The 55,738-nt window shown below is 66.5% G+C and carries 53 protein-coding genes and 2 pseudogenes (1 of these 55 only partly in view); 32 read left to right on the forward strand and 23 right to left on the reverse strand.

Going from position 1 to position 55,738, the window contains the following annotated elements:
- Positions 1–8 precede the first annotated feature (8 nt).
- The 5 genes from ACFQ4G_RS03095 to ACFQ4G_RS03115 all read right to left on the reverse strand — a co-directional run bounded on the left by ACFQ4G_RS03095 (position 9) and on the right by ACFQ4G_RS03115 (position 5,340).
- Entirely contained in the window at positions 9–1,187 is a 1,179-nt protein-coding gene (locus ACFQ4G_RS03095; RefSeq protein ID WP_238203661.1) for a malate--CoA ligase subunit beta, read from the reverse strand.
- A 180-nt stretch (positions 1,188–1,367) separates the two neighbouring features.
- A complete protein-coding gene (gene fchA, locus ACFQ4G_RS03100) occupies positions 1,368–2,009 on the reverse strand; it encodes a methenyltetrahydrofolate cyclohydrolase (RefSeq protein WP_238203654.1) in 642 nt (213 codons plus the stop codon).
- Between the two features lie 3 nt (positions 2,010–2,012).
- Positions 2,013–2,876: an NADP-dependent methylenetetrahydromethanopterin/methylenetetrahydrofolate dehydrogenase gene (locus ACFQ4G_RS03105; protein WP_238203652.1), complete on the reverse strand. Its 864-nt coding sequence runs from the start codon at positions 2,874–2,876 to the stop codon at positions 2,013–2,015.
- Positions 2,877–3,084: 208 nt separating this feature from the next.
- Positions 3,085–4,023 (reverse strand): D-2-hydroxyacid dehydrogenase, encoded by a 939-nt coding sequence (locus ACFQ4G_RS03110; protein WP_238203643.1) that lies wholly within the window; start codon positions 4,021–4,023, stop codon positions 3,085–3,087.
- Positions 4,024–4,131: 108 nt separating this feature from the next.
- Positions 4,132–5,340, reverse strand: coding sequence for an aminotransferase class V-fold PLP-dependent enzyme (locus ACFQ4G_RS03115; protein ID WP_238203641.1), 1,209 nt, complete (start codon positions 5,338–5,340; stop codon positions 4,132–4,134).
- Between the two features lie 621 nt (positions 5,341–5,961).
- Between ACFQ4G_RS03115 and ACFQ4G_RS03120 the strand changes: the two genes are divergently transcribed.
- The 3 genes from ACFQ4G_RS03120 to ACFQ4G_RS03130 all read left to right on the forward strand — a co-directional run bounded on the left by ACFQ4G_RS03120 (position 5,962) and on the right by ACFQ4G_RS03130 (position 8,620).
- Positions 5,962–6,789 carry a UDP-2,3-diacylglucosamine diphosphatase gene (locus tag ACFQ4G_RS03120; RefSeq protein ID WP_238203639.1) on the forward strand — a complete coding sequence of 276 codons (828 nt, stop codon included), beginning with the start codon at positions 5,962–5,964 and terminating at the stop codon, positions 6,787–6,789.
- Positions 6,786–7,856: a glycosyltransferase family 4 protein gene (locus ACFQ4G_RS03125; protein ID WP_238203637.1), complete on the forward strand. Its 1,071-nt coding sequence runs from the start codon at positions 6,786–6,788 to the stop codon at positions 7,854–7,856. The genes ACFQ4G_RS03120 and ACFQ4G_RS03125 overlap by 4 nt, the downstream gene beginning before the upstream one ends.
- Before the next feature lie 140 nt (positions 7,857–7,996).
- Positions 7,997–8,620: a ribonuclease HII gene (locus ACFQ4G_RS03130; RefSeq protein ID WP_238203635.1), complete on the forward strand. Its 624-nt coding sequence runs from the start codon at positions 7,997–7,999 to the stop codon at positions 8,618–8,620.
- Here ACFQ4G_RS03130 and ACFQ4G_RS03135 read toward each other — a convergent pair.
- Positions 8,607–9,659 carry a PA0069 family radical SAM protein gene (locus ACFQ4G_RS03135; RefSeq protein ID WP_379039681.1) on the reverse strand — a complete coding sequence of 351 codons (1,053 nt, stop codon included), beginning with the start codon at positions 9,657–9,659 and terminating at the stop codon, positions 8,607–8,609. The two genes, ACFQ4G_RS03130 and ACFQ4G_RS03135, sit on opposite strands and share 14 nt — an antisense overlap.
- A 65-nt stretch (positions 9,660–9,724) precedes the next feature.
- Positions 9,725–10,066: a VOC family protein gene (locus tag ACFQ4G_RS03140; protein ID WP_238203631.1), complete on the reverse strand. Its 342-nt coding sequence runs from the start codon at positions 10,064–10,066 to the stop codon at positions 9,725–9,727.
- Positions 10,067–10,287: 221 nt separating this feature from the next.
- On the opposite strand from ACFQ4G_RS03140, the gene ACFQ4G_RS03145 reads away from it, so the two are divergent.
- Positions 10,288–10,809 (forward strand): hypothetical protein, encoded by a 522-nt coding sequence (locus ACFQ4G_RS03145; RefSeq protein WP_238203624.1) that lies wholly within the window; start codon positions 10,288–10,290, stop codon positions 10,807–10,809.
- Here ACFQ4G_RS03145 and moaB read toward each other — a convergent pair whose 3' ends face one another.
- The 4 genes from moaB to ACFQ4G_RS03165 form a co-directional block, all read right to left on the reverse strand.
- A complete protein-coding gene (gene moaB, locus ACFQ4G_RS03150) occupies positions 10,810–11,367 on the reverse strand; it encodes a molybdenum cofactor biosynthesis protein B (protein ID WP_238203622.1) in 558 nt (185 codons plus the stop codon).
- Positions 11,368–11,438: 71 nt separating this feature from the next.
- On the reverse strand, positions 11,439–12,323 hold the full coding sequence (locus ACFQ4G_RS03155; RefSeq protein ID WP_238203620.1) for a glycosyltransferase family 2 protein: 885 nt from the start codon (positions 12,321–12,323) through the stop codon (positions 11,439–11,441).
- A gap of 213 nt (positions 12,324–12,536) precedes the next feature.
- Positions 12,537–13,442, reverse strand: a complete 906-nt coding sequence (ypfJ, locus tag ACFQ4G_RS03160) for a KPN_02809 family neutral zinc metallopeptidase (protein WP_238203618.1) — start codon at positions 13,440–13,442, stop codon at positions 12,537–12,539.
- 130 nt (positions 13,443–13,572) lie between these two features.
- Positions 13,573–14,457 (reverse strand): uracil-DNA glycosylase, encoded by an 885-nt coding sequence (locus ACFQ4G_RS03165; RefSeq protein WP_238203616.1) that lies wholly within the window; start codon positions 14,455–14,457, stop codon positions 13,573–13,575.
- 221 nt (positions 14,458–14,678) lie between these two features.
- Here ACFQ4G_RS03165 and ACFQ4G_RS03170 point away from each other — a divergent pair, with 221 nt between their 5' ends.
- From ACFQ4G_RS03170 to ACFQ4G_RS03195, 6 genes are all read left to right on the forward strand, one after another.
- Entirely contained in the window at positions 14,679–16,331 is a 1,653-nt protein-coding gene (locus tag ACFQ4G_RS03170; protein ID WP_238203614.1) for an electron transfer flavoprotein-ubiquinone oxidoreductase, read from the forward strand.
- 55 nt (positions 16,332–16,386) lie between these two features.
- A complete protein-coding gene (locus tag ACFQ4G_RS03175) occupies positions 16,387–17,346 on the forward strand; it encodes an antitoxin Xre/MbcA/ParS-like domain-containing protein (protein ID WP_238203613.1) in 960 nt (319 codons plus the stop codon).
- A gap of 1 nt (position 17,347) precedes the next feature.
- Positions 17,348–17,923, forward strand: a complete 576-nt coding sequence (locus ACFQ4G_RS03180) for an RES family NAD+ phosphorylase (RefSeq protein ID WP_238203611.1) — start codon at positions 17,348–17,350, stop codon at positions 17,921–17,923.
- 136 nt (positions 17,924–18,059) lie between these two features.
- Complete coding sequence (locus ACFQ4G_RS03185) at positions 18,060–19,916, forward strand: tetratricopeptide repeat protein (protein WP_238203609.1); 1,857 nt, start codon at positions 18,060–18,062, stop codon at positions 19,914–19,916.
- Positions 19,917–20,045: 129 nt separating this feature from the next.
- A complete protein-coding gene (locus ACFQ4G_RS03190; protein ID WP_238203607.1) occupies positions 20,046–20,933 on the forward strand; it encodes a 4-(cytidine 5'-diphospho)-2-C-methyl-D-erythritol kinase in 888 nt (295 codons plus the stop codon).
- A gap of 161 nt (positions 20,934–21,094) precedes the next feature.
- Positions 21,095–22,717 carry a putative bifunctional diguanylate cyclase/phosphodiesterase gene (locus tag ACFQ4G_RS03195; protein WP_238203605.1) on the forward strand — a complete coding sequence of 541 codons (1,623 nt, stop codon included), beginning with the start codon at positions 21,095–21,097 and terminating at the stop codon, positions 22,715–22,717.
- 78 nt (positions 22,718–22,795) lie between these two features.
- Here ACFQ4G_RS03195 and ACFQ4G_RS03200 read toward each other — a convergent pair whose 3' ends face one another.
- Complete coding sequence (locus tag ACFQ4G_RS03200; RefSeq protein ID WP_238203603.1) at positions 22,796–23,818, reverse strand: polyprenyl synthetase family protein; 1,023 nt, start codon at positions 23,816–23,818, stop codon at positions 22,796–22,798.
- Between the two features lie 205 nt (positions 23,819–24,023).
- Here ACFQ4G_RS03200 and ACFQ4G_RS03205 point away from each other — a divergent pair, with 205 nt between their 5' ends.
- Together ACFQ4G_RS03205 and ACFQ4G_RS03210 are read left to right on the forward strand one after the other, a co-directional pair.
- Entirely contained in the window at positions 24,024–24,248 is a 225-nt protein-coding gene (locus ACFQ4G_RS03205) for a putative signal transducing protein (protein ID WP_238203724.1), read from the forward strand.
- Positions 24,241–25,017, forward strand: coding sequence for a tRNA1(Val) (adenine(37)-N6)-methyltransferase (locus tag ACFQ4G_RS03210; RefSeq protein WP_238203602.1), 777 nt, complete (start codon positions 24,241–24,243; stop codon positions 25,015–25,017). Before ACFQ4G_RS03205 ends, ACFQ4G_RS03210 begins: the two co-directional genes overlap by 8 nt.
- Positions 25,018–25,081: 64 nt before the next feature.
- Here the strand turns inward: ACFQ4G_RS03210 and ACFQ4G_RS03215 are convergent, their stop codons facing one another.
- On the reverse strand, positions 25,082–25,441 hold the full coding sequence (locus ACFQ4G_RS03215) for a hypothetical protein (RefSeq protein ID WP_238203600.1): 360 nt from the start codon (positions 25,439–25,441) through the stop codon (positions 25,082–25,084).
- A 204-nt stretch (positions 25,442–25,645) separates the two neighbouring features.
- Here ACFQ4G_RS03215 and ACFQ4G_RS03220 point away from each other — a divergent pair, with 204 nt between their 5' ends.
- Positions 25,646–26,524, forward strand: a complete 879-nt coding sequence (locus ACFQ4G_RS03220) for a S49 family peptidase (RefSeq protein WP_238203598.1) — start codon at positions 25,646–25,648, stop codon at positions 26,522–26,524.
- Positions 26,525–26,528: 4 nt separating this feature from the next.
- Here ACFQ4G_RS03220 and ACFQ4G_RS03225 read toward each other — a convergent pair whose 3' ends face one another.
- Entirely contained in the window at positions 26,529–26,783 is a 255-nt protein-coding gene (locus tag ACFQ4G_RS03225) for a hypothetical protein (RefSeq protein WP_238203596.1), read from the reverse strand.
- A gap of 231 nt (positions 26,784–27,014) precedes the next feature.
- On the opposite strand from ACFQ4G_RS03225, the gene ACFQ4G_RS03230 reads away from it, so the two are divergent.
- The 4 genes and pseudogenes from ACFQ4G_RS03230 (at position 27,015) to ACFQ4G_RS03245 (ending at position 30,722) form a co-directional block, all read left to right on the forward strand.
- Positions 27,015–27,980 (forward strand): glycine--tRNA ligase subunit alpha, encoded by a 966-nt coding sequence (locus ACFQ4G_RS03230; RefSeq protein WP_238203594.1) that lies wholly within the window; start codon positions 27,015–27,017, stop codon positions 27,978–27,980.
- A gap of 199 nt (positions 27,981–28,179) precedes the next feature.
- Positions 28,180–29,871 (forward strand): annotated as a pseudogene (gene glyS / locus ACFQ4G_RS03235) (glycine--tRNA ligase subunit beta); the annotation flags it as partial.
- Positions 29,845–30,378 (forward strand): annotated as a pseudogene (locus ACFQ4G_RS03240) (DALR anticodon-binding domain-containing protein); the annotation flags it as partial. The pseudogenes glyS and ACFQ4G_RS03240, both read left to right, overlap by 27 nt.
- Before the next feature lie 104 nt (positions 30,379–30,482).
- Positions 30,483–30,722 carry a hypothetical protein gene (locus ACFQ4G_RS03245; protein WP_238203591.1) on the forward strand — a complete coding sequence of 80 codons (240 nt, stop codon included), beginning with the start codon at positions 30,483–30,485 and terminating at the stop codon, positions 30,720–30,722.
- Between the two features lie 184 nt (positions 30,723–30,906).
- Here ACFQ4G_RS03245 and ACFQ4G_RS03250 read toward each other — a convergent pair whose 3' ends face one another.
- Positions 30,907–31,395 carry a GNAT family N-acetyltransferase gene (locus ACFQ4G_RS03250; protein WP_238203589.1) on the reverse strand — a complete coding sequence of 163 codons (489 nt, stop codon included), beginning with the start codon at positions 31,393–31,395 and terminating at the stop codon, positions 30,907–30,909.
- Positions 31,392–32,960, reverse strand: coding sequence for a glucan biosynthesis protein G (locus tag ACFQ4G_RS03255; RefSeq protein ID WP_238203588.1), 1,569 nt, complete (start codon positions 32,958–32,960; stop codon positions 31,392–31,394). Before ACFQ4G_RS03255 ends, ACFQ4G_RS03250 begins: the two co-directional genes overlap by 4 nt.
- A gap of 784 nt (positions 32,961–33,744) precedes the next feature.
- Between ACFQ4G_RS03255 and ACFQ4G_RS03260 the strand changes: the two genes are divergently transcribed.
- A complete protein-coding gene (locus ACFQ4G_RS03260) occupies positions 33,745–34,911 on the forward strand; it encodes a type III PLP-dependent enzyme (protein ID WP_238203586.1) in 1,167 nt (388 codons plus the stop codon).
- Positions 34,912–35,064: 153 nt separating this feature from the next.
- Positions 35,065–35,610 (forward strand): GNAT family N-acetyltransferase, encoded by a 546-nt coding sequence (locus ACFQ4G_RS03265; RefSeq protein ID WP_238203584.1) that lies wholly within the window; start codon positions 35,065–35,067, stop codon positions 35,608–35,610.
- A gap of 3 nt (positions 35,611–35,613) precedes the next feature.
- On the opposite strand, the gene ACFQ4G_RS03270 is transcribed toward ACFQ4G_RS03265, so the two are convergent.
- The gene (locus tag ACFQ4G_RS03270; RefSeq protein ID WP_238203582.1) at positions 35,614–35,778 is read right to left on the reverse strand and encodes a hypothetical protein; all 165 of its coding nucleotides are present in this window, start codon (positions 35,776–35,778) and stop codon (positions 35,614–35,616) included.
- A 322-nt stretch (positions 35,779–36,100) separates the two neighbouring features.
- Here ACFQ4G_RS03270 and ACFQ4G_RS03275 point away from each other — a divergent pair, with 322 nt between their 5' ends.
- From ACFQ4G_RS03275 to ACFQ4G_RS03295, 5 genes are all read left to right on the forward strand, one after another.
- Positions 36,101–37,546, forward strand: a complete 1,446-nt coding sequence (locus tag ACFQ4G_RS03275) for a homospermidine synthase (protein WP_238203580.1) — start codon at positions 36,101–36,103, stop codon at positions 37,544–37,546.
- 170 nt (positions 37,547–37,716) lie between these two features.
- Entirely contained in the window at positions 37,717–38,211 is a 495-nt protein-coding gene (locus ACFQ4G_RS03280; RefSeq protein ID WP_238203578.1) for a Uma2 family endonuclease, read from the forward strand.
- Between the two features lie 35 nt (positions 38,212–38,246).
- Positions 38,247–38,588, forward strand: a complete 342-nt coding sequence (locus ACFQ4G_RS03285) for a hypothetical protein (protein ID WP_238203576.1) — start codon at positions 38,247–38,249, stop codon at positions 38,586–38,588.
- Between the two features lie 140 nt (positions 38,589–38,728).
- Positions 38,729–39,577, forward strand: a complete 849-nt coding sequence (locus tag ACFQ4G_RS03290) for a DUF1206 domain-containing protein (protein WP_238203574.1) — start codon at positions 38,729–38,731, stop codon at positions 39,575–39,577.
- 76 nt (positions 39,578–39,653) lie between these two features.
- The gene (locus ACFQ4G_RS03295; protein ID WP_238203572.1) at positions 39,654–41,621 is read left to right on the forward strand and encodes an SDR family NAD(P)-dependent oxidoreductase; all 1,968 of its coding nucleotides are present in this window, start codon (positions 39,654–39,656) and stop codon (positions 41,619–41,621) included.
- On the opposite strand, the gene ACFQ4G_RS03300 is transcribed toward ACFQ4G_RS03295, so the two are convergent.
- The 3 genes from ACFQ4G_RS03300 to ACFQ4G_RS03310 all read right to left on the reverse strand — a co-directional run bounded on the left by ACFQ4G_RS03300 (position 41,618) and on the right by ACFQ4G_RS03310 (position 46,024).
- Positions 41,618–42,547: an NAD-dependent epimerase/dehydratase family protein gene (locus ACFQ4G_RS03300; RefSeq protein WP_238203570.1), complete on the reverse strand. Its 930-nt coding sequence runs from the start codon at positions 42,545–42,547 to the stop codon at positions 41,618–41,620. The two genes, ACFQ4G_RS03295 and ACFQ4G_RS03300, sit on opposite strands and share 4 nt — an antisense overlap.
- Positions 42,544–43,554 (reverse strand): MraY family glycosyltransferase, encoded by a 1,011-nt coding sequence (locus tag ACFQ4G_RS03305; protein WP_238203568.1) that lies wholly within the window; start codon positions 43,552–43,554, stop codon positions 42,544–42,546. The genes ACFQ4G_RS03300 and ACFQ4G_RS03305 overlap by 4 nt, the downstream gene beginning before the upstream one ends.
- Positions 43,555–43,960: 406 nt before the next feature.
- On the reverse strand, positions 43,961–46,024 hold the full coding sequence (locus ACFQ4G_RS03310; protein WP_238203566.1) for a protein meaA: 2,064 nt from the start codon (positions 46,022–46,024) through the stop codon (positions 43,961–43,963).
- A gap of 393 nt (positions 46,025–46,417) precedes the next feature.
- Here ACFQ4G_RS03310 and ccrA point away from each other — a divergent pair, with 393 nt between their 5' ends.
- Entirely contained in the window at positions 46,418–47,701 is a 1,284-nt protein-coding gene (gene ccrA / locus ACFQ4G_RS03315; protein ID WP_238203565.1) for a crotonyl-CoA carboxylase/reductase, read from the forward strand.
- Positions 47,702–47,716: 15 nt separating this feature from the next.
- Here the strand turns inward: ccrA and ACFQ4G_RS03320 are convergent, their stop codons facing one another.
- Complete coding sequence (locus ACFQ4G_RS03320; RefSeq protein ID WP_238203562.1) at positions 47,717–47,884, reverse strand: hypothetical protein; 168 nt, start codon at positions 47,882–47,884, stop codon at positions 47,717–47,719.
- Positions 47,885–48,168: 284 nt separating this feature from the next.
- Between ACFQ4G_RS03320 and leuD the strand changes: the two genes are divergently transcribed.
- The 3 genes from leuD to ACFQ4G_RS03335 all read left to right on the forward strand — a co-directional run bounded on the left by leuD (position 48,169) and on the right by ACFQ4G_RS03335 (position 50,575).
- A complete protein-coding gene (gene leuD / locus ACFQ4G_RS03325) occupies positions 48,169–48,771 on the forward strand; it encodes a 3-isopropylmalate dehydratase small subunit (protein ID WP_238203560.1) in 603 nt (200 codons plus the stop codon).
- An 80-nt stretch (positions 48,772–48,851) separates the two neighbouring features.
- Complete coding sequence (locus ACFQ4G_RS03330; protein ID WP_238203558.1) at positions 48,852–50,042, forward strand: lytic murein transglycosylase; 1,191 nt, start codon at positions 48,852–48,854, stop codon at positions 50,040–50,042.
- A 278-nt stretch (positions 50,043–50,320) separates the two neighbouring features.
- Complete coding sequence (locus ACFQ4G_RS03335; protein ID WP_238203557.1) at positions 50,321–50,575, forward strand: hypothetical protein; 255 nt, start codon at positions 50,321–50,323, stop codon at positions 50,573–50,575.
- A 128-nt stretch (positions 50,576–50,703) separates the two neighbouring features.
- On the opposite strand, the gene rplS is transcribed toward ACFQ4G_RS03335, so the two are convergent.
- Complete coding sequence (rplS, locus tag ACFQ4G_RS03340) at positions 50,704–51,159, reverse strand: 50S ribosomal protein L19 (protein ID WP_238203722.1); 456 nt, start codon at positions 51,157–51,159, stop codon at positions 50,704–50,706.
- 278 nt (positions 51,160–51,437) lie between these two features.
- Here rplS and ACFQ4G_RS03345 point away from each other — a divergent pair, with 278 nt between their 5' ends.
- The 4 genes from ACFQ4G_RS03345 (at position 51,438) to ACFQ4G_RS03360 (ending at position 54,226) form a co-directional block, all read left to right on the forward strand.
- Positions 51,438–52,004 carry a NifU family protein gene (locus ACFQ4G_RS03345; RefSeq protein WP_238203555.1) on the forward strand — a complete coding sequence of 189 codons (567 nt, stop codon included), beginning with the start codon at positions 51,438–51,440 and terminating at the stop codon, positions 52,002–52,004.
- Between the two features lie 123 nt (positions 52,005–52,127).
- On the forward strand, positions 52,128–52,808 hold the full coding sequence (gene tsaB, locus ACFQ4G_RS03350) for a tRNA (adenosine(37)-N6)-threonylcarbamoyltransferase complex dimerization subunit type 1 TsaB (RefSeq protein ID WP_238203720.1): 681 nt from the start codon (positions 52,128–52,130) through the stop codon (positions 52,806–52,808).
- The gene (locus tag ACFQ4G_RS03355; RefSeq protein ID WP_238203553.1) at positions 52,805–53,326 is read left to right on the forward strand and encodes a GNAT family N-acetyltransferase; all 522 of its coding nucleotides are present in this window, start codon (positions 52,805–52,807) and stop codon (positions 53,324–53,326) included. Before tsaB ends, ACFQ4G_RS03355 begins: the two co-directional genes overlap by 4 nt.
- A gap of 27 nt (positions 53,327–53,353) precedes the next feature.
- Positions 53,354–54,226: a lysophospholipid acyltransferase family protein gene (locus tag ACFQ4G_RS03360; protein ID WP_238203551.1), complete on the forward strand. Its 873-nt coding sequence runs from the start codon at positions 53,354–53,356 to the stop codon at positions 54,224–54,226.
- A gap of 6 nt (positions 54,227–54,232) precedes the next feature.
- Here ACFQ4G_RS03360 and ACFQ4G_RS03365 read toward each other — a convergent pair whose 3' ends face one another.
- Positions 54,233–55,738 carry the 3' portion of an MASE4 domain-containing protein gene (locus tag ACFQ4G_RS03365; RefSeq protein ID WP_238203549.1) on the reverse strand. Its footprint extends 918 nt past the window's final position, so only the last 1,506 of its 2,424 coding nucleotides appear in the window; its start codon lies off the right edge, out of view; the stop codon is at positions 54,233–54,235.

Genomic DNA, 55,738 nt, shown 5'->3' on the forward strand with positions numbered 1-55,738 from the left:
CCCTCGTCTCAGTGTTGGCGCTTGGCGGCGTCGCAGGCGGCGACGGCCTTCGTGGCGGCGTCCGACAGGCTGTCGGCGGTGATGAGGTCGAGGCCGCTCTCGGCCAGGATCTTCTTGCCCGCCTCCACGTTCGTGCCGGCGAGCCGGACGATGAGCGGGACGTCGATCTTCACTTCCTTCGCCGCCTGGATCACGCCCTGGGCGACCCAGTCGCAGCGGTTGATGCCGGCGAAGATGTTGACGAGGATCGCCTTGACGTTGCGATCCGACAGGACGAGGCGGAAGGCCGTCGCGACGCGGTCGGGCGAAGCGCCGCCGCCGACGTCGAGGAAGTTCGCCGGCTCGCCGCCCGCGTGCTTGATCATGTCCATGGTGGCCATGGCCAGACCCGCACCGTTGACGATGCAGCCGATCTCGCCGTCGAGGCCGATGTAGCTGAGGTTGTGCTCGGCGGCCTGGGCCTCGCGCGGATCGCCCTGCGAGGGATCGTGCATGTCGGCGATGTTGCGCCGGCGGAACATGGCGTTGTCGTCGAAGGACATCTTGGCATCGAGCGCCAGGACGCGGTCGTCCTTGGTGACGACGAGGGGGTTGATCTCCAGCATGGTGCCGTCGCAATCGCGGAACGCCCGGTAGGCGTTCATGATCGTCTTCACGGCAGCGGAGACCTGCTTGATGTTCAGGCCGAGCTGGAAGGCGATCTCGCGGGCCTGGAATTGCTGCAGGCCGACGGCGGGCTCGACCACGACCTGGATCAGGGCCTCGGGCTCGTTGGCCGCGATCTCCTCGATATCCATGCCGCCGCGCTGCGAGGCGATGACGCGCACGCGCTCGGCCTTACGGTCGAGGACGTAGCCGAGATAGAGCTCGCGCTCGAACGGATCCGCGGTCTCGATGTAGACGCGCTGGACCGGCTTGCCCTCGGGCCCGGTCTGCAGGGTGACGAGACGCTTGCCGAGGAGATCCTTGGCCGCGTCGCGGACCTCGTTATAGGTCCGGCACAGCTTGATCCCGCCGGCCTTGCCGCGGGCGCCGGCATGGATCTGAGCTTTCACCGCCCAGAACGAGCCACCGAGCTCGGTGGCGGCGTAGACTGCCTGGTCGGGGCTGAAGGCCACCGCGCCCTTCGGAACCGCCACGCCGAATCCGGCGAGCAGCTCCTTGGCTTGATACTCATGCACGTCCATGTGCGTTCTCCTTGGCGCTTTTCCCTGGGACAGACACTCTCGTAAATTTCACTTCACGGAAAGAGCTTCTGTTGTAATATTTTTTTACATTCTCATTCACTCCGCCTTTAAAGGCGGCCGGAATGTATTTTTTAGACGAAAAGGCCGGCTGAGTTTGTTCTCGCCGGCCTGTCGTTCTTCTTAGTTCACCTTGGCCTTCACGACCTCATAGATCTTTTCGTTCAATGGCCCGGCCGGCCCGAGCAACTCTTCGAGTTGCTTCAGGCGTTCCTCGGCAAAGCCACGATCGTCCAGGCCCTTGGCGTTGACATAGACGTTGAGCGCGGCACTGCGCAGGCCGGCATGGGCCGAGAGGACCGCGACCCCGGCATCGGAGATGACATTGAGGTTGCCCTTCTCCGCCACCGCCTCGGCGAGGTCGATGACCTGGCGGCAGGCGCGGCAACAGGCGAGCGGCACGTCGGTGGCGACCTTGAGAACCTCTTGGATCTTGGCGGCGCGGGCCGTCTTCTCCTCGTCGGTACCCTTCGGCAGTCCGTAGGCGGCCATGACGGCGTCGAAAGCCTCGACGTCGTCGGCGATCATGCCGGTGAGCTCTGCGCGGAGTGCTTCGGACTTGCCGAGGATCTCCTTCAGATCGCCCTCGACCTCGACGTACTTCTTCTTTCCGATGGTGAGGTTGCACACCATGCTGAGCAGCGCGGCGCCCATGGCGCCCGAGATGGCGGCGGCTCCGCCGCCACCGGGGGTCGGGGCCGAGCTCGCGAGTCCGTCGAGGAAGCCCTGGATGGTCTCGTTGGCGGGCGAAGTCTTATCGGTCATGGGTCAGGCCATCTTCTTGGCGAGGGCGTAGATCTCCTCGGCATCGAACACCTGCTCGGTGTTCTCGAAGAGCTGGCCGACGCAGGCGCGATGGAGCTTGAGCTTCAGGCCGCCGATGCCGAGTGCACCGAACACCTTCTTGCCATGGCGCTCCTTGCCCTTGTCCATGGCCTCGATGCCGCCGAAGCCGAGGGGCGGCTGGGCGTTGTAATCGGCGATGAACTCGATGCTGGCCTCGTCCTTCCAATCGGCTTCGGCAAGAAGCTCGAGGCCGATGGCGCCAGCGGAGAAGACCAGGTTCTGGCCCTTGACGATGGCGGCGCGCGAGGCGGCGTCCGGCGTCGCGGCGGCGCTGATGTTGACCTTGAAACGCTTGTTGATGGCGTCCGCGGCGGCCTGAGCCTTGTCGAGCGAACGACCGCACAGGACGACTGTGGCGCCTTCCTGCGCCAGAAGGGCGGCCGAGCGCATGCCGACCGGGCCGGTGCCGGCCAGAACAACGGCCTTCTTGCCCTGGAGCGAACCGGCGGCCTTCTGCACCAGCGCGACGCCGGCGGCGGCGGTGGTGTTGGAGCCGTTGGAATCCAGCATGATCGAGACGCGGAACGGGCCGAAGAAGCGCTTCTTCACCGCTTCGAACACGGCCTCGCCGGCCGCCATGCTGCCTCCGCCGACGAAGATTGCGGTGGACTTCTTCTCGGAGCCGCCGCGGGTGTAGATCGTGCCGTCCACCAGGGCGCCGACATTCTCGGGCGTCACGTTGCCGTAACCGGTGATGCGATCGGCTCCGCCATCGTAACCGACGACCACATCGAACACGCTCGGAACGGTGTCGGTGTCGAATTGGAACAGCAGCTTCTTCGTCATGTCCTGTTTCCTCTGCCCGCGACTCTGCGCGGTTGGCGTATGATCGGCGCGTCTGCGCAGAGCCGCGCTGGTGTCATTCCCCGTCATTCCGGTGCGCCGGGCGCACCAGAAATCCGGACACTCCGTCGGTGCAGGCTCGCTCGGCGTCCGCGATCCCGGAATGACGTCGGCTCCCGTGAGCCCTGTCTTCTGGCGTGAAGCCCGAGCTTCACACCACGTTCTGCGGCTTGCCCGCCACGTAGGCTTCGACATTGTCGACGAGCTGGTCGGCCAGGATCTGCATGGCCTCCTTGCTCGCCCAGGCCACGTGCGGCGTGACGATGAGGTTCGGCAGGTCGAGCTCGCACAGGATGTTGCCGTTCTTCGGCGGCTCGGTCACCACCACGTCGAAGCCGGCGCCGCCGATCGTGCCGGCCTTGAGGGCTTCGGCGAGGGCTTCCTCGTCGACGAGACCGCCGCGGGCGGTGTTGATGAGGATGGCGTGCTTCTTCATCTTCGCGAGCTGCTCGGCGCCGATCATGTTCCGGGTTTCCGGGGTCAGCGGCGCGTGCAGGGTGATGACGTCGGATTCCCTCAGGATCGTCTCGAAGTCCACGAGGCCTTCCTGCGGGAACACGTCGTAGGCGATGACCTTCATGCCGAGCGCTTCGGCGCGCTTGGCGATGGACTTGCCCAGCGCCCCGTAGCCGACGATGCCCAGCGTCGAGCCGGCGATGTCGTGGATCGGGTAGTCGAAGTAGCAGAACTGGGTGGACTTCGCCCAATCGCCCCGGCGCACCGAGTTCGCATAGGGCACGATGGCGCGCCGCAGGGCGAACATCAGGCCGATCACGTGCTCGGGCACGGTGTTGAAGGCGTAGTTGCGGATGTTGACGACGGTGATGCCGAGTTCCTTGGCGACCGCCTTGTCGACGACATCGGTGCCGGTGGCGGCCACCGCGATGAGCTTGAGGTCGGGCAGCTGCTTCAACGTCTCGGCGCGCATGGGCACCTTGTTGATCAGAGCGATCTCGGCGCCCTTCAGGCGCTCGACGATCTCTTCCGGCGTCCAGGTCGACTCGTACTCGGTATATTCGTGCGGGAAATTGAATTCACGCACCTTGGCGTCGAGGGATTCACGGTCGAGGAAGACGATTTTGTGCGCCATTGGAACCCTCAAGCGACGTTCCGCGCCGAGCGCGGCGTTACGCGATACACGCTTCTATAGACGATGCCCCGGGGCCGGCGAGACGCCGGCCCCGGGAAACAGCTTCGATCAGGACTTCGCGAGCGGGTTTTCGCGCAGGTAGCTGGACGCGGCGGCGACGCCGGATCCCGGCTGCACCTTCACGCCGTTGTCGAGCATGGCCATTTCCGCGCCGGCGATGGCGCCGAGGAGCGAGAGCTCGTTCAGGTCACCGACGTGGCCGATGCGGAACACCTTGCCGGCCACCTGGCTCAGACCCGCGCCGAGGGCGAGGTTGTAGCGCACGAAGGCGTGCTTGATGATCGCGGCGGCGTCGACACCCTCGGGGACGAGGATGGCGGTCACCGTGTCCGAGTTCCACTTGGCTTCCTTGGCGCAGGTCTTGAGACCCCAGGCCGCCACGGCCTGACGGGTCGCCTCGGCGAGCACGGCATGGCGATGGTAGACGTTCTCGAGACCCTCTTCCCGGAGGCAGGCGAGCGCCTCGCGCAGGCCGTAGAGGAGCGGCAGGGCGGGGGTGTAGGGGAAGTAGCCGGCGCCGTTCTGCTTCTGGTGGTCGGCCCAGTCGAAGTAGACATGCGCGAGGCGGTCGTTCGGACCCGAAGACGACTCGGCGGCCTTCAGAGCCTTCTGGCTGACGCAGATCACGCCGAGACCGGCGGGGAGCATCAGGCCCTTCTGCGAGCCGGCGATGGCGCAATCGACCTTCCACTCGTCGGCGTAGAACGGCAGCGAGCCGATGGAGGACACGCCGTCGACGAAGAGCAGCGCCGGGTGACCGGCCGCGTCGATCGCCTTGCGCACGGCACCGATGTCGCTGGTGACGCCCGTGGCGGTCTCGTTATGGACCGTCATGACGGCCTTGATCTCGTGGTTCGTGTCGGCGCGCAGCGCCTCTTCGATCCGCTGCGGGTTCGCACCCGTGCCCCACTCTTCTTCCTGAACGATCACGTTCAGGCCGAGGCGCTGGGCCATGTCGATCCAGAGGTGGCTGAACTGGCCGAAGCGCGAGGTCAGGACCTTGTCGCCGCGATGGAGCGTGTTGGTCAGCGCGGATTCCCAGATGCCGGTCCCGGAGGCGGGGAACAGGAAGATCGTGCCGTCCTTGGAGCCGAAGACCGCCTTGGTCTCTTCGAACAGCGGCTTGGTCAGCGTCGGGAAATCGACCGAACGGTGATCCTCCGAAGGAACGATCATCGCCCGCTGCACGCGGTCGGGGATGTTCGTCGGGCCCGGAACGAACAGATGATTACGACCCGGTCGTCTCGTTGCCGCCATGTTGTGTCTCCGGTTCTTCTTCAGGTCGCGTGCACGCATCGTGCGACGCTTGGATCGAATACGGTGTTCCGAGCTCGCGACCCGGCCTGGGTCGGTGCCGGTACGACGCTCAAGCTTTGAGGGAGATACGACGGTTCGGCCGGAATGCCCGGCCACCGCCTGTCCGACTGGATACGATGACATGGTTCGCAGCCGTTGACGGACGGGGTGCGACCCGCCCCGCACCATCACCGATGAATGCGGGTAGCGGAACGCGCCACGCGACCGTCTTCGACTGGATCAAGCCTCTCTCCATTGGCCAGGGCGCGCGATGGTTGCACGCTTCCATGGCCGTGGACGTCGTTTCTCACCTCGTCGGCAACCTTGATTTCGCCTCGTGCGGGCTCCGGATACGCGCCTTTCCGGCGCGATACGGTGGGTCACCTTGTTCACGACTATGCCGGGGTTCGCCCAGGAAGGAAAACGTAAAAAACTTCGCGGCCACTCAAAAAATTTGTGGCGCAGCGCAACATCGCCACGATGAATTTAAGCGACGACCCCGCCTCGCCCGGCGATGCGCGTCATCAAACTGATACGGGAATCCGGTTTGGCTCAAGGCACCGAAGCAGTTCGGAGAGGGCCGTGGGCGAAGATACAGAGAAGACGATCCGCGTCCGGACGCTCTTCCTGTCCGATATGCATCTGGGCACGAAGGGTTGCCAGGCAGGGCTGCTGCTGGACTTTCTGCGCGACTACGACGCGGACGAGATCTACCTCGTCGGCGACATCGTCGACGGGTGGCAGCTGAAATCGGGCTGGTTCTGGCCGCAGAGCCACAACGACGTGGTCCAGAAGCTGCTGCGCAAGGTGCGCAAGGGCTCGACGCTGGTCTACATCCCCGGCAACCACGACGAGTTCCTGCGCGATTATCTCGGTATGACCTTCGGCGGGATCGAGGTCGTCGACGATCGCATCCACGTGGCCGCCGACGGCAAGCGCTACCTCGTCATCCACGGCGACCAGTTCGACATGGTCGTCCGGCACGCCAAATGGATCGCCTTCCTCGGTGACGGCGCCTACACGTTCGCGCTCTTCATCAATACGCATCTGAACACCATCCGGCGGCGCCTGGGCCTCGCCTACTGGTCGCTCTCGGCCTGGGCGAAGCTGAAGGTGAAGAACGCCGTCAACTTCATCGGCAAGTTCGAGGAGTTGCTCAGCGCCGAAGCCAAGCGTGTCGGCGCCGACGGCGTGATCTGCGGCCATATCCACCATGCCGCCCACCGCCAGATCGCCGGATTGATCTATCTCAATACCGGGGACTGGGTAGAATCCTGCACCGCCATCGTCGAGCATTACGACGGGACCATGGAGGTGCTGCATTACCCGAGCGTCCTGCGGGCGCGCGCCGCCGCCGAGGAGGCGGAGAGAAACACGATCCTGACCGATCCCGCCCGGGCGGTCGCGTGAGGCTGCTGATCGCGACCGACGCCTGGCATCCGCAGGTCAACGGTGTCGTGCGCTCCCTGGAGAACATGGCGGCGGCCGGCCGGGATCTCGGCTTCGAGACGGTGTTCCTGACCCATCAGGATTTCGCGTCGGTGCCGCTTCCGGGCTATCCGGAAATCCGCCTCTCCTATGCCACGAGGGGCAAGGTCGCCCGCCTCTGGTCCGATCTCGCCCCGACCCATGTCCATGTGGCCACCGAGGGGACCGTGGGCTACGCCACCCGGCGCTACTGCCTGGCACATGGCCGCCCGTTCACCACGAGCTACCACACCCGCTTCCCCGAATACCTCGCCGCCCGGGCGCCCGTCCCGGAGAGCTGGAGCTATGCCTGGCTGCGGCGCTTCCACGGTGCCGCCAGCGGGACCATGGTCTCGACGCCCTCCCTCGAACGCGACCTCGCCTCGCGCGGGTTCCGCAACCTGATGCGCTGGACGCGGGGGGTCGATACGGATCTCTTCCGTCCCGCCCTCCCCGACGAGTCGCGTCCCGAGGCCCTGGCTGGGCTCCCCGGACCCTTCTTCCTGTTCGTGGGGCGGCTGGCGGTGGAGAAGAACGTCTCCGCTTTCCTCGATCTCGACCTGCCCGGCACCAAAGTCGTGGTCGGCGACGGGCCGGACAGGCCGCGCCTCGAAAGCCTGCATCCCCGGGCGCGCTTCCTCGGCACCCTCACGGGGGCGGCCCTGGCGAGGATCTACGCGGCGGCGGACGTGTTCGTGTTCCCGAGCCTCACCGACACGTTCGGCATCGTGCTGCTCGAAGCCCTCGCCTGCGGCGTGCCGGTGGCGGCCTATCCGGTGACCGGACCACTCGATGTCATCGGCGAGACCGGGGCCGGCGTGCTCGGGACCGATCTGCGCGAGGCGGCCCTGGCGGCCCTCGCCATCTCGCGCGAGCGCTGCCGCCAGGAAGCCCTGCGCTACACCTGGGGCGAGAGCGCGCGCCAGTTCTTCACCAACATCTCCCTGGCCCATGGCACCGGCCTTCCCACGCCGAGGCGGCGGACCTTCCGGGCTGCTCCGGCGGTGTAGGGCGTCGGCCGGAAAGGCGGATGGGGAGGGGGTGACGCGGCGGGCCTTACGGTGCGAAGGTGCCGCCGCCATCCGAGGCGCTTCGCGCGATCGTCTCCGTGACGAGCGGATGTCGCCAAGTTCACTCAGCCGGGCCCAGAATGAGACCGTTCGCCGACCCCGCTTCCGCGACCCTCCCGGCTCTGATCGGTTGCGACGAGGTCGGGCGCGGCGCCCTGTGCGGTCCCGTCGTGGTAGCGGCGGTCTGGTTCGATCCGGCCGTCTTCCCGGCTTCCGTCCTCGCCTGTCTCGACGACAGCAAGAAGCTCGACCGACCGACCCGCGAACGTCTGACTCCGCTGATCCGCCAGCACGCCGAAGTCGCGGTCGCGGCCGGCTCCCGAGAGCTCGTGGACCGGATCAACGTGCGCGCCGCGACCCTCGACGCCATGCGCCGGGCGGTTGAGAAGCTCGGGCTCGACGCTCCCGTGGCGGTGGACGGGCGGGACGGCATTCCGGGCCTGTCCCTTCCGTGCCGGGCCGTGATCGGCGGCGACCGGCTCGTGCCACAGATCGCGGCCGCCTCGATCGTCGCCAAGTGTCTCCGCGACGATCTCATGCGCGCCCTGGCGAGGCGGCATCCGGCCTATGCCTGGGACCGCAACGTCGGCTACGGCACCGCGGCCCATCTCGCCGGTCTCGCCAGTCTCGGCCGCTCCGCGCATCACCGGGTGAGCTTCACCCGGCGCTACGCTCCCCCCTCGCCCGCCCTCACAGCAGGCTGAGCTGGGCCCCCTTGGCGGCCGTGGGCGTGAACAGATCCGTGCGCAGCGCGAGGCGCGCGTCGGCATAGCCGAGGCGCTGCTTCGCCAATCGCATGCGCTGACCGATGAGATCGGCATAGGCGCCGCTGCCGGTCATCCGTCGGCCGAACGCGGCATCGTAGGCCTTGCCGCCGCGGGCCTGCCGGACCAGCGACATCACGTGGTTGCGGCGCCCCGGATAATGCTCGGCGAACCAGTCGTTGACGAGGTCGTCGAGTTCGAGGGGCAGCCGCAGGAGGACATGGCGGGCCTCCACGGCCCCGCATTCGCGCGCCCGCTCCAGCACCGCCTCGATCTCGTGGTCGTTCAGCGACGGGATCACCGGCGCCATCATCACCATGACCGGGATGCCGGCACGGCTCAGCTGACGGATCGCCTCGAGGCGACGGGCCGGATGGGGAGCGCGCGGCTCCATCCGGCGGGCCAGCATCGGATCGAGGGTCGTCACCGACATCGCCACCTTGACGAGGCCGAGTTCGGCCATCGGCGCCAGGATGTCGATGTCGCGGACGACGAGGTTCGACTTGGTGACGATGCCGACCGGATGGCGGAAGCGCGCCAGCACGCCGAGGACGGCGCGGGTGATGCCGTGGCCGCGCTCGATCGGCTGGTACGGGTCCGTGGCCGTACCGAGAGCGATGGTCTGCGGAATGTAGCCCTTGGCCGACAATTCTCGTTCCAGCAGCTCCGCAGCGTCCGGCTTGTGGAAGAGCCTCGTCTCGAAATCGATGCCGGGGGAGAGACCGACATAGGCGTGGTTGGGCCGGGCGAAGCAGTAGATGCAACCGTGCTCGCAGCCGCGATAGGGATTGATCGAACGATCGAACGGCAGGTCAGGCGAGGTGTTGCGCGTGAGGATGGTGCGCGCCCGCTCGGGCACATCCTCGGTGCGCAGGCGCGGGAGTTCATCGTCCGAATCCCAGCCGTCATCGAACGCTTCGCGCCGGGCGGGCTCGTAGCGGCCGGCGGGATTGGCCGTGGCACCGCGCCCCTTCCGCATATCGGCCGGACGGGCACTTGCCGCGAGCCGCTGACCGGGCGCTCCGACCCCGTCTCCAGCGGCCTTCACCGCTCCGACCAGACCGCCAGCTCGGTCCCGGCCGGGTCTCTGAAATGAAACCGGCGTCCCCCAGGGAAAGCGAAGATCGCCGCGACGACCGTGCCTCCCGCCGCTTCGACCCGAGCCTGCATCGCTTCGAGGTCCTGAGCGTAGAGTACGGGTAGCGGCACCCGCACCGCCTTCGCTTCGTCGGCATCGAAGCCGCCCTCGAGCCCCTGGTCGAAGGCGGCGTAGCCAGGTCCGTAATCCGTGAAGGTCCAGCCGAAGGCCGTCCCGTAGAATTCCTTCACCGCATCGATGCCGCGCCCGGGCAGTTCGAGATAATCGATCTTGCCGTCCTGTCGCATGCGAGCGTCTCCGGTGATCCAACGGAATGCGACTCTAAGGCCGCCAGCCACAGCATCACGCTGCAGACACCGTGCTTTCGATGTGAACATATCAGGAACGCATGAGCTTTGACTGCCCTTATTTCGTGCAATCGTTGGCTTATCCCGTCGGAGCACGGATTCTCGCGATCCTTTCTCCGGCTTTCGGCTTCTCCGGCGCCGAAAATACGGTATGCGCGCGCATGATTTCGGCACTGATCCATGTTGCGAGGCCGGGCGACCCCGACGTGGTCGACCAGCTCGCCGATACGCTGGGGGCTCTCGTGGAGGGCGTCGCCGCCGGCCTCGTCGGCGATGCCGTGATCATCGCGCCCGCGCACAATGCGGCGCTCGACGCGGTCGCCGAGGCCACCGGCGCAACCTTCGTCACGCGGGCGGGGGGCACGGCGCCATGGTCGGCCGGCGCGAAGTCGGCGCGGCGCGAATGGGTGCTCTGCCTCGAAGCCGGCGACGTGCCGGCGGAGGGCTGGATTCGCACGATCGATCGCTTCATCGGCACGGCTCGGCCTGAGATCGTCCTCGGACGCCTGCGTCGTCCCCATGCCGGTCTGCCGGCGCGCCTCGCTGCGCAGGGCGAATCGGTCATCGGGGTGCGTTCTCCGCGAGCCGGGGACCTCGTCCGCCGCGAGCGGCTGACCTCCGGCGTCGTCTTCACCCCCCGACTGCGGCCGCGACCCGTGAACGTGCGGCTCGACAGAGGCTGATCAGACCGGGATCGAGGCCCCGCGCCGCAGGTGCTCGTCGAGCCGCGGCATGATCTCGACGAAGTTGCAGGGCCGGTGCCGGTAGTCGAGCTGGGCCGCGAGGATACCGTCCCAGGCATCGCGGCAGGCGCCGGGCGAGCCTGGAAGGACGAAGACGAAGGTCGCGTTGGCGAGCCCCGCCGTCGCCCGCGACTGGAGCGTCGAGGTTCCGATCTTGTCGTAGGAAATGCGGTGGAACACCGCCGAGAAGCCGTCCATCCGCTTCTCGAACAGGGGCTCGATGGCCTCGGGGGTGACGTCGCGCCCGGTGAAGCCGGTGCCGCCGGTGGTGATCACCACGTCGACGGCGGGGTCCCTCATCCAGGTTTCCACCTGGGCGCGGATCGCGGAGACCTCGTCGGGCACGATGGACCGGCCGGCGAGGCTGTGGCCGGCCGCCACGAGGCGCTCGCACAGCGTGTCGCCCGATCGGTCGTCCTCGGCGACGCGCGTGTCGGAGACGGTCAGCACCGCAATGGAGAGCGGGATGAAGCGACGGGTCTTGTCTGCGGCGACCATGGATTGCGGCTTTCAGCTCGGCGATGCCGGCGGATTCTAGCCGCGAATGAGGGGGCGGGTCGATCCCGCCGCTACAGCTTCGCGGTCCGCTCCGGCGAGATGCGGCCGCGGGCGATGTCGAGGAGAGCCGTGAGGTTGCCGGCCAGCCGGCCACGCCGGTCGATATAGGGCTCGGGCCTGAGCGAGCGCACCACGTTGGCCGCGACGTTGCGCGCCATCAGTTTGCCGAGGAACGGCACCGGCAGCGTTCCCTTCCTCATCAGGTAGACCGAATTCGCGACCTGGGAATAGCCGACGCGCTTGCCCCGCTCGCGCCCGGTCTTGTTGCCGAGATGGACGCCCCAGAGGGCATCCGCCCGCGCCGTGAGGCCCCTGCGCGCCACCTGTCCGCCGAAATCGGAATCCTCCAGCCAGGCATAGAGCGGAAGCCGCTCGTCGAAACCCAGGCCTGCGATGGCGCTGGTCCTGAACGCCATGTTGCAGCCGTAGGGCCCGATTCCCTCGTGCAAGCCGTCATCGCCATCCTCTCCGTGACCGTCCTCCTCGGTCACAACCCGCAATCCTTCGCCGCGATCGATGCCGGGAGATTTGGCGCCGTCGGCGAGGACACGCCCGGTGAGACAGACGACATCGGGCCGCGCCCGGAAGGTCGCTGCCATCTGTTCGAGCCAGAAATGCGAGGGGATGAAGTCGTCGTCAAAGAAGGCGACATAGTCGTAGCGCCCACCGGCCAGCGCGAGACCGTCGTTGCGCTGATGCGCGCTGCCGGTCCGGCCGACCCGTGCGGTCAATCCGGGACCATCCTCCAACCCGCCGAGATCGTCCGTTTCGGATCCCACGATGACGATGTGGTCGGGCGCTCGGCTCTGGCTCTGCAGGAGCATGACGAGCCCTCGAACCAGGGCCGGTCGCCCGCGGGTCGCGATGATGACGGCGATCGTCTCGGTCGGGGACATGGTGGAGCGCTGCCTCGCATCGCCGAATCCAGCCCATTCGCGAGAAATGGGCGGTCGGCCTCGTCCGCGATCCTTGGCGCTCCAGGGTTGAATCGACCGTTACGCGGCGGCGCTCCGCTACCTTTCGCGCGGACGGTCTGAGTCTATGCTTTCGGAATCCTCATCGGCGTCGCTGCGATCGTCACGAAATGGATCGGGAACATCCTGCCCGGCTCAGTTGCGGGCCGCCCGGAAGGTGTCGCAGGACTTGGTCTGGCCGCTCTTGTAGCCGGTCATGAACCACCGCATCCGCTGCTCGGACGATCCGTGCGTGAACGAATCCGGCACGGCGTAGCCCTGCGACTGCTTCTGCAGCTTGTCGTCGCCGATGGCGCTCGCCGCCTGCATCGCTTCCTCGATGTCGCCCGGTTCGAGCGAGTTGTACTTGTCGTTGGAGTTCTTGGCCCAGACGCCGGCGAGGCAATCTGCCATCAGTTCGACGCGGACGGACAGCTGGTTCGACTCGACCTTGCTGGAGGCCGCCTGCTGGCGACCCTGGACCTTGCCGAGGATGCCGAGCTCGTCCTGGACGTGGTGGCCGACTTCGTGCGCGATGACATAGGCATAGGCGAAGTCGCCCTTCACGCCGAACTTCTGCTCCATCTCCTTGAAGAACGACGTGTCGAGATAGACCTTCTTATCGAGCGGGCAGTAGAACGGCCCCATCGCCGCCTGGGCCGAGCCGCAGCCGCTGCGCGTGCCGCCGGTATAGAGCACCATCCCGGTCGGGCGGTACTGCTTGCCGGTCTGGTTGGGCAGGATCTCCTTCCAGACGTCCTCGGTATTGCCGAGGATGGCGGCGGCGAAGCGCCCGCTCTCATCGGTCGGTTTGGTCTTGCGCTGGGCTTGGGTCTGCGGGTCGACCTGCTCCTGGCGCGGCCGTCCGCCGCCGCTCATCTGCTCGGCGCCGCCGATCAGGATGGCGGGATTGATACCGGTGACCCAGCCGATGATGCAGAGGATGACGATGGTGCCGATGCCGAGCCCGCCGGCACCGCCGCCCGGAAAGCCGCCGCCGCCGCCGCCCTCGCCGCGACGATCCTCGACATTGTCCGAAGAGCGGAAATCTTCCCAGCGCATGATCTCGTCACCCTTCGTCCCGGAGGCATGGTCGAGGAATGGCCGCCACGCCCGTTCCCGTCTCCGCCCCGTGTGCCCGAACTAATCCCCGGGTGAAAGATACGGTTCCGCTTCCCCGACGCGTTTCGCCTCACGCCGTCCCGTCGAGGGTCGCCCGCAACAGGCGGAAATCCCTCCAGGCGAGGCGTTTCTGGAGCGGCTGGCGCAGGAGATAGGCCGGGTGCAGGGTCGCCAGGGCTCTCACCTCCCGGTCGCCGACCCGATACGGGTAGAACCGGCCGCGCGCCTTCAGGATGCCGTCCTTCGTTCCGGTGATCGCCTGCGTCGCCGGACTGCCGAGGCAGACGATGATGTCCGGGTCGGCGAGTTCGATCTGGCGCTCGATGAACGGTTTGCAGATCGAGACTTCCTGGGGCGTCGGGTTCCGGTTCCCCGGCGGCCGCCAGGGCACGATGTTGGTGACGTAGGCCTTGGTCCGGTCGAGGCCGATCGCCGCCATCATCCGGTCGAGGAGCTGGCCGGAACGGCCCATGAACGGCTTGCCGACGCGGTCCTCGTCGGCCCCGGGGGCCTCCCCGATGAACATCAGCTTCGAGGCCGGGTTGCCGTCGGCGAAGACGAGGTTCTTCGCCGTGAACTTGAGGGGGCAGCCGTCGAAGCCCGCGAGCAGCTGCTCGAGTTCTTCGAGGGACGTGACATCCCGCGCCCGCGCCCTTGCGTCGCCCGCCGCCTCGCCGGGCTTCGCCGCCGCGGATTGTCCGTAGGTCCGTGCCGGCGGCGCTGCCGGCGCCGGGCCGCGGGGAGGCAGTTCGCGACGGAAGGGTCCCGGATCGGCCGGTGAGGCATCCTGCGCGGGCATCGCGCGGCGGGCCGGCGCCGGGCGCCAGGCCGGCGGCTCGTCGGCTTCGGAGAAGCGGTCGTGCGGCCGCTCGTCGAGGCAGAGATCGACGCCGGCTTCCACGTGGAAGTCGAGATCGGCGATCACGTCGCGCTCGGTATCGGGGCCATGGCTCATCTCACGTGATGTGGCCCCGAATGGTCCTGTGGACAACACTTCGCGCGACACTTCGTGCATCGCCCGATGTTAGGGCCCGAAGGCTTCAATCCGCCGTGAGACCATCGGCAGGCTTGCGTTCCTAGCTTGGAATGGGTTGAGAGTGTTCGCAATCACAGCACCACGCGTTTCTCGATCGATCTCGATCGGTCGGGCCGAGCGCGGCAGGAGGAGTTTCGAGGATGGCGTTGCCGGAACGCGAGGGCATGGATTTCGACGTGGTGATCGTGGGAGCGGGGCCGGCCGGCCTCGCCGCCGCGATCCGCCTCAAGCAGATCGCCGCCGACCTCGCCGTCGTCGTGGTCGAGAAGGGATCGGAAGTCGGCGCGCATATCCTGTCCGGCGCGGTGATCGACCCGCTCGGGCTCGACCGCCTGCTTCCCGAATGGCGCCAGGACGACGCCCGGCCGCTCAAGACCGAGGTCGAGCGCGACGAGTTCCTGTTCCTCACCAAGAACAGCGGCATCTCGCTGCCGAATTTCACCTTCCCGAAATTCATGTCGAACCACGGCAATTTCGTCGGCTCGCTTTCGAACGTGACGAAGTATCTCGGTGCCAAGGCCGAGGAACTCGGCGTCGAGATCTATCCCGGCTTCCCGGCCTCGGAAGTGCTCTACGACGATCACGGCACCGTCATCGGTGTCGCCACCGGCGATCTCGGCATCGGCAAGTCCGGTGAGCCGCGCGACGATTACACCCGCGGCATGGAATTGCGCGGCAAGTACACGATCTTCGGAGAGGGCGCGCGCGGCTCGCTGACCAAGACGCTGATCGATCGCTTCCAGCTCAACAAGGACAGCGACCACCAGAAATACGGCCTCGGCGTGAAGGAGCTCTGGCAGCTCAAGCCGGAGACCTTCGAGCCCGGCCTCGTGCGCCACACCATGGGCTGGCCGCTCTCGAACAAGACCGGCGGCGGCTCCTGGCTCTATCATTTCGACGACAACCTGCTCTCGGTCGGCTTCGTCACGCATCTGAACTACGAGAACCCGACCCTGTCGCCGTTCGAGGAGTTCCAGCGCTTCAAGACCCACCCGATGATCCGCGACGTCTTCGAGGGTGCCAAGCGCATCGGCTACGGCGCGCGCGCCATCATGGAGGGCGGGTGGCAGTCGGTCCCCAAGCTCGTCTTCCCCGGCGGGTGCCTCGTCGGCTGCTCGGCCGGCTTCGTCAACGTGCCCCGCATCAAGGGCTCGCACAACGCGGTGCTGTCCGGAATGCAGGCGGCCGAAGCGATCGCCGCGGCGCTCACCGCGGGGCGTCAGGGCGACGAACTGACGGATTACGATGCCGGCTGGCGCGACAGCGACATCGGCCGCGACCTCAAGCGCGTGCGCAACGTGAAGCCGCTCTGGTCGAAATACGGCACGCTGGTCGGTGTGGGCCTCGGCGGCCTCGACATGTGGACGCAGACGATTCTCGACGCCTCGCCCTTCGGAACGCTGAAGCACGGCAAGCCGGATCACGCCGCGACGAAGCCGCTCTCGGAGGTGACGCCGATCGTCTACCCGAAGCCCGACGGCAAGCTGACCTTCGACCGGCTCTCCTCGGTGTATCTCTCGAACACCAACCACGAAGAGGACCAGCCGCCCCACCTCAACGTGAAGGATTCCGCCCTTCAGAAGAGTTCGGAGCACGACGTCTACGGTGGTCCCTCGGCACGCTACTGCCCGGCTGGCGTCTACGAATGGGTCACCGAGGGCAGCGGCGTCCGCTACCAGATCAACGCGCAGAACTGCGTCCACTGCAAGACCTGCGACATCAAAGACCCCAACCAGAACATCAACTGGGTGACGCCGGAGGGCCCGGGCGGCCCGAACTATCCGAACATGTGAGGGGCTTCGCGGTACAGGCTGGACAATCCGTGCAATCCGCACAATCTGATTCATCGTGAAGGCGGGTGGTCGGGCTGAAATGGCGACGCGGAATGCGGGCGAGCGTGGGACCGGCACGCTCGACATTCGGGCCGGCGATCTGGCGGAGGCGCTGCGGAAGCGCAATCCGACGGCAGAGTTGCCACACGTCGAGTACATGGCGGAGCTCTTGGCCGCCGTTGGAGCGGCAACCGAGAGTCTCGAGGTCCGTCAACGCGGTTTCCGCGCTATCTTTCCGGCGGACGACGAAGCGATACCCAAGCTCGGCGCCCTGAGTAAGCGCGAACGCGATATCCTGCACCATCTGACGGTGGGCGCGCCGAACAAGGTAATTGCCTCAGAACTCAAAATTTCTGAGGCAACAGTCAAGATTCACGTCAAGCATATTTTACGTAAGCTCGGGGTAAGAAATCGGGTTGAGGCGTCGTCATTAGCGAGGACAAATCTTCCGATTTCGGCGAATGATCTGCGCAGGCCCGACGTGGTCCCCGATCCCCATCGGGCGGAACCGCTCTTTGAATCATCGCCTGAAAGGTACGCTCTAGTATCGAAGTCGGGCGTCGAGCCGTCTCGCGGTCGGGGTCTGGGCGGCCGGATCAGTTCCGTCGAAGGCGCAAGGCGGCTCTCGGACTACGCATTGCCCCTCAGGCTCGAGGATTGGGCCGGTCCTTTGGCCGGTCCGGTCGAGCTCGCGGCGGATCTGGGCATCGCCCGGTCAACACTTCAGGATTGGCGGCGGGGCGGCGCGGTGATCGGATTGCTGAAGGGCGCCCGCAAGCATGTCTTTCCCTTAGCGCAGTTCGTCGACGGAAGGCCGGTGCCGGGTATCGCCGACGTCTTGGGAATTGTAGGCGATGCCAGAACGGCTTGGCTCTGGCTCTCGGAGCCACGCGAGTTGGGGGCATCGCTGCTGGAAGACCTGAGGCACGGGCGGATCGAACCCGTACTGCGTGCGGCACGCGACGATTTCGCCTGAGGTGAGGCTCGATCCCGCGACACTCGCCGATCTCGCCCTGGCTTTCCTGCCCGACAGCTACGTCCGTGCCTGCCTCCTCGCCCATCGCGCGACCCCTCTCGGGATGGGCCACGGCACGACCCGCTTTTCCAGTCCCGTCGCTGCATTCAAGCTTCTCTACATCGCAGAGGATCTTCAGACGGCTTTGGCCGAAACGATGATCCGCGACCGTTTCGAGAACCGCGTGCGGCGGCGGATCGGGCTTGGCGAGGTCACCGCATGGGGTGCGACCGAGGTGTCCGCGAACGCACCGCTTACGCTGATTGATCTACGGACCACTGGATTGCTGCGGCTCGGCGTCTCGACGGATGCCGGCCGCGCCAAGGCGCATCGCCTGGGCCGGGTGCTGAGCGCCGCGATCTACGACCGCACGGACGCGGACGGCGTGCTTTACCTCTCCCGGCTTACTAGTGCGACCTGCTGCGCTGTCTATGAACGCGGCGTTGGCAAGCTCTCGGCCACTCCCGTTGAGGACGTCGTCACGTTGGAGGGCCTCGTTCCGGCCCTGCGTGGCCTCGATGTCGAAATCGTACGATAGGCGCCTGCGGCGTCGGAGCCGGCCGGTCACTGCCGCCATCCTTTCGCCTTGCGAGGATGGCGGGAAGAGTTCAGTGTCCCCGCCCGATCGGCATCGGCGTCCTTTCGCCGATGCGCAAGAAACGCGACTGGTGCCCATGAACGGAAACGCCGCGACCCGCCGGACCCTCTCGGCCCTCGCTTTGTGCCTTGCCGCCTCGGTGGCGACGTCGATCACGGCGCTGGCCGCCCAGCCGCGGGAATCGACTCCGATGACGGAGTACGAGCCGGCGGAATCCCTGGAGGGGAACTTCCTTTCGGCCTACATCGCCGGCGCCTCCAAGGACACGTCCGCCGCGGCGAGCTTCTATCGCGAGGCGGTGAAGGCCGATCCGCGCAACGCCGAACTGCTCGAGCGCGCCTTCGTGTCGCTGCTCGCGGACGGCGCCCTGCCCGACGCCTTCCGTGCCGCCGAGCGGCTGACCGCCCGTGACGGGTCGAACGGCCTCGCGCAACTGAGCCTCGGCGTGCGCCAGATCAAGGCCGGACAATTCGCGCAGGCACGCCAGAATTTCGCCCGCAGCGGCCGCGGCGCCGCGGCTGATCTCACCAGCACGCTGCTCACCGCCTGGGCCTATGCCGGTGCCAATGACGGCAAGCGCGCCCTCGAAGTGGTGAGCAAGCTGAAGGGCGAGCGTTACTACAACACCTTCCGCGACTTCCATGCCGGACTGATCGCCAACCTCGTCGGCGACCAGGCGGAGGCCGAGCGCCGCCTCAAGGCCGCCTACGACGCCGACCAGAACACCTTGCGCATCGTCGACGCCTATGCCCGTTTCGAGGCCCAATCCGGCCGGACGGACCTCGCGATCCAGGCCTATACCGCTTTCGATCAGCTGTTGCCGCGCCACCCGATCGTGCGAGACGCCCTGGATAAGCTGAAGGCCGGCAAGCCGCTGACCCGCCTCGTCAATACCGCGCAGGAAGGTGCCGGCGAGGTGCTCTACGGCCTCGGCTCCGCCGGGTCGACCCAGGGCGACGAGCTGCCCGCCGTGGTCTACCTGCGCCTCGCCCTCTACCTCGCGCCGGAGCACGCCCTCGCCCGCCTGACGCTCGCCGACACGCTCGACCGGATGAAGCAGACCGAGCGCGCCAACGACGCCTATGCGCAGATTCCCGCGAGCTCGCCCCTGAAGCTCAATGCCGACATCCAGATCGGCCTCAACCTCGAACAGCTCGGCAAGGGCGAGGAGGCGATCCAGCTCCTCGATGCCGCGATGAAGGAGCATCCGGACAGCATCGACGTCGTGACGGCACTCGGAAACGTCCAGCGCTCGCGCAAGAAATACGAGGAGGCCGCGGCGACCTACAGCCGTGCCATCGAGCTCATCGGCAAGCAGCCGGCCGCCAATTACTGGACGACGTTCTACTTCCGCGGCACCGCCTACGAGCGGGCCAAGCACTGGCCGAAGGCCGAGGCCGACCTCAAGAAGGCGCTCGAACTCGTGCCGGTGAACCAGCCCGCGGCACGGGCACAGGTGCTCAACTACCTCGCCTATTCCTGGGTCGACCAGAACATGAATATCGACGAGGCCTTCACGATGCTGAAGCAGGCCGTCGATGCGAGCCCGCGCGACGGCATGATCATCGACAGCCTCGGCTGGGCCTATTTCCGCCTCGGCCGCTACGACGACGCCGTGCGCGAACTCGAAAAAGCGATCGAGCTGAAGCCGGGCGACCCGACGATCAACGACCATCTCGGCGACGCCTACTGGCGGTCGGGCCGGCGGCTGGAGGGCAAGTTCCAGTGGCAGCACGCCAAGGATCTGAACCCCGAGCCGGACGACCTCGTCAAGATCAACGCCAAGCTGAAGGATGGCTTGCCGGAACTCGAAAAGCCGGCCGCCACGGCCGAGAACCCGCCCGAGCCGGAGAAGGTGAACCCCGAATTGCCGAAGGGCGCGCCGGCCCCGAGCGAGCCTCCGGGCGCCGCCGACAAGAAGAGCGGCGGCTGAACGTCTGTCGAAGGGCGAGAACCCGACTTGACGGGGATCGGATCGCGGGGCCAGACCGGCTCCGTCATTCCCGAGGTCGCCAGACTTCTCCCTGGTCGCCAGACCTGCCCCTCGTCCCCAGGGTCACCCGTGTCCGTTCTCGTCACCCGCGCTCCGGCGAAGATCAATCTGACCCTCCATGTCCTCGGCCGCCGCGCGGGCGACGGCTACCACGAACTCGAGAGCCTCGTCGCCTTCACTGGCCGCGGGGATACGCTGAGTCTGGTCCCCGGTGACGGCCTGACGCTCGACGTGTCCGGCCCGACCGCCGGACCTGTGGGTCCCCTCGACGACAACCTCGTGGTCCGTGCCGCGCTAGGCTTGGCCCGGTCCGTTCCCGGATTGCGGCTCGGCGCGTTTCATCTGGTGAAGCGCCTGCCCGTCGCCGCCGGCATCGGTGGCGGCTCGTCTGACGCCGCTGCCGCCCTGCGGCTCCTCGCTCGCCTCAACGACCTCTCCATCGACCACCCCGCCATCATCGAGGCTGCCGGTGCCACGGGGGCCGACGTTCCCGTATGCCTCGCCCCGCGCGGCCGGATGATGCGCGGCGCCGGGGAGAATGTCGGCCCGGCCCTGAACTTCTCTCCGCTGCCCGCGGTGCTGATCAATCCCGGTGTACCGGTCGAGACGGCCCCCGTGTTCAAGGCGCTCGGACTGGCGGTCGGAGAGCGTCACGCCGGAGACGACCATCCCCTCCTCGCGCCTGGCCTCGGGCTCGACGCGACCCTCGCGGCGATCACTCCGGCCCGCAACGACCTGGAGGCACCGGCACTCACCGTCGCGCCGGTCATCGCGGATGCGCTGGCCGCATTGCGTGGCCAGAACGGATGCCGCCTCGCCCGCATGTCCGGCTCCGGAGCCACCGTGTTCGGTCTCTTCGCGAACCGGTCCGACGCGGTTCGGGCCGCCGCCCAGATCCGGGCCCAGATCCGGGCGATGCAGACATCCTGGTGGGTCCAGTCCGCATTGCTGCGCTAGGCCGAAGCGGCGGGTCGATCGACGATCCGGTCGGATTGCGTAAGGATTAACCAGAGCGCTTTCTAATGTCGGCCACTGCCGATTTGCGAATATTCGATACGAAACCGTTCATCTGTATGAAAGGCTGCTGGTCCTAGATGGTGCCCCGAAGGGAGCACGGTATGGATGACGCAACGCAAGCATCCTGGGCTAAGGGCGAGCTGCGCGAAGTCCTTTCCCTGATGATGATCGGAACCTGCGTCTGGTTTGCCGGAACGCAGCTCGGCCTGTTCTCGCTTCTCCTGACTTTCACCACCTTCCACCAGCTTCACGACCTCCTCATGCTCGCCATCTGCATGAGCTTCGGGATCGCGGCTGCGGCCATACGCAAATCGCTGACTCTCCGCCGGGTGATGATCTCCCGGGATCTCGCTCAATCCTCGGCGGCTTCCGTCGCCCGCCACGATGCGATGACCGGGCTGGCCAACCGCCGGCTGTTCCAGGAGACGCTGGATACCCGCCTCGCTTCCGTCCAGGCGCCTGCGCCGGTGGCCGTTCTGCTGATCGATCTCGACCGCTTCAAGCCGGTGAATGACGTTTACGGGCATGCTGCCGGAGATGCGATCCTCTGCGCCGTCGCCGATCGGTTGAGGGCTCTTCTCCCCATCGGCAACGTCGTGGCCCGGCTCGGCGGAGACGAGTTCGCGATCCTCTACGATTACGGCAAGGACCGGGAGACCGTTGGACGTCTGGCCCAACAGGTTATCAATGCCCTGTCGCAGCCGCTGCCCTGGGGTGAAAGCCGCATCGATATCGGCGCCACCGTGGGTATCGCCCTGGCATCGCCGGAAATCTCCACGGCGGAGACTCTGCTGCACGCGGCCGACCTCGCCATGTATCAGGGCAAGCGCGATGGCCGCGGAGCGTTTCGATTTTTCCAGGCGGAGATGGGGATAGCGTTGCGTGCCCGCGCCCAACTCGAACAGGAGTTGCGCCTCGGTATCGAATGCGGCGAGATCGAACCGTTCTATCAGCCGGTGGTGTCGCTTCCCGGACGTGAGCTCATCGGTTTTGAAGTGCTCGCTCGCTGGCGTCATCCGGTTCAGGGCCTTCTCGCACCGGATGCCTTCATCACCCTCGCCGAAGAAACCGGGATGATCGCCGATCTCACCTGGGCACTGATGCGGAAGGCCTGCACCGACGCGCGTTCATGGCCATCGCATCTGCAGCTCGCGATCAATATCTCGCCGCTGCAGCTCCAGGACCGTCAGATGCCGGCACGCATTCTCGCGATCCTGACTGAGACGGGCTTTGCCCCGAGCCGATTGGAGATCGAGATCACTGAAACGGCCCTCGTCAACGATATCGAAGCCGCGCGGACGGCCCTGACCTCCATGCAGAGCCTCGGTGTGCGCATCGCCCTCGACGATTTCGGGACCGGATATTCCAGTCTCTATCATCTGCGCGAACTGAAATTCGACAAGTTGAAGATCGATCGCAGCTACATCGCTTCGGTTCCGCTCGGTGCGGAGCGGGCAAAGCTGGTGGATGCGATCATCGCGCTCGGGTCGAGCCTCGGTCTCGTGACGACCGCCGAGGGTATCGAGAGCAGCGACAGCGTCGATTGGCTGGCCGGCCAGGGTTGCACCTACGGCCAGGGCTTCCTGTTTGGCGCTCCGATGACGAAGGTCGCCACGGATCGCCTGCTCACGGAATGGACGGACGGCGCCGGAAACCTCGTGCTCGATCGGGCCGCCAATGGTCCCACGCTCGCCATCGAGCCGCGAACCGCCGCGGCCGCGTAATCGGTCTCCCGATCTCGTCTGGACACAGGATTCTAGTCGGTTCGGCTTCGTCGTGGACGAAGCCGAACCGAGCGGACTTCAGTGAGCCCGGGCGATGCAGAAATCGACCACCTGCAGCAGGGCCGACTTCATCGGGCCGTTCGGGAACAGCGCCAGGGCATCGCGGGCGATGGCACCGTAATGACGCGCCCGATCGATCGTGTCCTCCAGCGCCCGATGCTTGCGCAGGATCGCCAAAGCCGTATCGAGATCGGCCTTCCCCACATCTCCGTCCTGCAGCGTGCGGCGCCAGAACGTCCGCTCCTCCTCGGTCCCGCGCCGGAACGCGAGCACGATCGGCAGGGTGATCTTGCCTTCACGGAAATCGTCGCCGACGTTCTTGCCCATGGAGGCGCTGGTGCCGCCGTAATCGAGGACGTCGTCGATGAGCTGGAAGGCGATGCCGAGATTCATGCCGTAGGAGCGGCAGGCCGCCTGCTCCGCCCTCGGTCGCTCGGCCAGGACCGGACCGACTTCGCAGGCAGCGGCGAAAAGCTCGGCGGTCTTGGCTCGAATGACGGCGAGATACTCGTCTTCCGAGGTCTCCGTATTCTTGGCGGCGGTGAGCTGCATCACCTCGCCCTCGGCGATGACGGTGGCCGCCGCCGAGAGGATATCCAGGGCACGCAGCGAGCCCACCTCGACCATCATCCGGAAGGCCTGGCCCAGGAGAAAGTCGCCGACGAGCACGCTCGCCTCGTTGCCCCACTTGATCCGTGCCGCCACGCGGCCCCGGCGCATGTCGCTCTCATCCACGACGTCGTCATGGAGAAGGGTCGCCGTGTGCATGAACTCGACGCTGGCAGCGAGCTTCACCGCGCCGTCCCCGGCCGCGTAGCCGCAGAGATCGGCCGTGGCGAGGGTGAGGATGGGGCGCAGACGCTTGCCCCCGGACGCGATGAGGTGATTGGCCACCTCCGGAATCATCGCGACATCGGACCCGGTCCGCGACAGGATGGTCGCGTTCACGCGCTCCATGCCCTTCGCCACCAGAGCCACAAGATCGTTCAGGCTCGACTCCGGATCGGAGCGGCCCTCATCGAAGGAAACGACGACACCCAAACTCGATGCCTCCCGAGCTTTCACACCTGGCAGATCCCGGCGGCGAATCCGCCTGTCGGGCCGATCCGCTCGGCCGGGTCATCCCCCGCCACCAACGTCCATGCGGCCACCCCTTCGCATGCGCGCCGAGGCGCTGCAACATCCCGCGCTTCTCCCTGTATACAAAGGGCGGTGGCGTTGGGCTGCCGATGAGGCCAGTGGACGCATGACAGAGCTGATCCGAAGCAACGACATCGTCCTCATGGGTTTCGCCGAGTCGCTGCTTCAAGGGGCCGACATCCCGGTCTTCGTCGCCGACAACCATATGAGCCTGCTCGAAGGTTCGATCGGCGCGTTTGCTCGCCGCCTTCTCGTTCCCGACGACCATGCGTCCGAGGCGAGGCGCCTGCTCGAGGATGCCGGTCTCGCGCACGAATTGCGCGATGCCTGAACTCGGCGCCGACAACGCGAATTCCGGGGATGCGAGCCCCGACCTCTGGCTCGGAGGAACCCTGAGCCTCTATCAGCCCCCGAGAGGGGCACATCGCGCGGGAACGGACGCGGCGCTTCTGAGCCGTCTCCTGACACCGGGGCCCGACGCCGTGATCGTCGATATCGGCGCTGCCACCGGCGCGGTGGGGCTCGCGGCGGCCTCCTATGAGCCGACCGCGAAGGTCATTCTCGTGGAGCGGGATGCCGACCTCGTCGATCTCGCTGTCAGGAATATCCAGGAGAATGGCTTGTCCAGCCGTGTCGGCATGATCGCGGCCGATGTTCTGTCCCCGGAGAGCCGGAGGGCGGCGGGTCTCCGGCCGAACATGGCCGACCTCGTCCTCACCAATCCCCCGTACTTCGAGGCCGGACGCCACCGGCCCTCCCCCATCGCGGGAAAAGCCTCGGCCCATACTTTCGCGGGGGACGACCTCGAATCATGGGTGAAAGCCTGCCTCGACATCCTGAAGCCGGGCGCACCGCTCGGCCTGATCCATCGCGCTGACGCTCTGCCCGATTGTCTTGCCGCCATGCACAGGCGCTTCGGCGGCATTACGGTGAGGCCGGTTCAGGCACGGGCCGCGCAGCCCGCGATCCGGGTGCTGGTGACGGCCATCAAGGGAAGCCGCGCACCGTTCTCGCTCAAGCCGCCCCTTATCCTTCATGGTGACGACGGAGCGATGACGCCCGAGGCTGACGCCCTTCATCGCGGCATGCCCTGGTCGTGAGCGTCGGTTCGCGGCGGAAACGGGTGCTCCCGCCGCGAGGTTCGTCGATGCCGCGATCGATGGCCTAGTAGAAGCGGCGCCAATGGTGGCGGTGCCAATGCCTCCGGTGCCAGTGATGGCGGTGCCAATGGTGGCGGCGGTGCCAGTAGGGGCGGCGCCAGCCATAGGCAGGGCGATGATAGCCGTAGGCCGGGCGGTAGAAGCGCGGCCGCCAGTAGTGTCGACGATAACCGTAATGCCTGCGGTGCCAGTAATGGCGGCGATGCCAGTAGTGCCGGCGCCAATGGGCCTGCTCCACCAGAGGCGTTCCGGTCGAACCTTCAATCGCTGAAACGGGTAGTGGCGCGGCGCGCGCCTGGGACAAGGACCCATAGGCCCCTCCCAGCACCCCGATCAGAACGATCATCCACGTCACGATACGCATGATGGCCTGTCTCCTCTCTCCGGTGCGGAGGTCGCTTCGGCACGTGCAGGGCTGCGGCACCGTGATGCGACGTCGGCCGAGTGCAACGGCGAAGCCTGTAAAACAGTTCGGTCGTCGCCATTTCGTGATGGCCGCGTCGGTATCGGACGATCACCGCATCCTCCCCAAACCGATAAGCTGTTCCTCGCAAGCGAGACGAAATCGATGCCGTTCGCCTTTCCGCGCTTCCTTCATCCGATCCTTCCCAAAGCGTGGCGCGTGCAAAAACCGATCGTCGCGGTCATCCGCCTCAGCGGCGTGATCGGCGCCGTGTCGCCGTTGCGGTCGGGCCTGTCCATGGCGACGGTGGCGTCGAGCCTGGAGAGCGGCTTCGGGATGACCGGGGCGTCGGCGGTGGCGCTGGTGATCAACTCGCCGGGAGGATCTCCGGCGCAGTCTCACCTCATTCACCGACGCATCCGCGCACTGGCCGTGGAGAAGAAACTGCCCGTCTACGCCTTCGTCGAGGATGTCGCGGCGTCCGGCGGCTACATGATCGCCTGTGCGGCCGACGAGATCATCGCCGATCCGACCTCGCTGATCGGATCGATCGGAGTGGTCTCGGCGGGGTTCGGCTTCGACAAGCTGATCGAGCGGATCGGCATCGAGCGTCGTGTCCATACCCAGGGCGAGGCCAAGGCGATGCTTGACCCGTTCCGGCCGGAGAACGCGGAGGACATCGTCCGGCTGAAGGCGATCCAGGCCGACGTGCAGGACCTCTTCACATCGCTCGTGAACGAGCGGAGGCCTGCCGTCAGGGCCGGCAGCGAGAACCTGTTCACCGGTGCGGTCTGGACCGGGCGCCAGGCGCTTCCCCTCGGGCTCGTCGATGCCTTGGGAGATGCGCGCGCGACGCTGCGGGCCCGCTTCGGCGAGGACGTGGTGTTGAAGGTGGTGGCGGAGAAGCAGGGCTCTTTCGTCGCCCGTCTCCTGCGCAGGGCGGTTCCGGGCTCGACGATGGCCGGTCTTGCCGGCGAATCCCTTGCCGGCGAAGCCCTTGCCGCGGTCGAGGAGCGGGCCGCCTGGGCCCGCTACGGGCTGTGATGCCTCAGCGGGTCGCGATCGTGCAGGCCGGGGCCGGAGCGCCGTAGCCCGAATAGACCACGCGCACCTTGCGGGTGCAGGTTTCGGCGACGACGGGGGCCGGCACGGCGGCCACTTCGATCGGCGTCACAATGGCGGGCATCGCGACGATGTCGCTCTTGTCGGTGGTCGCCAGGGCGTTCGAGGCACCGACGACGAACGGGGTCGCTGCGAGCGATGCTGCGAAAAGTGCGGCGAAGACAGTGATCGACTTGCGCATGGTCCGATGTCCGCAATGTTCGCCGGTCGTTTCCGATCCGGCTGATCCCTTGATTTGTGCTAAGAACTTGCAGCAAGCGGGACAGTTCCGGCGATAAATCCAATCGTGGCGGAAATGTGTGCCGCTGCGCACTCCCACTCCGTTGGCGCCTTGGCTTCGGCGCCTTGGCTTGACACCGCAGGCCCGCCTCTTAAACGCTGCCGCCCTTTCCTGCGGACCGGAAGTTTCCCCATGTCGAGCGCACACGCCTTGCCAAGCGATCGAGCCTCGCCGAGCGCTGTCGATCTCGCGCCGAAAACCTCGTTCCAGGGCCTGATCCTGACGCTGCAGAACTTCTGGGCCGCTCAGGGCTGCGTGATCCTCCAGCCCTACGACATGGAGGTGGGTGCCGGCACGTTCCATCCGGCGACGACCCTGCGTGCGCTGGGGCCGAAGCCGTGGAAGGCGGCCTATGTCCAACCTTCGCGGCGGCCGAAGGACGGGCGCTATGGCGAGAACCCGAACCGGCTTCAGCATTATTATCAGTTCCAGGTGATCCTGAAGCCGAACCCGCCGAACCTGCAGGAACTCTACCTCGCTTCCCTCGACGCCATCGGCGTCGATCTCAAGCTCCACGACATCCGCTTCGTCGAGGACGATTGGGAGAGCCCGACGCTGGGCGCCTGGGGCCTGGGCTGGGAATGCTGGTGCGACGGCATGGAAGTGAGCCAGTTCACCTATTTCCAGCAGGTCGCTGGCTTCGAATGCGCGCCGGTGGCCGGCGAACTCACCTACGGTCTCGAGCGCCTCGCCATGTACGTGCAGGGCGTCGAGAACGTCTACGACCTGAACTTCAACGGCGGTATCGGTGCCGACAAGGTCACTTACGGCGACGTCTTCCTCCAGGCCGAGCAGGAATATTCGCGCCATAATTTCGAGGCCGCCGATACGGCGATGCTCTTTCGCCAGTTCACCGACGCGGAGAAGGCCTGCCGCACCTATCTCGACGCCGGCGCGCCCGAAGGTGAATCGGGGCGGCACAGGATGGCCCAGCCGGCCTACGACCAGTGCATCAAGGCGAGTCACGTCTTCAATCTGCTCGACGCCCGCGGCGTCATCTCGGTGACCGAGCGCCAGAGCTACATCCTGCGGGTGCGGGAACTGGCGAAGGCCTGCGGCGCGGCGTGGCTGAAGACGGAGGGCGGCGGCGCGAGTTGAGCGGAAGCGCTGCTACCCTCGCGCGCCTTCCGGCGCCCGGCATCGCTTGCATCAAATGCCCGGTCATTCTCATCGCTTCACACGGTGATCGGCGGTCGCGACATTTGCACTGACGATATCCTGAACATCATTTCGGACGCTACCTGACCCCATGCCTGATCTCCTCCTCGAACTGCGCTCCGAAGAGATTCCCGCCCGCATGCAGCGGCGTGCGGCCGAGGACCTGCGGAAGCTCGTCACCGACGCTCTGGTGGAGCGCGGCTTCCTCTACGAGGGCGCCAAGGCCTTCTCGACGCCGCGCCGTCTCGCCCTGCACGTGGCCGGCCTGCCGCCCCGCGGCAAGGATGTGCGCGAAGAGCGCAAGGGCCCCCGCGTCGGTGCGCCGGAGGGAGCCGTCCAGGGCTTCCTGAAGAGCGCGGGGCTGGCGAGCCTCGACCAGGCGACCATCGTCACCGATCCGAAGAAGGGCGAGTTCTACGTCGCCGTGATCGAGCGGCCCGGCCGCGATACGCTGGATGTGCTGGCCGAGACTCTGCCCGCCATCATCAAGAGTTTCCCCTGGCCGAAATCGATGCGCTGGGGCGCGGCCTCCGCGCAGCCGGGCTCCCTGCGCTGGGTGCGCCCGCTGCAATCCATCGTGGCGACCTTCGGCCCCGAGACGGAGACGCCGGAGGTAGTGCCCTTCTCCGTCGACGGGATCGCGGCCGGCACCACCACCTACGGCCACCGCTTCCTGGCGCCCGAGGCCATCGAGGTGCGCCGCTTCGACGATTACGTCCAGGCGCTCGAGCGCGCCAACGTCGTGCTCGATCCCGAGCGCCGCAAGGACATCATCCTGCACGATGCCCGCGACCTCGCCTTCGCGCGCGGCCTCGAACTCGTGGAGGACGAAGGCCTCCTCGACGAGGTCGCCGGCCTCGTGGAATGGCCGGTGGTGCTGCTCGGCACCTTCGATCCGAGCTTCCTGGACATCCCGGCCGAGGCGATCCGCGCCACCATCCGGGCCAACCAGAAGTGCTTCGTGCTGCGCGAGTCCGGCTCGGACACCCTGGCTCCCGCCTTCATTCTGGTCTCGAACCTCGTGGCCAGCGACGGCGGCATCGCGATCACCGGTGGCAACGAGCGCGTGGTCCGCGCCCGCCTCTCGGACGCGAAGTTCTTCTGGGAGACCGACAAGGCGATCCGGCTCGAAGACCGCCTGCCGAAGCTCGACAGCATCGTCTTCCACGAGAAGCTCGGCACGCAGGGCGAGCGGGTGCAGCGCATCGCGGCGCTGGCACGAGAACTGGCGCCGCTCGTCGGTGCCGACCCGGACCTCGCGGAGCGGGCCGCGCGCCTCGCCAAGGCCGATCTCGTCACCGAGATGGTCGGTGAGTTTCCCGAGTTGCAGGGGCTGATGGGACGCAAATACGCTGCACTTCAGGGCGAGCACCCGAGCGTCGCGGCGGCCGTGGAGGAGCATTACAAGCCGGTGGGGCCGAGTGACCGCGTGCCGACTGATCCGGTTTCCGTAGCTGTAGCGCTGGCGGACAAGCTCGATACGCTCGTTGGGTTTTGGGCAATTGAAGAGAAGCCTACTGGAAGCAAGGATCCCTATGCTTTGCGGCGGGCAGCACTCGGCGTAGTACGCTTAGCTCTTGAGAATGAATGCCGCATTAATCTGATTAGTATTCTGCGACTTGCATCAGTTCCACAGATTCACCGAATGGGATTAAAGTTCTTTACACCGTTGGCAGATGCTTTATCGACCCTAAAAAATTTCGACTTTGAAAGTTTCAAGTCGGGATTTTTGAAAAATGTCTATGATGACGTTAATGACGAAGTAGCGCGTGCTAGTGCGTTTTCGAGAATAAATGACAGTATCACGAGCCTTTTAATTTTCTTCGCCGACCGCCTCAAAGTCTACCTCCGCGACCAAGGCGCCCGCCACGATCTGATCGACGCCGTCTTCGCCCTGCCCGGCCAGGACGATCTCCTCATGGTCGTGCGCCGCGTCGAGGCCTTGGGCCAGTTCCTGGAGACCGACGACGGGAAAAACCTGCTCGCGGGCTACAAGCGCGCGGCCAACATCCTGCGGATCGAGGAGAAGAAGGACGGCCGTTCCTACGAGGCCGAACCGGACCGTGCGGCGATCGCTGCCTCCGGCGAGCCGGAGGAGCAGGCCCTGTCCGAGGCTCTGGTGGCCGCGCGTGCATCCGCTTCGGCGGCCGTCGCGGCGGAGGATTTTTCGGGGGCCATGCGGGCGCTCTCGACCCTGCGCGCGCCGGTGGACGCCTTCTTCGACAAGGTCATCGTCAATGCGGACGATCCGGCCTTGCGCGAGAACCGCCTCGCCCTGCTCAACGCCCTGCGGGCCGCCACCCGCGAGGTCGCGGATTTCTCGAAGATCGAGGGATAGCCCTGCACGCGGAGCGAACGGGAGAATTCGGCAATTCAGGATCGATGACGGGAACGGTCCAGCTCGCCCCGCCGTTGGGGCGCATGGTTCCGAAGGAGATCTCCATGCGTCAATCGATCCTCACCACCGCCGCGTTGCTGACCCTCTTCGGCGCCTCGGCAGTCCAGGCCCAGACCACGATCATCGAGCGTGAGACGCCCGAGCGCATCATCGTCGAGCGGCCGGAATCCGAGACCCGCACCGTCGAGACCCGTGAGACGCGCGATGGCTGCCGCGTGAAATCGGTGACCCGCGAGAACGAAGAGGGCGACCGCAAGACCGTGACCCGCGAGTCCTGCGACTGAACGCCGTCTGCCGAGCATGATGCCGGAGCCGTGAAGCGAGGCCCGGTCTCTACGCACTTCAAGCCGCCTTTTGTGGTGGCGGCGGTCGCTCTGGATCCCGGGTTCGCCTTACGGCGCCCCGGGAACTTTGGAGCAGATGTAGCGAACTCTGAGCGTCCGGCGCTCGCTCTTTGCCTTTGGACGGTTACAGCGTCTTCTCGTAGCGCCAGGCTTCCATCCCATCCTCGTAGTAATCTTCGAGAATGCCGAAGCGGGTGTAGCCGTGGCGGTCATAAAGGCGGATTCCGGCGCCGTTGTCGGCCCTGACCTCCAACCGTAACCGTTCGCAGCCGTGCTTCTTCGAATCGGCTTCCGCGGCTTCGAGCATGATGCTGCCGAGGCCCTGTCCGCTCCGTGCGGGAGAGACCGCGATCGATGAGAGCCGGGCGTTGCGGCTCCCTTTCCGGCGCTCGAGGGTTGCTGCCGCCACGAGCACGGCGGGATCGTCCGCGTCCAATGCCACCAGAAGCGACATCGACGGCGAGCCGATGGCGTGGCGGATCGCCCGGCGCTCGGCCCTGTCGCCGGCGAAGGCCGCATGTTCGAGGGCGACGAGGGCATCGAGGTCGCCCAACGACGCCGGTCGGATCGTCACGGAGGGCACGTAAGCCGAAGGATGCGGGCGCGTGCTCACGCTGCGGTCCAGGGATAGACCCAGGTCTCCGACAGCGCCCGGCCGCCGGCCCTGAGGAAGGCGCGGAGATCCGTCGATTGCCCGGAGGCGTCGAGCGTCACGTCGAGCGCCGCCCGCAGGCCGCCGGTATGAGGATTTGGAGCGATCGAGGTCGCGGTGATGCGACCCTGCGAGGTCGCCGCCACAACCTCCACCTTCGCCGGATCGCTCAGGTAATAGGACAGGTCGCCCCCGGCGAAATCGATGAGGAAGCGGCGGCTGAGAGCGCCCTTCGCCTCCTCGGCCTTCGCCGTGCCGCTGGCGATGGCGGCGGCGGTGAAAGTGTTCACCACGCGTGCGCCGGGATGCAGGTCGAGGCCGGAGCCGATCGCCCGCACGCGGTATGACAGGCGCACCGGCTCGCCGGCCGGATAGGGCTGGCTCGGGCGCCAATAGGCGACGATGTTGTCGTTGGTTTCGGTGTCGGTGGGCAGTTCCATCAGCGTCACCGCGCCCTCTCCCCAGGCACCGTCGGGTTCGACGAAGTAGCCGGGCCGGCGGTGGTAGGAGGCTTCGAGATCCTGATAGGTCTCGAAGGCGCGGTCGCGCTGCATCAGCCCGAACCCCTTCGGATCACGGTCGGCGAAGGACGAGATGCGGCGCCCGGCTGGATTGTCGAGGGGGCGCCAGAGCCATTCGCCCGACCCCGCCGCGATCTGGAGTCCATCGGAATCGTGGAGTTCCGGCCGATAATCGTCCGAGTGATGACGGTCGTTCTCGCCGATGAAGAACATCGAGGTGAGCGGCGCGAGGCCCACCGAGGGAAGCGCGACGCGCGGGATCAGGGTCGAGCGGACCGAGACGCTGGTCTCGTCGCCGGGCTTCACCGTGAAGGCGAAGGCGCCCGTCACCGACGGGCTGTCGAGGAGAGCGTGGATGAGGAGCGCGTCGTCGTCCTTCTCCGGCATCGTCACCCAGAACTCGCGGAAGACCGGGAATTCCTCCGGGCCGCCCTGCCCCTCGACGTTCAGGGCGAGGCCACGGGCCGACAGGCCGTAGAGCTGTTCGCGCCCGAGGAAGCGGTAGTAGCTGGCGCCGAGGAAGACGATGAGCTCATCGAGGAGGTTCGGCTTGTTGAGGAAACTGTGGAAGCGCAGGCCGGCAAATCCGAGATCCACCGGCAGCGGCTTGTCGAGCTTCGTCCGCCCCATGTCGAACAGGCTCGACTGGTAGGCGATCGGCGTCGCGATCCCGCGCCGCACGAGGTTCACCGTCACCGGCCGGGTGTAGAGGAATCCGAGATGGAAGAGCTGCAGCCGGAACGGGCTGCCCTCCGTGCCGAAGAAGGCCTTGTCCGGGCGAAAGCGGATGTCGCGCCAGGCATCGTAATCGAGCTTGGCTATGGGCGCCGGCAAGGCCGGGACGCGGGCATCGTAGGGGGTCTTGGCGAGGTCGGCGGCGCGCCGTTCCACATCCTCGAAGGCGAAGGATTTCGGGGGGCGTCCCTCCTGCGCCACCGATGCGGTGCCGGCGACGGACAGGGCGGCGATCCCGGTGAGAAGCGCGCGGCGGGTGGGCTCGGTCATGTTCCTGCGCTCTGGTCGGTATTGAGAGACGATCGGGCTCAACCCGCCCGGTCCCATCCACCTCATCCTGAGGTGCCCGCCGAGGCCTTCGCTGCGCTCCGGCACGTCAGGATGAGGGGGTGGATTGAATCGGTTCGATCGGCATGAAAACCGCTCGCTCAATGGCCCGTTCGTCGCGCCTTGGAAAGGGCCTCCGAACCGGAGTGAGACTTCCGGGTCACAATGTCGGGAAACGGCCGGGTTTCAGGCCGCCCTGGGCTCGTTTTTCCTTGTTGTGGAGACGCCCGGCACGTATATGCGCCTTGCCCAATTTCGCACGTGCCTGTGGCCGCGTGTCGGTTGGTGGGCATCCGGCCAACTGCCGGACAGCCGCCAGGGGTCTTAAAGGATCGATGGTCGATAGGGTGGATTCCCTCCGGCCGGCATCCAGGTGGCAACACCGGACCCCGACAACAACCGGCAGCCGGAGGCGAAACCGGCGAACCCCGCTCTCCACGGGGGACGCAGCTTAAAGCAACGACGAACGGGCTTTTTTGGTCTCGTCGGCCCTCCAAAGGCCGGCACCGAAGAGGCTTGTTTCTCTTTGCCCGGCGTGCGGTGGGGATTCCCCTTCCAATCCACGGCAGCTTCCGGGTGCTGATGCGCCCGCGGTCGACGATGTGTCTCCAAAGCACGTCGCGCATCGCGTCGCATCGCCCCAGACGCCGGACGGCTGATCGCCGTCCAAGTATTCGACAGCGCGCCCCACGGACGGGCGCTCGCGAACCTGTGGGTTGGAACGACCATGACCGATCGTATCCGCGACTTTCTGCGCGCTCGCCGCGACATGGGCCAGGACGAAGGCCCGGTGATGGTGCTCGACCTCGACGTCGTGCGCGACAACTACACCGCCTTCGCCCGCGCCCTGCCCGATACCCGCGTGTTCTATGCGGTGAAGGCCAACCCGGCGCCGGAAGTTCTGCGTCTCCTCGCCGAGATGGGCTCCTGCTTCGATACCGCCTCCGTGGTCGAGGTCGAGATGGCGCTCGCCTCCGGCGCCACCGCCGACCGGATCTCCTTCGGCAACACCATCAAGAAGGAGCGCTGCATCGCCCGTGCGCTGAAGCTCGGCGTGCGCCTGTTCGCCGTCGATTGCGAGGCCGAGGTCGAGAAGATCGTCCGTGCGGCCGATGCGGTCGGAATCGAGGCCGACGAGGTCCAGGTCTTCTGCCGCATCCTCTGCGACGGAGCCGGTGCCGAATGGCCGCTTTCGCGCAAGTTCGGCTGCGTGCCGGAAATGGCCGTCGACGTCCTGGAGCATGCCTACCGACAGGGCCTGCACGCCTACGGTGTCTCGTTCCATGTGGGCTCGCAGCAGGGCAATACGGAAGCCTGGGACGGGGCGCTCGCCTCCGCCTCGGCGATCTTCCGCGAATGCGCCGACCGCGGCATCGCTTTGTCCATGGTCAATCTCGGCGGCGGCTTCCCCACCAAGTATCTCAAGGCGGTGCCGGGCGTGGAATCCTACGGCGACGCGATCTTCCGCGCGCTTACCAAGCATTTCGGCAATCAGCTGCCCGAGACCATCATCGAGCCGGGCCGCGGCATGGTCGGCAATGCCGGCATGATCGAGGCCGAGGTGATCCTCGTCTCGAGGAAGTCCGATGCCGAGGACGAGATCCGCTGGGTCTATCTCGACATCGGCAAGTTCGGTGGACTGGCCGAGACCATGGACGAGTCGATCCGCTACGCCATCCGAACCGATCACGACGAGGACCGTATGGCTCCCTGCGTGCTCGCCGGCCCGACCTGCGATTCGGCCGACGTTCTCTACGAGAAGGCGCCCTACCCGCTGCCGATCTCCCTCTCCATCGGCGACAAGGTGCTGATCGAGGGCGCCGGTGCCTACACCACCACCTACGCTGCGGTGGCGTTCAACGGTTTCCCGCCGCTTCAGCAATACGTCATCTAAGCTCGGCTAAGAGATCGAGACGCGAGGCGACCGGGCGGCATCCTAGCTGCCCGGCACCGATACTCGACTATTGCGAGCCTGGGCGGCGAGCGTGAAACGCGATGCCGTGCAGGCTGTTGAATCACCCGCCGGAACCTGGGAGAGGGCTTGGCCTTGATCGAGATTCGTGATGAGCGCCCGAGCGATGTCGCAGCACGAGAGATGCTGCTCGATACGTGCTTCGGCCCGGCGCGATTCCTCAAGACGTCGGAGCGCCTCCGCGAAGGACGACTGCCGGCCATCGGTCTGTCGCTCGTCGCCGAGCTGAACGGCCGTGTCGTCGGTACCGTTCGTCTCTGGCATGTGGAGGCGGGACATGCCCGGCCGGCCCTGTTGCTCGGGCCCCTCGCCGTCGATCCGCTGCTTCAGGGCCATGGCCTCGGCAGCACGCTGATGTGGGCGTCCATCGGGCGGGCTCGCGCGCTCGGCCATGGTGCCATCACGCTGATCGGGGATGCGCCGTATTACGCCCGCTTCGGCTTTTACGGCGCGCTGATGGATGGTCTGTCCATGCCGGGGCCGTTCGAACGGTCACGGCTTCTCGGCCTCAACCTGCGCAAGGGTGCCCTCGACGGCGCCGCCGGCATCCTCTCCGCAAGCGGCCTCCTCGACGAGGCGGCCGGTCTTCGGACGGCGGATGAACGACGACGGGCGGCTTGAGGATCAGACGGCGGTGACGATCGCCTGATCGCAGCGGCGGCGGAACGCGGCATCGTGCTGACGCCGGATGGCGCGGACCAGGGCGGCGGTGAGGGTTATGACGCCGGGGTCGCGGTCGATCGGCTCTTCGACGGGGGCCGGGGTGTTGGAGACGAACAGGGACAGCATGGGAAATCCATCGTTCGGCGTTCGAGCGTTTCCTGTGTTTTCAGATCTTCCGTCTTTGTTGCACTGCAATATCGGCCTTCCCATCCACATCGGCAACGGCGCGCGGTGGGAAGGCGACCTGCGTCTGTTTCATGCGTCGAAGAAACATATTCTTAAGGTCTCAGGAGTTCGCCCGCAGGCAATCTGCGACGCGGGCGCGGCGATGCGGTTGACCGCGCGCGCTCAACCCGCCACTAGCCCGTCGCCTGACCGTCATTTCCGCCGACTAAGGACGTGCTTCGCTCGTTGAGTTCGAGCGAGGCCGAGAAGAAGGATTGCCCGCATGACCGAAGCCGCCACCTCCTGGCCCGTCCATGGCCGCATCAGCGGTCCGATCGTGATGATCGGCTTCGGCTCGATCGGTCGCGGCACCCTTCCGCTCATCGAGCGCCATTTCGAGTACGACAAGACCCGCTTCACCGTGGTCGAGCCTTCGGACGCTCACAAGGCGCTTGCCGACGAGCATGGCCTGCGCTTCGAGCAGGTGGCGCTGACGAAGGAGAATTACCGCGAGATCCTCACTCCGCTCCTCACGGAGGGCGGTGGCCAGGGCTTCTGCGTCAACGTCTCGGTCGACACCTATTCCCGCGCGATCATGGAACTGTGTCGCGAACTCGGCGCCTTCTACATCGATACCGTGGCCGAGCCCTGGCCGGGCTTCTACTTCGACAAGTCGAAGAGCCAGGGTGACCGTACCAACTATGCCCTGCGCCAGGACATCCTCGACGCGCGCGCCGCCAGCCCGGGTGGCACCACGGCGGTGTCCTGCTGCGGCGCCAACCCCGGCATGGTGTCGTGGTTCGTGAAGCAGGGCCTCCTCAACGTCGCCTCCGATCTCGGCCTGACCACCCCCGAGCCGAAGACCCGCGACGAATGGGCGGCGCTGATGCGCGAAGTCGGCGTCAAGGGCGTCCACATCGCCGAGCGCGACACCCAGCGCGCCAAGGACCCCAAGCCCATGGATGTCTTCGTCAACACCTGGTCGGTGGAAGGCTTCGTCTCGGAGGGCAATCAGCCGGCCGAGCTCGGATGGGGCACCCACGAGACCTGGCGCCCGGACAACGCCCGCGACCAGGAGAAGGGCTCGCGCTGCGCCATCTACCTGCTCCAGCCCGGCGCCGACACTCGCGTGCGCTCCTGGACTCCCACGGCTCAGGGACAGTTCGGCTTCCTCGTGACCCATAACGAGGCCGTCTCGATCTCCGACTACTACACCGTGCTGGAAGGCGAGCGTGCGGCCTACCGTCCGACCTGCCATTACGCCTACCACCCCTGCAACGACGCCGTGCTCTCCCTCCACGAGATGTTCGGCAAGGCCGCCGCCGTGCAGGAGAAGCACCACATCCTCGACGAGAACGAGATCGTCGACGGCATCGACGAACTCGGCGTGCTGCTCTACGGCCACGAGAAGAACGCCTACTGGTTCGGCTCGCAGCTCTCCATCGAAGAGACCCGCCGCATCGCGCCCTACCAGAACGCCACCGGCCTTCAGGTGACCTCCGCCGTGCTCGCCGGAATGGTCTGGGCGCTGGAGAACCCCGAGGCCGGCATCGTCGAGGCGGACGAGATGGACTTCCGCCGCTGCCTCGAAGTGCAGATGCCGTATCTCGGCCCTGTCGTGGGGGTCTATACCGACTGGACCCCTCTGACCGGCCGCCCCGGCCTGTTCCCAGAGAATATCGACGAGAGCGACCCCTGGCAGTTCCGGAACGTGCTGGTTCAGGGCTGATGAAACATCCGGGCCGTCCGGTTTCATTCGGACGGCTCGAAGGCTTGCAGAGGCCGAGCTCGAGGTAGCGGACGGCTTGTCGGCGCGAGCCGTCGGTTTCGGGCCGTGCATGGATGTTGCAGGCGGCTGGCGGGATGTTAGCATCCCGTTCCGCACCGAGAGCATCCGCCATGGCCGTCGCCGCGCGCCGCGATCCCCACATGACCGTCGCCGCGTACCGCCCCAGGGGCGAGTGCCGGCCGGATGAGCATCGTGGGGAATTGCTCGATGGCGCGCCTGTCGCGGTGCTGCCCCCGCGCACGCGATATCAGACGATCGATGCGTGGGTGATCAAACGGCCGGGAGACCCGGCGGATCACAACGGCCGTCGCGCCCTGCCCGACTCTGGCAGGTTCGGCCTGGCCATCGACGATGTCGGGCCGATCCCAGGTGAGGTGGCCCGCAGCGTGCCGCCGCTTTCAGCCGATGACCCGGCGGATTCGATCCGCGTTGCCGAGGCTTCGTCCGATCGCACCGTGAAGCCTGACTGTGATCGTCGGACCTCCCTCATCGTGCCCCAGGACGAGGCCGGGATCGAAGTTCCTGATGGGGACGATGGTCACGATCTGCACGCCCGCGGCGGAACGATCGCCGCTCGCGATGTCTATACCGGCATATTCCGTTAAGCCTTCTCCGGAACTCCTCGATCCAGGTCCCGCCATTGCCCCATTTCGAAGATTTCTACGCCAACAAGCTCCGTGGTTCCCTCGGCGTCACCGATGCGGAATCCGTGCTCGACCTGCGTGGCAGCAACCGCCCGACGGCCGAAGCATCCCTGAACGACATGTTGGAACGCAGCCGCTTCGGCAAAGGCAAGACCGTCGCGATCCGCTTCGATCCGCCACCGGACGGGGGTGGAGAGACCCTGTTCCAGCCCATCGGCCGGCTACTGCTCGACGCCAAACGCAAGGGCATCGTCGACCGGCTACAGACCCTTCCGGCCGGAGATGGGCTCGGATTCTACGTGGCGCTGGCCGGCAAGGCGACCCGCTCCAGCGACTAGGACAGGGCATTTTTCGTCGGCAAAGAATACCGTCGCTTTGCGGGAGCGGTCTGCGGACTATCGGCGTTGGAGCTGGCACGGTCCATTCATCGCCTCAAGCGCCGGATTGCGTGCACGGGTCCGTTCCTGAAGGTCATTTCGTGACGCGTGTCGGCAGCAATACCATCGAGCGTCTCGCCCGCCTCGGTTTCGGTGCGCGAGGCGCAGTCTATTGCATCGTCGGTGGACTGGCGCTCCTCGCAGCCATCGGTTGGGGCGGCAGCACCGGCGACAGCGAGAGCGCGATCAGGTGGGTCTTCCTCGGCCCCTTCGGAGCGATCCTCGTCGGACTCATCGCGCTGGGCCTGTTCGGTTTCTCGCTGTGGAGGTTCGTCGAATCCATCACCGATGCGGATCGTCACGGCACGAATGCCAAGGGGCTCGCGGTGCGTGCGGCCCATTTCGGCAGCGGCATCGTCGCCGCCGGCCTCGGGTTCACCGCCGCCAGTCTCGCTTTGGGCCTTGGCCGGCGCGCCAGTGGCGGTGACGGAATGCAGGACTGGACGGCGTGGCTCCTGGCACGGCCTTTCGGTCCCTGGCTGGTCGGAGCGATCGGTCTCGGCATCGTCGCGGGTGGAATCGCCTTCCTCTTCAAGGCCGCCAAGGGCGACGTGACCGATCGGCTGGCCCTCGACGCGGCGCATTGCCGATGGGTCAAGCCGCTGGGGCAGTTCGGTTACGGGGCTCGCGGGATCGCATTCCTCATCATCGGCGGTCTCGTCATGGTGGCTGCCTGGTATCAAGCTTCGTCGGAGGTGAAGGGGCTTGCCGGCGCCTTTTCCACGCTACGGTCCCAGCCCTATGGCTCGATTCTCCTCGGCATCGTCGCGGCGGGACATCTCGCCTTCGGTATCTTCGGCCTGATCCAGGCGCGATACCGGCACATCGATGCGCCTGATCTCGACGAGACGGACGATGCGGTCATGCGCGCCGTACGGTCGTTGAACTGATGTCCCGCATCATGATCCGCCGGATGCGTTGACAGAAGGGTATCCGGTCGCCGATACCGCGCCCGGCCCGGAGCCCATGCAGCAGCGCACGTACAAGACGGCGGTGATGGTGGTCCACGATTGCGTGGCGACCGTCCTGGCCGTGACCCTCACCTTCATCTTCCGCTTCAACGGTGAGTTGCTCGCCGAGCGCCTGCATGCGCTCCCAATTCTTCTGCCACCCTTCGTCGTCTTCGCCGCGCTAGTCTATGGTCGGTTCAAGCTGTACCGGACCAAGTGGCGCTTCGCATCGCTTCCCGACCTCGCAGGGATCGTCAAGGCGGCGAGCGTGCTCGCCCTCACGCTTCTCGTCGTCGACTACGTGCTCGTCTCGGCGACCATGTACGGGTTCTACTTCTTCGGGAAGATCGCCATCGCCCTGTACTGGGTGCTGCAGATCTTCCTGCTGGGAGGCACCCGACTCGCCTTCCGCTACCTGAAATATGCCCGCTCGCGGCAGAGCCAGGCCCGCACGGCGACGACGCCTACGCTGCTGCTGGGGCGCGGCACGGATATCGAGCTTCTCGTGCGTGCCATCGAATCCGGCTCGGTGCGGCGGCTCTCCGCCAAGGGCATCCTGTCGCCGCGGGTCGACGAGATAGGCCAGATCATGCGCGGCGTTCCCGTGCTCGGGGCCTTTTCCGACCTCGAGCGCGTCGTCGCCACCCTTGCCGCCGAAGGAACTCCTGTACGCCGCCTCGTTGCAGTGCCCAACGCCCTGACGCCGGAGGCGGAGCCCGACGACCTGATCGCCCGCGCCCGCCGCCTCGGCCTTCCGCTGTCGCGGGTGACCAGTCTGGGCGAGGGCATGCGCGACGCCGAACTGGCGCCCCTGGAGATCGAGGATCTCCTCCTGCGGCCCACGGTCTCCATCGATCGGCCGCGCCTCGAGCGCTTCCTGAAGGGAACCCGCGTCATCGTCACCGGCGGCGGCGGATCGATCGGCTCCGAGATCGTCGCCCGCGCCGTCGCCTTCGGAGCGGCCTCGATCCTCGTCGTCGAGAATTCCGAGCCGGCCCTGCACGGTATCCTCAGCCAGCCGGCCATTGCCGCGGCCGATGTGACCGGCGCCCTGTGCGACATCCGGGACCGCGATCGCCTGCACACGGTCTTCGCCGGCTTCCGCCCGGACTATGTCTTCCACGCTGCCGCCCTGAAACAGGTGCCCTATCTGGAGCGGGACTGGTCCGAAGGCATCAAGACCAATGTGCTCGGCTCCATCAACGTGGCCGATGCGACGATCGCGGCCCGTGCCCGCGCCATGGTGATGATCTCCACCGACAAGGCGATCGAGCCGGTATCGCAGCTCGGGGTCACCAAGCGCTTCGCCGAGATGGTGGCCCAGTCGCTCGATGCCGAGCAGGCCGCCGCCCCACAGGAGAAGCCGACCCGGCTCATCGCTGTGCGCTTCGGCAACGTCCTGGGCTCGGTGGGCTCGGTCGTTCCGGTGTTCAAGGCGCAGATCGCGCGCGGCGGCCCGGTGACGGTGACCGATTCCGAGATGGTGCGCTACTTCATGACCGTGCGCGAGGCTGCCGACCTCGTCCTCACGGCCGCCTCGCACGGCGACCGCGAGGGGCGCAACGTGACACTCCCAGCATCCGGCTCCGACCAGCGTGCGGCGGTCTACGTGCTGAAGATGGGCCAGCCGGTGAGAATCCTCGATCTCGCGGAACGCATGATCCGGCTCGCCGGGTTCGAGCCCAATGAGGATATCGACGTGGTCTTCACGGGTTCGCGTCCGGGAGAGCGCCTGAACGAGATCCTGTTCGCTCGCGAAGAGCCGCGCGTGGCGCTCGACGGGATCGACGGCGTCATGGCTGCCAAGCCCGTCTTCGCAGACCGTATCGTGCTGGAAGGCTGGATCGGAGCCCTGAAGAAGGCGGTGGAGACCAATGACCGGAATGCCGCCGACGCGGTGTTCGAGGTCGCGGTCCCGGATTATCGCCACCGGTCGGCGCGGCCCGCGGCGCCGAAGCCCGTCCCGACGACCGTACCGGCCTAGAGGGCGGTCTCGGACCGGGCCAGGGCCGCAAGCCCTTCGGACGAGGTCAGTTTCGGGGACCAGCCCAGCGCCGACAGGCCGTCGGAACGCGCGACGAGGTCGCTCGACAGGCGCTCGAACACCTCCTGACGCCCCGTCAGGCGGCAGGCGAGGCCGAACAGGCTCGCGGGGCATGGAACGAGGCCGGGGCCCCGTCCGAGGCCGGATCTCAACGCAGCGATCATGTCGGGGAGCCTCGGCGCCTCCGGTTCGGCGGCGATGAAGGACCGGCCGAGCGAACCCTGATGGCGCAGCACCGTGACGATCGCCGCGGACAGGTTCTCCATCGAGATCAGCGAGCGGCGCCCGGTCAGGCTGGCGAGGGGGAGAGGATAGGGCGTGCGCGCGAGGCGTAACAGGGCCGCCATGTTGCCCTTCACGCCGCCGCCGTAGACGAGAACCGGACGCAGGGCGACCCAGTCGATCCCGATATCGGCCAGTGCCTGCTCGGCGGCGAGCTTGGAGCGGCCATAGGCGTCGGTGGGGCGCGGCGGGTCCGTCTCCGTGACGATTCCGGGTGCGCTGATTCCCGTCTGTGCCCGGATCGAGGACAGGAAGACGAAGCGACCGACCCTGGCCCGGGCGGCGGCCTCGGCGAGGCGACGCGTCGCCTCGATGTTCGAGGAGCGGTAATCGTCCTCCGGCGTGCCCGACATGGCATGGGCGAGGCCGGCGGAATGGACGATCGCGTCGACCCCGGCGAGAGCCGCCGACATGTTCATGGGACGGCTCAGGTCGCCGACGACCGCGCCGCTGGCGCCTGCCGGCACCTCGACCGGCCGCCGCAGCAGCACACGGACGCGATACCCCTCCGCCGAGAGTGAGCGCAGCAGGTGGCGGCCGATGAAGCCGGTGGCGCCGGTGAGCGCGATGAGTTCTCCGCTCAACGAATGGTTTCTCCTCGCATCGTCGAGAACCGACGCAGCATGAAAGCGACGAGGCAGGTCCCCGCCGCGAGGGCCGCGACGGTGACGAGCCAGGACGGCCAAAGCAAGGTCGTCCCCGCAAGTGCCGCCAGGGCGATATTGAGGAGGAAGACGCAGGCGACGACCTCCATCACCGAGCGGCCGTTGGTGGTGGCACGCTGGTAGTAGTGGCTGCGATGGGCCTGCCATACCTTTTCGCCCTTCATGGCTCGGCGCAGCAGGGTCAGGGTGGCGTCGGCGAGGTAATAGAGCGGGAGAAGGATCGCGGCTGCCAAGCCGCCCTGCAGGGCGAGGCGGTACAGCAGCCAAGCCACCAGCAGACCGATCGGGAGGGAGCCGACATCGCCGAGGAAAAGGCGGGCCACCGGCCGATTGAACGGAGCGAATCCGATCAGCGCCCCGAGCAGGGACGCCGAGACCAGGGTCGGAAGCGGAGACAGGTCGCCGATGAAGCCGAGGAGCATCAATGCGGCGGTGACCGGGACCAGGGCGGAGACGGTCATCCAGTCGAGCCCGTCCATGAAGTTCGTCAGGTTCACGAACCAGACGCCAGCCAGCACCGCGAAGGCGCGCTCGGCCGGGAGGGGGATCGCCGGAAACAGCCTTCCCTCCACCGACATGACGAGCCCGGCCACGACCAGGGTCTGAAGGCCGAGCCGGAGCGAGGCCGGCAGCGGTCGGATGTCGTCCACGGCACCGATGACGGCGAGGAGCAGCGTCCCATGGGCGAGGACCAGCGCCTCCATCGCATTCGGCATCGGTTTGGCCAGTGCCGCCGCGAGGCCGCAGGTCGCCAGGATCGCGAGGACGATGGCGATGCCGGCACCCTGAGGCGTCGGCACGCTGTGGCTCGAGCGGGCGTTGGGACGTGCGAGCGCGTAGCGTTGCAGGATCGGCTTCAGGAGCACGATCAGGATGGCGGTGAGGCAGGCGGCCAGCGGAACGGCGACGAGCGGCGCGAAGGGCATGGTGTCGGAAAATCCGCTCGGATCGGATGTCTCTCCTCTCCTCGTGGAGAGGAAGCAAGGATGGCTGGGTAGCCTTTTGGCGCGGAGAGCGGAACTACTTTGGCGGCGCTCTTTCGAAAGGGGGAGTGATCTTTTCCGATGATGACGTCAGACCCGTCATGGAAGATCTTCGTCGGACTGCAGCACTCGTTGCCATTTTGCTCTAGGCGCTTACTCTCCTGCACGCGCCACGTGTCGCGAGTTTCGACTGCGACCTACCGAACGGCATCGGCCTCGCCGCGACCGGTAGACGCTGAGATCCAGGCCAGCAGAGACCGCAGCGTCACGCACATCCTCTCCCCGCACGGGCGGGGAGAGGCTTCACACGGATGTCGGTCGCGCCAATTCGACGACGGCCTTTTCGAGTTCAGAACACTTTCTCGCCATCTGCGCGTACCGACGATCCCGCAATGCCGGCCGCTGCGTCCGCCTTCTCCGCCGCACGCTTGTCGAGGGCGCGGCCGACCACCTTGGCGATGCCGACCATGATCGTGTCGAGGATGTAGTCCTTGGGCGTGTAGACCGCAGTCACGCCCATGTTCTTGAGCACCAGTTCGTCCTCCGGCGAGATGATGCCGCCGACGACGAGGGGCACGTGGTCGAGGCCCGCCTCACGCATTTTCGCCTTGACGTCGCGCACCAGGGGAACGTGGCTGCCCGACAGGATCGACAGGCCAACCACGTGGGCGCCGGTCTCCTTGGCTTTCGCCACGATCTCGGCCGGGGTCTGGCGGATGCCGTCATAGGTCACGTCGAAGCCGACATCACGGGCGCGCAGTGCGATCTGCTCGGCGCCGTTGGAATGGCCGTCGAGACCCGGCTTGCCGACGACGAGCTTGGGGGTCTCGCCCAGCCGCTCCCCGAGATCGGCGATGAGGAGCTTGGCGTCCTCGGCCGCCCCCGACGAGATCGTCTCGAGGCTGACGCCGGTGGGCGCGCGGTACTCGCCGAAGACCTGGCGCAGGCGCGTACCCCACTCGCCGGTGGTGACGCCGGCCTTCGCCGCCGCGATCGAGACCGGCATGATGTTGGCGCCCGAGCGTGCCGCGGCTTCGAGCTCGTCGAGGGCCTTCTCCACGGCCTTGCCGTCGCGCTTCGAGCGCCAGTCGCGGATACGCTGCTCCGCTTCCATCTCGACGGTCTCGGAGACCGTGAAGATGGCACCCTCTCCCGCCGTGAGCGGCGATGGCTCCCCGGCCTGGAATTTGTTGACGCCGACCACGACCTGATCGCCAGCCTCGATGGCCGAGATGCGCTTGGCATTGGATTCGACGAGGGCGCGCTTGAGGGCGCCGGTCTCGACGGCGGCCACGGCACCGCCGATGCCGCCGATCTCCTTGAGAGCGGCGCGGGTCTCCTCCTTCAGGGACTCGACCTTGGCGTCGATGACCTTGGAACCGTCGAAGATGTCGTCGTATTCGAGAAGGTCTGTCTCGAAGGCGAGAATCTGCTGCATCCGCATGGACCATTGCTGGTCCCATGGCCGCGGCAGGCCGAGCGCCTCGTTCCAGGCCGGCAACTGCACGGCGCGGGCGCGCGCCCGCTTCGACAGCGTCACCGCCAGCATCTCGATGAGGATGCGGTGGACGTTGTTCTCGGGCTGCTGTTCGGTCAGTCCGAGGCTGTTGACCTGCACGCCGTAGCGGAAGATGCGCTTCTTCGGGTCTGTGATGCCGTAGCGCTCCTGGGCGATCTCGTCCCAGAGCTCCGAGAACGCCCGCATCTTGCAGATCTCGGTGACGAACCGCATGCCGGCATTCACGAAGAACGAGATGCGGCTGAACACGTCGGCGAAGCTCGCCTCGTCGAAATCGGGATCGTCCCTCACCGTGTCGAGTACCGCGATGGCGATGGCCAGCGCGTAGGACAGCTCCTGAACCGGCGTCGCGCCGGCTTCCTGCAGGTGGTAGGAACAGACGTTCATCGGGTTCCACTTCGGCACTTCCTTGGTCGTGAACAGGATCACGTCCTTGGTCAGGCGAAGCGACGGCGCTGGCGGGAAAACATAGGTGCCGCGCGAGAGGTATTCCTTGATGATGTCGTTCTGCGTGGTGCCCTGGAGGCCGGCGAATGGAACGCCCTGCTCCTCGGCCACTGCGAGATAGAGCGACAGCAGCCACGGCGCCGTGGCGTTGATCGTCATCGAGGTGTTCATCTGCGAGAGCGGGATCTGGTCGAACAGCGCCCGCATGTCGCCGAGATGCGCGATCGAGACACCGACCTTGCCGACCTCGCCGCGGGCCAGTTCGTGGTCCGGATCGTAGCCGGTCTGGGTCGGCAGATCGAAGGCCACCGAAAGACCGGTCTGGCCCTTGGCGAGGTTGCCCCGGTAGAGAGCGTTCGACTCCTTGGCGTTGGAATGCCCGGCATAGGTCCGGATGATCCAGGGCTTATCGCGCTTGACCTCGGCGACGGTCGCATTCGCGCTCATTCCACTGACTCCGCTCGTTGAGATGTGCCGCGCTGACCCGCGCGTATTGCGCGGCACCCTAACCAAGCCGTGAGCACACGTCATCTGGTCCAAGGTCGAGGGAACGGCCCTACACTGACGAATGGCTGGAAAAATTCTAGACGAGATCCTCAACCGAATTGAAGACGTGCGAGCGTCGAAATCTCGGGAACGTATCCGTAAGCTCTTGACGCTATTGGAGATCCGGCCCGATCAGAGGCTAGGCTCGGCATCCGTAATAATGAATACGGCAGTCTTGGCGATGATTTGTCCGATTTCCCGGTGACGAAGGATGAGCATGGCCTTTTTGGGGGCCTTGGAGCGGTTCAGGTTCGCCGATATAGGGTCGCTCAGAACAAGATTGGGAGACCCAAGATGGCGGCGAGTGCGACGTTGAACACGACCGAAGTCAAGGACCTGTACGAGATGGGCGAAATCCCGCCTCTCGGTCACGTTCCTGCGAAGATGTATGCCTGGGCGATCCGGCGCGAGCGCCACGGACCGCCGGAGCAGTCGCATCTGCTCGAAGTGCTTCCCGTGTGGGAGATCGGCGACGACGAGGTGCTGGTCTACGTCATGGCCGCGGGCGTCAACTACAACGGCGTGTGGGCCGGCCTCGGCGAGCCGATCTCGCCCTTCGACGTGCACAAGGGCGAGTACCACATCGCGGGTTCGGACGCCTCCGGCATCGTCTGGAAGGTCGGCGCCAAGGTGAAGCGCTGGAAGGTCGGCGACGAGGTCATCGTCCACTGCAACCGGGACGACGGCGACGACGAGGAGTGCAACGGCGGCGATCCGATGTTCTCGCCCTCGCAGCGCATCTGGGGCTACGAAACCGGCGACGGCTCCTTCGCGCAGTATTGCCGGGTTCAGTCGCGCCAGCTCATGCACCGCCCCAAGCACCTCACCTGGGAAGAGGCGGCCTGCTACACGCTCACCCTCGCCACCGCCTACCGCATGCTGTTCGGCCACGCCCCGCACACCGTGCGTCCGGGCCAGAACGTCCTCGTCTGGGGTGCGTCCGGTGGCCTCGGCGTGTTCGCGGTGCAGCTCTGCGCAGCCTCCGGCGCCAATGCCATCGCGGTGATCTCCGACGACTCGAAGCGCGAATACGTGATGAGCCTCGGCGCCAAGGGCGTCATCAACCGCAAGGACTTCGATTGCTGGGGCCAGCTGCCGAAGGTGAACAGCCCCGAATACAATACCTGGCTCAAGGAGGCCCGGAAGTTCGGCAAGGCGATCTGGGACATCACCGGCAAGGGCAACGACGTCGACATCGTGTTCGAGCATCCGGGCGAATCGACCTTCCCGGTCTCGACGCTGGTCGCCAAGCGTGGCGGTATGATCGTGTTCTGCGCCGGCACCACCGGCTTCAACATCACCTTCGACGCCCGATACGTCTGGATGCGCCAGAAGCGCATCCAGGGCTCGCACTTCGCGCACCTAAAGCAGGCCTCGGCCGCCAACCAGTTCGTCCTCGACCGGCGCATCGACCCCTGCATGAGCGAGGTCTTTCCCTGGGAGAAAATCCCTCAGGCGCACACCAAGATGTGGAAGAACCAGCACGCTCCGGGCAACATGGCCTGCCTCGTCAATGCACCGCGGGCCGGCCTGCGGACGGTGGAAGACGTGATCGAAGCCGGTCCTCTGAAGCGCTGAATCGATCGATGCGCCTCAGCGCTTGCCCTCGGCGGGCAGATGCTGGGCGTATTCCTCGCGTTCTTCGCGCTGCTTGATCAAGTCGGCATAGGCCTGGCGCATTTCCGGTGACACGGAAACGCTCCGGGCCTTTTCCTTTTTGCGCTTGGGCGCCTTCTTGAACTGATTGGTCGTGTCGGTCATCGCGTCGTCCCGGAGTTCGTCGAGACCACCATACGGGGCTTCGACGACTGCGGCGAGACAGGGTTACCGCCAATCGTCGGCGATGGTAGATATCGTGTCGACAATCGAGGACCGACGAGACCAGGTCTGCCCATCCCCGAACCTCATTCCGAGGTGCCCGTGTCCGCGGGCCTCGAAGGAGCCCTCCAGACCTCACGGAGCGAACTGGAGGACCCCTGCGAGGCCGCCGCTTCGCTTCGGCACCTCAGAATGAGATTCAGCGCTAGGACGAACGGCGAAGCATCATGGACAAGTTCACCACCCTCACCGGCGTTGCCGCGCCGATGCGCATCACCAATGTCGACACCGATCGGATCATCCCGAAACAATATCTCAAGACGATCAAGCGCACCGGCCTCGGCAAGGGCCTGTTCTCCGAGATGCGCTACAACGACGACGGCTCGGAAAACCCGGATTTCATCCTCAACAAGCCCGCCTATCGCAACGCCAAGGTACTGGTGGCCGGCGATAATTTCGGCTGCGGTTCGTCGCGCGAACATGCACCCTGGGCCCTCACCGATTTCGGCATCCGCTGCGTGATTTCAACGAGCTTCGCCGACATCTTCTTCAACAACTGCGCCAAGAACGGCATCCTCGCCATCGTCGTCTCGCCGGAGGATTTGGAGAAGCTGTTCGAGGATGCCGAGCGCGGATCCAACGCGACCCTGACGATCGATCTGGAAAGCCAGACCATCAAGGGCCCGGACGGAGGCACCCTGCATTTCGACGTCGATGCGGGCCGCAAGGAAAGCCTGCTCAACGGCCTCGACGAGATCGGCCTGACCCTCATGCGGGCGTCGAAGATCGACGCTTACGAAGAGAAGCTGGCCGCGCGCGGATTTGCCTGAGCACCGGCATCATCACGGTTCGTTTACCATGGGCGCGCCTTAAAGGTTGGGAATCGCTGAAACCGCCCGGGAGACCGCCCATGACGTCGCGCGCGAAGCTGACCGCCCTTCTCTGTCTCGCGGGCGCTGCGGCGGCCGGGCCGGCCCAGGCCGATTTCCGCTCCTGCCTCGCCTCGCTCCAGGCCGAGGCGGCGGCGCAGGGCGTGTCGGCGCAGACCTTCCGCGCCGCCACCAACGGCATCGTCTTCGACGACAAGGTCATCGAGCTGTCCCAGGCCCAGCCCGAGTTCAAGACGCCGATCTGGGATTACATGGCGGCCCTGGTGGACGAGGAGCGCGTCGACGACGGCAAGGCGGCGATGAAGCAGCACGCGCAGGCGCTCGCCAATGCCGAGGCGCGCTATGGCGTCGACCGCTACACGATCGCTGCCGTCTGGGGTGTCGAATCGAATTTCGGCAAGAACCTCGGCAAGATGCCGCTGGTCCAGTCCTTCGCGACCCTGATCTGCTCGAACCATCGCCGCGCCGCCTTCTTCAAGGGCGAGCTGATGGCGACCCTCAAGATCATCGAGCGCGGCGACATCGATCCCTCGCGCCTGATGGGGTCCTGGGCCGGCGCCTTCGGCCAGACCCAGTTCATGCCCACCACCTACCAGCGCCTCGCCGTCGACGGTGACGGCGACGGTCGCCGCGACCTCGTCGATTCGGTGCCTGACGCCGTCGCCTCCACCGCCAATTTCCTGCGCGTGGCCAAGTGGGCGAACGGTCAGCCCTGGGGCTACGAAGTCCGCGTTCCCAAAGGCTTCAATGCCGGCGCCGCCGGTCGCAAGAACAAGCACGCCGTGGCGCATTGGGCCTCCATGGGGGTGACCCGGATCGACGGGCGTCCGCTCTCCGGCGAGGGACCCGCCGGAATCCTGCTTCCCGCCGGTATCAACGGTCCGGCTTTCCTCGTGACCAGGAACTTCGACGCGCTCTATTCCTACAACGCCGCCGAATCCTACGGGCTCGCCATCGCCGTGCTCTCGGACCGCCTGCGCGGCCGCGCCGGTATCCAGGCGGAATGGCCGACCGATGACCCGCCGCTGTCGCGTGCTGAGCGCCGCGATCTCCAGACCCGCCTGACCGCCCGCGGTTACGACGTCGGCGAGCCGGACGGCAAGGTCGGCTCCAAGACCCGCGACGCGATCAAGGAAGTCGAACGCAGCCTCGGCATGCCGCAGACGGGACGGCCCGGCGCGAAGGTGCTGGAGGCGTTGCGCCGGGGGTGACAGGTGGCGGGACGAGCGGGCTCCGTCCGATCCTGTCCTTTCATCCTTGTTCCGGATTGTAGTGAGATCTGTCGTCGGGGCTTCGCATTGGCTCTCCAAAGCTCCGGCACAGCAGTCGAGTTTCTCCGAGAACGTACGGTCTGCCGTCTCCGGCCCTACGGCTCGCCGCCGCGTGCGCGGTCGCACGCTGTCTATGAAGTAGGCAGAAAGATGCTGGAATAGGCACGTTGCGGCGGCCGTCTATCCTTACGTAGCTGAAACAAGCGCTAAGGAAGATCATGCTGTTTAAAAATTGTGCAATTGCTGCCGTGCTCATTCTTGCGACCGCCTCGTCCACAGCCCTTGCTCAGGCACCCGGAAAGCGTGGGGTTCAACAGCGTCATCAGGATATCGACGCCACGTATGGGATCGACCGACGCTACGAGCCGTCACAGATTCTGCGACCCGCGCCGAAGCAGGAGATGAAGATGATCCCCTTCCCCCGTGGCGGGCGGATGGAGATGATTCTGGTGCCGGCCAATCCGTCCTCGTGAGCGCGTCTGCCTAGGATTGATCGGGACGGGCGCAGCCCGGATGGATGCCAGCGTGGCGTCCATCCCCCAACGAAAAAGGCCGGGCAATGCCCGGCCTTTCGCAACTCTGGAAGTGTTGTGCCGAAATCCTACTCGGCTGAAGTCTTCGCAGCGGACTTGGCGGCCTTCTCGGCCTTGCGGGCGTCCTTGTTCGCCTTCGAGGCATCGGCCTTGGCAGCCTTCTCGGCCGGGCGGTCGGCGCGCTCGACGATACGGGCCGACTTACCGCGACGATCGCGCAGGTAGTACAGCTTGGCGCGACGGACCTTGCCGCGCCGCACGACGGCGATCGAATCGATCATCGGCGAATAGACCGGGAAGACGCGCTCGACGCCTTCGCCGTAGGAAATCTTGCGGACGGTGAAGCTCTCGTTGAGGCCGCCACCGGAGCGCGCGATGCACACGCCTTCATAGGCCTGCACGCGGGTACGCTCGCCTTCCTTCACCTTCACGTTCACGGTCACCGTGTCGCCGGGCTGGAAGTCGGGAATCGTCTTGCCGAGCGCAGCGATCTGCTCCTGCTCGAGCTGCTGGATGATGTTCATGGTCAAATTCCTGCCGGTGCGCGCCCACCGGTCCCAGGAGGGGACGGCGTGCGTCAGGATTTCGGCATCCTGTTTTGAGTTGCCGCGGGCCATACAGGAAGCGCCGGCGCTTGTCGACATCCTCGGCCTTCGAAAGCACTCAGGCCGGTAAGCCGTCATAGGCGCGGCGGTTGAGAAAATCCCGCGCACGGTCCACATGGAAGGGAGGCGCGGGCCGTTCCCTGCGCCCTTCCCGGCCGGCCTTGAACCGGCGCAGCGGACGAGGATACGTCAGAGCCATGTTCATCCAGACAGAAGCCACACCCAATCCCGCCACCCTCAAGTTCCTGCCGGGCCGCGTCGTCCTGCCCGAATCGACCTTCGAGGCCCGCGATGCGGACGCCGCCGCCCGCTCGCCCCTCGCCCAGCGTCTGTTCGACGTGCCCGGCGTCGCCGGCGTCTACTTCGGCCACGACTTCATCTCGGTGACCAAGATCGAGAACGAGCACGGCTGGCCGCAGGTGAAGCCCGCGATCCTCGGTGCGATCATGGAGCATTTCCAGTCCGGCGCGCCCGTCCTCGCCGAGGGCGTCGTGGCCGGCGGCGACGATGCGGAAGAGTTCTATGACGAGGCCGACCACGACACCGTGGTCACCATCAAGGATCTGCTCGAGACCCGCGTGCGCCCGGCTGTGGCGAGCGATGGCGGCGACATCACCTTCCGCGGTTACAAGGAAGGCGTGGTCTACCTGGAGATGAAGGGCGCCTGTTCCGGTTGCCCCTCCTCCACGGCCACCCTCCGGCACGGCGTGCAGAACCTCTTCAAGCACTTCCTCCCCGAAGTGCGCGAGGTCCAGGCGGTCTGAGGTCAGTCGCAAGCGCGCAACACCTCGCATCCTTCGTCGCTTCCGAGGCCGCCCCGCGCTGACGGGGCGGCTTTTTTCGTCGTAAACTCAAGAGCCCGGCGGGCATCCCGATCTGGAGTGACGTTGCGTATTCTGGCCATCGACACGGCGCTCGACGCCTGCTCCGTCTGCATCGCGACGGATCTCTCCGACGATCTCCTCGCCGAAGAATCCATGACGCTGGCACGAGGCCATGCCGAGGCGCTGCTCCCCATGCTCGAACGCGTGATGGCGCGAGTGGATGGCGGGTTCGAGAGCCTCGACCGGGTCGCGGTCACCGTCGGCCCCGGAAGCTATACCGGCCTGCGCGTCGGCCTGTCGGCGGCCCGCGCGGTGGGCCTCGCCACCGGGGTTCCGGTGGTCGGCGTCACCACTCTCTCCGCCCTCCTGGCGCCGTTGCTCGCCACCAATGGTGACGGCCTGATCGCGGCCGCAATCGATGCCCGGCACGGTTCGGTCTATTTCCAGGCCATGAACATGGCCGAGGGCATCGTCGTGCCCCCCAGCCTCGTGAGGCTCGAAGAGGCGGCCGACCTCGTCGGACGTGACACCATCACCCTCGTCGGTTCCGGCGCGCCCGCTCTATCCAGCCTGCTGAAAGCCCGCGGCATCGCAGCGACGATCCACGATGCCGGTCCGCCGCAGATCGCCTGGATCGCCTCCCTCGGCCTGCTCGCCGACCCTGCACAAGCCTTGGCGCGCCCGCTCTATCTGCGCGGACCCGACGCCTCTCCCCAGGATCATGCGAGGCTGGCCCGCCGATGATGCGTCCCATTTCTCCGTTCTGGGCCCTCGATTGGTGGCTGACCTGGTGGGACACCTGGGGTGGCGAGCCCTATGTGTCGCTGCTGCGGGATTCGTCCGCCGCGTCCGCCCTCGCCCGCCTGCACGCGACCGCCTTCGCCCGGCCGTGGGATGCGCATGAATTCGAGCGGATGCTGTGTGAACGGTCGACCGAAGCCCATGCCCTGTGGCGTGCGGGAGCGATCCAGGGATTCATCCTTTCGCGCCGTGTCGCCGACGAGGCCGAGATCCTGACGGTCGTCCTGGCGCCCTCGGCACGCGGAGCCGGTTTGAGCCATAAGCTCGTGCGCGACCATCTCGGACATCTCAGCGTGAGCGGGGTGCGCAGCGTCCATCTCGAAGTCGACGAGGGCAATGCCGCAGCCCTGAAGCTCTATGCCCGGCACGGGTTCAAGCAGGTCGGCGAGCGGACGGGGTACTACGCCCGCGCCGACGGTAGCCGCGCCACGGCCTTCACCATGACGGCGACCCTGTCGTGATCCACGATTCCTGATTGCCTGCCGACGATGACCCGTCTCGGCACCGCCATCCGTCTGTTGATCTGCGTCGTCGCCTTCGGCGTGCTGGTGGTGCCGCATCTCCTCAGCCTGAGATTCGGGCGTGGGCGGATCGCCGCACACGCGCCGACCTATTTCCATCGGGTCTTCCTGGCGCTCTTCTCGGTGAGGGTGACGCAGAGCGGCACGCCGCCCGCCCTGGGAGAGCCGGCCCTCGTCCTCTCCAACCACATCTCCTGGCTCGATATCCTGGTGCTCGGGTCGCTGCGGCCGCTCTCCTTCGTCGCGAAATCGGAGATTTCGGGTTGGCCGGTCGTCGGAACCCTGGCCCGGCTCCAGCGCACCGTGTTCATCGACCGGGCGCGCCGCGCCGCCACCGCCAGTGTCAATGCCACGGTTGCGAGCCGGCTCACCGACGGCGACCTCATCGTCCTCTTCGCCGAGGGTACGACCGGCGACGGAACGCGGCTGATGCCGTTCCGCTCCTCTCTCGTGGGGGCAGCCCGCGCCGCCATCGATGCCGAGGGCGGCACGCGCGACCGCGTCCGGCTCCAGCCGCTGGCCATCACCTATCCCCGCCGCAACGGCCTGCCCCTGATCCGGTCGGAACGGCCGGGTATCGCCTGGTACGGCGACATGGAACTCGCGCCGCATCTGGCCGTGTTCCTCAGAGAGGGACCGATCGACGTCCACGTGGTCTGGGGTGACCCCATCGCCTTCGAAGCCGGCACCGACCGCAAGCGCGCCACCGCCATGGCCGAGAGATCTGTGCGCAAGGCCATGCAGAGATCGGTGACGGGACGATGGGAGGACGAGACGGTCGTGCGGCCGGATTCATCTCCCGCGACGGACGCCCTTCCTTCCTCGGACATCGCCGCCTGAAATCCGTCAGGCGCGGCCCATCACCAGGCGCAGCTTCTCCGCCAGATCCTGGCGCAGGTAAGGCTTGCTGAGGAGCGGCTGATCCGCCGGCACGCCGTGCTCTCCCAAGGCGTTGCAGGTATAACCGGACGTCAGCAGGACTCGCAGGGCCGGTCGCCGTCGGCGCGCCTCCACGGCAAGTTGAACGCCGTTCATGCCGCCCGGCATGACCACGTCCGAGAACAGGATGTCGATCCGCTCCTCGCTTTCGAGACGGTCCAGCGCGGCGGCGGCATGACAGGCCGTCACCGTTCGGTAGCCGAGGTCGGTGAGGCTATCGACCGCCATGTCGAGCACGGCCGGCTCGTCTTCGACGACGAGGACGACTTCGCCCTCCACCGCGCGGCGCAGCGGCATGATCTGATCGGTGGGCCGCTCCACCGCCCGCTTGGCCGAGCGTGGCAGGTAGATATCGATGACACTGCCCCGGCCGACTTCGCTCGACAGATGCACGATGCCCCCGGCCTGCTGAGCGAAACCGTAGACCTGACTGAGGCCGAGACCGGTACCCTTGCCGACGTCCTTGGTGGTGAAGAAGGGTTCGAACGCCCGCGCCGCCGTCGCCTTGTCCATACCGGTGCCGCTATCCGTCACCGTGATCCGGACATAGGCACCGGGAGCGAGGGAATGCAGGCCTCGATGTCTGTCGGCGCCGATCTCGGCGTTGCCCGTCTTGATGGTGAGGGTGCCTCCCGCCGGCATCGCATCGCGAGCGTTGACGGCGAGGTTGAGGATCGCGCTCTCGAACTGTCCGGGATCGAGGTGGACCGGATCGAGGGAGGCGTCGAGGTCGAAACCGACCGTGACCGTCTCGCCGACCGCGCGATGGAGAAGCGTGCGGAAATCCAGGAGGAGGCGGTTGGGGTTCACCGTTTCCGGCCGCAGGACCTGACGTCGTGAATAGGCGAGGAGCTTCTCGGTGACCTCCGCGCCGCGGCGGGCAGCGACCATCGCCGATTGGGCGAGCCGTTCCACCCTCTGCGGGTCACTCGAACGGCGCAGCATCATGTCGAGATTGCCGACGATGATGGTGAGGAGATTGTTGAAGTCGTGCGCCACACCGCCGGTGAGCTGCCCGATCGCCTCCATCTTCTGGCTCTGGACGACCCGTTCCTGCGCCTCGTGCCGCTCGGTCGTGTCCATGACGATGCCGGCGAGAGATTGCGCTTCCCCCGCCGCGTTGAGATAGGCCTTGCCGCGCAGGGCGATCCAGCGGATCGCGCCGTCTCCGGCCCGCCTGATGCGGAACTCCGCTTCGAAGCTTCCCTGCGACGCCGCCGATTCGATGGCGGAGTCGAGGATCGCCACGTCGTCGGACAACACTTGGCCACGCAATTCCGCCAATCCCCAGCGCGGCTGGAAGCTGTCATGGCCGAAGATCCGGTCATGGCGCAGCGTGCGGCGGGACGTGTCAGTGGCGAGGTCGAGCGACCAATCGCCCATATCCGCGGCTTCGAGGGCGATGGCGAGGTT

This window comes from Methylobacterium marchantiae, from assembly GCF_042679825.1.
Lineage (GTDB): Bacteria > Pseudomonadota > Alphaproteobacteria > Rhizobiales > Beijerinckiaceae > Methylobacterium > Methylobacterium marchantiae.

Coding starts and splice junctions, on each gene's coding strand:
- ACFQ4G_RS03305 (WP_238203568.1), bottom strand. CDS start 43,554: ATGCCCTTCGCGCCGCTCGTCGCCGTTCCGCTGGCCGCCTGCCTCACC.
- ACFQ4G_RS03205 (WP_238203724.1), top strand. CDS start 24,024: ATGACAGAGCTGATCCGAAGCAACGACATCGTCCTCATGGGTTTCGCC.
- ACFQ4G_RS03140 (WP_238203631.1), bottom strand. CDS start 10,066: ATGCGACAGGACGGCAAGATCGATTATCTCGAACTGCCCGGGCGCGGC.
- ACFQ4G_RS03230 (WP_238203594.1), top strand. CDS start 27,015: ATGTCGAGCGCACACGCCTTGCCAAGCGATCGAGCCTCGCCGAGCGCT.
- ACFQ4G_RS03130 (WP_238203635.1), top strand. CDS start 7,997: ATGAGACCGTTCGCCGACCCCGCTTCCGCGACCCTCCCGGCTCTGATC.
- ACFQ4G_RS03355 (WP_238203553.1), top strand. CDS start 52,805: ATGATGCGTCCCATTTCTCCGTTCTGGGCCCTCGATTGGTGGCTGACC.
- leuD (WP_238203560.1), top strand. CDS start 48,169: ATGGACAAGTTCACCACCCTCACCGGCGTTGCCGCGCCGATGCGCATC.
- ACFQ4G_RS03295 (WP_238203572.1), top strand. CDS start 39,654: ATGCAGCAGCGCACGTACAAGACGGCGGTGATGGTGGTCCACGATTGC.
- ACFQ4G_RS03195 (WP_238203605.1), top strand. CDS start 21,095: ATGGATGACGCAACGCAAGCATCCTGGGCTAAGGGCGAGCTGCGCGAA.
- ACFQ4G_RS03255 (WP_238203588.1), bottom strand. CDS start 32,960: ATGACCGAGCCCACCCGCCGCGCGCTTCTCACCGGGATCGCCGCCCTG.
- ACFQ4G_RS03170 (WP_238203614.1), top strand. CDS start 14,679: ATGGCGTTGCCGGAACGCGAGGGCATGGATTTCGACGTGGTGATCGTG.
- ACFQ4G_RS03280 (WP_238203578.1), top strand. CDS start 37,717: ATGGCCGTCGCCGCGCGCCGCGATCCCCACATGACCGTCGCCGCGTAC.
- ACFQ4G_RS03330 (WP_238203558.1), top strand. CDS start 48,852: ATGACGTCGCGCGCGAAGCTGACCGCCCTTCTCTGTCTCGCGGGCGCT.
- moaB (WP_238203622.1), bottom strand. CDS start 11,367: ATGGTCGCCGCAGACAAGACCCGTCGCTTCATCCCGCTCTCCATTGCG.
- ACFQ4G_RS03210 (WP_238203602.1), top strand. CDS start 24,241: ATGCCTGAACTCGGCGCCGACAACGCGAATTCCGGGGATGCGAGCCCC.
- ypfJ (WP_238203618.1), bottom strand. CDS start 13,442: ATGCGCTGGGAAGATTTCCGCTCTTCGGACAATGTCGAGGATCGTCGC.
- ACFQ4G_RS03275 (WP_238203580.1), top strand. CDS start 36,101: ATGACCGAAGCCGCCACCTCCTGGCCCGTCCATGGCCGCATCAGCGGT.
- ACFQ4G_RS03310 (WP_238203566.1), bottom strand. CDS start 46,024: ATGAGCGCGAATGCGACCGTCGCCGAGGTCAAGCGCGATAAGCCCTGG.
- ccrA (WP_238203565.1), top strand. CDS start 46,418: ATGGCGGCGAGTGCGACGTTGAACACGACCGAAGTCAAGGACCTGTAC.
- ACFQ4G_RS03115 (WP_238203641.1), bottom strand. CDS start 5,340: ATGGCGGCAACGAGACGACCGGGTCGTAATCATCTGTTCGTTCCGGGC.
- rplS (WP_238203722.1), bottom strand. CDS start 51,159: ATGAACATCATCCAGCAGCTCGAGCAGGAGCAGATCGCTGCGCTCGGC.
- ACFQ4G_RS03245 (WP_238203591.1), top strand. CDS start 30,483: ATGCGTCAATCGATCCTCACCACCGCCGCGTTGCTGACCCTCTTCGGC.
- ACFQ4G_RS03215 (WP_238203600.1), bottom strand. CDS start 25,441: ATGCGTATCGTGACGTGGATGATCGTTCTGATCGGGGTGCTGGGAGGG.
- ACFQ4G_RS03110 (WP_238203643.1), bottom strand. CDS start 4,023: ATGGCGCACAAAATCGTCTTCCTCGACCGTGAATCCCTCGACGCCAAG.
- ACFQ4G_RS03360 (WP_238203551.1), top strand. CDS start 53,354: ATGACCCGTCTCGGCACCGCCATCCGTCTGTTGATCTGCGTCGTCGCC.
- ACFQ4G_RS03105 (WP_238203652.1), bottom strand. CDS start 2,876: ATGACGAAGAAGCTGCTGTTCCAATTCGACACCGACACCGTTCCGAGC.
- ACFQ4G_RS03225 (WP_238203596.1), bottom strand. CDS start 26,783: ATGCGCAAGTCGATCACTGTCTTCGCCGCACTTTTCGCAGCATCGCTC.
- ACFQ4G_RS03270 (WP_238203582.1), bottom strand. CDS start 35,778: ATGCTGTCCCTGTTCGTCTCCAACACCCCGGCCCCCGTCGAAGAGCCG.
- ACFQ4G_RS03165 (WP_238203616.1), bottom strand. CDS start 14,457: ATGAGCCATGGCCCCGATACCGAGCGCGACGTGATCGCCGATCTCGAC.
- ACFQ4G_RS03345 (WP_238203555.1), top strand. CDS start 51,438: ATGTTCATCCAGACAGAAGCCACACCCAATCCCGCCACCCTCAAGTTC.
- ACFQ4G_RS03320 (WP_238203562.1), bottom strand. CDS start 47,884: ATGACCGACACGACCAATCAGTTCAAGAAGGCGCCCAAGCGCAAAAAG.
- ACFQ4G_RS03220 (WP_238203598.1), top strand. CDS start 25,646: ATGCCGTTCGCCTTTCCGCGCTTCCTTCATCCGATCCTTCCCAAAGCG.
- ACFQ4G_RS03135 (WP_379039681.1), bottom strand. CDS start 9,659: ATGCGGAAGGGGCGCGGTGCCACGGCCAATCCCGCCGGCCGCTACGAG.
- fchA (WP_238203654.1), bottom strand. CDS start 2,009: ATGACCGATAAGACTTCGCCCGCCAACGAGACCATCCAGGGCTTCCTC.
- ACFQ4G_RS03335 (WP_238203557.1), top strand. CDS start 50,321: ATGCTGTTTAAAAATTGTGCAATTGCTGCCGTGCTCATTCTTGCGACC.
- ACFQ4G_RS03185 (WP_238203609.1), top strand. CDS start 18,060: ATGAACGGAAACGCCGCGACCCGCCGGACCCTCTCGGCCCTCGCTTTG.
- ACFQ4G_RS03095 (WP_238203661.1), bottom strand. CDS start 1,187: ATGGACGTGCATGAGTATCAAGCCAAGGAGCTGCTCGCCGGATTCGGC.
- ACFQ4G_RS03145 (WP_238203624.1), top strand. CDS start 10,288: ATGATTTCGGCACTGATCCATGTTGCGAGGCCGGGCGACCCCGACGTG.
- ACFQ4G_RS03260 (WP_238203586.1), top strand. CDS start 33,745: ATGACCGATCGTATCCGCGACTTTCTGCGCGCTCGCCGCGACATGGGC.
- ACFQ4G_RS03155 (WP_238203620.1), bottom strand. CDS start 12,323: ATGTCCCCGACCGAGACGATCGCCGTCATCATCGCGACCCGCGGGCGA.